Consider the following 57,671-nt stretch of genomic DNA (forward strand, 5'->3'; position numbering starts at 1 on the left):
CCTTTTTGTTCTTAGAAGGTACCGCTCGTGACGAAAGCTCGTCAACTTTAGCGCCGGGCAACAATAATTATTTCTACCCTTCTGTAAACGGTAGCTTTGTATTCTCTGAAGCATTCAAACTTCCTGAGTTTATCAGCTATGGTAAATTAAGAGCGTCTTATGGCGTGGTAGGTAACTCTGCTCCGCGTTATGTTTCTAACGTATTGTACAACCAGTCGTCTATCCAGACTACCGGCGGTTCTGTAACCCAGTTAACCTTCGACTCTCAATACGGTAACCTGGCACTGAAACCTGAGAAAAAATATGAGCAGGAGTACGGTGTTGAAGCACGCTTCTTTAAAGACCGCTTAGGCATGGACTTCACCTACTATACCAACCAGGTGAAAAACGTAATCATGTCTTTAAATGTGGCTCCAACTGTTGGTGCTTCAAGTTTATATGCAAACGCGGCTACCTTACATAGCAACGGTATCGAGGTTGGTTTTAGCGGCACTCCGGTAGTAGGTAAGTTCCGTTGGGATGCCCGTTTGAACTTTGCCATCAACCATTCAATGGTGAACAACCTGGCACCTGGCTTTAACGAACTGAACTTCTACAACGGTGATCAAAACGCACTGAAAGTAGTTGCCCAGCCAAACCAGCCAATCGGTAACATTTTGGTTTACCCAATCGCTACAGATGCTAACGGTAACAAAATCATCAACAGCGACGGTTTATACACAATCGACAAAACCCGTTTCGTGAATGTAGGCAACATCCAGCCAAAAATTATTGGCGGTGTATCTAACACCTTTACTTACAAAAACTTCTCTTTAGATGTATTGGTAGATTACCGTTGGGGTGGCAAAATGGTATCAAACCCAATGAAATATGCTACCGGTGCCGGTATGTATGAAAGCACTTTACAATACCGCGACGAAGCACATGGCGGTTTAGCTTATTACATTGATGCAAATGATAACAAACACCTGTTATCAAATGGCGCAAGCGCTCCTAACGGTGCAAAAGTATACCACGATGGTGTGATCTTACCAGGCGTTAACGGAAACGGACAAGCCAATAACACCATCATCGATGCGGCTACTTATTACTTAAACACTTATGATTGGGGCGAAAACTCTGTTAACGAATATGCGGTGTTTAAAAATAACTATGTAAAACTTCGTGAAGCAGTTATCGGCTACAGATTGCCTGCAGGTGTTAGCAAAGCATTACATGTAAACAACCTGAGATTCTCTTTAGTAGGCAGAAACTTGTTCTACATCTACCGTACACTGAAAAACCTGGATCCGGAAGCTCCGATCGGTGCTACCTGGTACAGACAAGGTATAGATGAAGGTTCTTCACCTGCAACCAGAAGTTTCGGATTTTCATTAAACGCTAATTTCTAAACAGAAATAAAGATATTGACATGATTAACAAAGTAAAAAACATAGGATATGCAGCATTACTGGTGTTATCACTGGGAAGCTGTAAGAAGAGCATAGACGATAAATTTAACAACCCGGAGAAAACGTCGACAGTAAGTATACCTTACATGTTTACGGCTATGCTGAATAATGACCGGGTTAGACCATCTTACTGGAACTACCGTACTTTTGTGTTGACTGCAACTGCAGAATACGCACAAACAGATTACCTGCCAACTTCAAATACGGTTTATCAACCAAATGATGGTTACATGGGTAACCGTTGGGAAGATTTCTACCACCCAACAGGTAACGGTAGCGGCCCAATGGCGCTGTACAAAGTGATGGAAGGCGTATACAACAAAATGTCTGCTGATGACAAAAAAACCAATGACGTGATCATGAACGCAGCCCGTGTAACGCTGTATGATCAGGCTTCACAAATGGTTGACTGCTGGGGCGATATTCCATTTAGCGAAGCAAGCAGCCTGGAAACCAGTGCAAGCGTTCAGAACGGAAAATTCGACGATCAGAAAGCGCTTTACAAAACCTTCATCGATGGTTTAGATGCCGCTAACACTTATTTTGCTTCAGCGCAGCTTTCTACATTAGCCGCTAACTCTTTCACCAAACAAGACATTTTGTTAGGCGGAAGTGTTGACAAATGGAGACGTTATACCAACTCTATCCGTTTGCGCCTGTTGATGCGTATGTCTTTCTATGACGAAAACACTGCAAAAACAGAGGTAACTAAAATGCTGAGCAACCCTACCCAATACCCGCTGATTGACGGTGGTTCGGTAGGTTCATATAGCCCGTCATCTTCAGACGTGTTGTTAACCCCGCTTACCAACTATACCAACTCATTGCAAAGCGCACTGACTGAAGGTGGAAGCTTCTACGCACCGGATTATATGCTGAACAAAGTGATGAATCCGTCTAACGACCCACGCATCCCTGTTGTGTATGACAAGTATGGCCAAACTATCAACAATACTTTTGTACCAAACGCTACTTACAGGGCTATGCCGATAGATCTTCCTGCTGCGCAGCAAGAGTCTGACGCTACCAAGTATGCAATTGTAGACTCTGTTACCTTCCTTACCAACAGCAAACTACCTGGCATCGTGATCACTGCGCCAGAGGTTAATTTCCTTAAGGCAGAAGCTTTTGAACGTTGGGGCGGCGGTGACGCTAAAGCTGCTTACGAAACAGCAGTTACTCAATCTGTTTATTTCTATTATTACCTGAACAGCCTGGGAACAGGTACTAAACCGGTATTGAATACGGCAAGTATTGCACCTTTCTTAAGTTCATCTGTAGTAGCTTACACAGGTGCACAAACAGATAAGCTGGCTAAGATCTGGACCCAAAAATGGGTACACTTTGGCTTTATGCAGGGCACACAGGCCTGGGCAGAATACCGCCGGACCAAGTATCCGCAGTTAACCTTCCCAAGCACCGGTAAACTTTCGGGTTACACCACGCCCCCTAACAGGTTAACTTACCCATCAATCGAAAGAGGCTTCAACAGCCACTACGCTGATGTAAGAGCAAAAGACACCAGAGATGCTAAGATCTTCTGGGACGTGAAATAAACTCGCAACATAAAACAAGAAGAGCCGTTCTTAAAAGACGGCTCTTCTTATTTTAAAAAGAATGATTGTAATATATCGCTGAACTGCCGTTACGTTACTGCGGGCATTAACTATCACACCGGAAGGGCAATAAAAAACGTGGTGCCATTACCCGGCTCGCTTTCTACCCATATACGGCCATGGTGCTTTTCAACAATCCGTTTCACGATGGCTAAACCAACTCCGGTACCTTCAAATTCCTCTACGCCTTTCGCTCGGGAAAAAAGATCAAAAACCTTTGCCTGTTCCGCCTCCGGTATGCCTATACCATTGTCCGAAACAGCATAGATCACCTCGTTGCCCCTAACGTTACCGCTAATTTTAACAACAGGTTCCGCTGCTTTTTGAGAGTATTTAACGGCATTTCCAATCACGTTTGAAAATATCTGGTGCATCATCGTTTGCTCGCCGCGGACATCCGGTGTGGCTTCGATGATAAACCGAAGCCCCTGATTAGCAGACGACAACTGAAGATCATGCGTCAATTCGTCTAACAGCTCACGCATATTAATGGTGGTGGTTTCTAATTTAGATTGGCCAACCCGCGAATATTGCAGCACCTCATCAATCATTGATTGCATTTTGTTTGCTCCGGCCGCTATCCTTGATACCATGTCCTTTACCTTTGGCTCCAGACTAAAACGGCTGTTAATTAATTGCGAATAACTTTTTATAGTCGTAAGCGGGTTTTTCAGATCATGCGAGATGGTATAACTAAACGTATCCAACTCTGCATAAGCATGCCGCAGTTTTTCATTCAGCACGCGCAATTCTGTAGCCTTACGGCTAATGAGATGGTTTACTTCGTCGCGAAGCGCAACTGCTACCTTAACGTCTTCCGGCTTCCATTCTACAGAAGTACCGGCGACGTTCTGCGTCCAAACGGCAAAAGATTTACGCGGGGAAATATGTGCAATCCCATCGGCATCATATTCTACCGGTTTATCCGGATTACCGGCCCAGTTAACAGTAGTAATTACTTCGGGGCGAAACCAAAGCATAAACTCTTTAAGTTCTTTTGAAAACCGGCAGGCCAGCAGGCCACATGCCACGTCTTTATAGGGCGAAGCGGGAGCAAACAAAACAGGAAGCTGGTTAGTGTAAAACACATCATCATCCATCTGGTTAGGAAGCCATTCCAACAGTTGGTTAATAAAACGCTCATCCGGCACATTACCTATCGTTGTTAACTTATTCTCAAGAAAGAGCGCTGCACCTGAAGAAGGAAGCACGCTCTGCAACGTTACCTCCCCTTGTGTAAGCGCTTCTTCGATAGCGGTGTTACGCAAAAGCGAACGGGTGATAGCCTCTATTGCCCGCCTGCGTAAGTGAAACTTTTCCTGGTCTTCGTCCTGCTGGCGGAAACTGATAGCCGATGATAATACCTGGCCTACCAACCGGGCCGATTCGCGCTGGCGGTAATTGATAAACCTTGGGGTGTAGTTATGGCAAGCGATCAGCCCCCACAAATTATCCTGGTTAAGAATAGAAATACTGAAGCTGGACGCTACTTTCATATTCTTCAGGTATTGGATATGAATAGGCGAAACTGCCCTTAGCGCACTGCACGTCAGATCAAGCGGGACTGAGCCAGGCTCTGCAAGCAATGCCGAATCTTCGCTATGCACATCTGCAATTAAACGGGTTAAATTAAGCTTGTATAACTCTCGCGCCTGGCGGGGAATATCGGAAGCCGGGTAATGTAACCCAAGCAGTGGTTCAAGGTCTTCATTTTTTGCTTCGGCAACTACCTCTCCGTGTTCATCTTCGTGAAACTTGTAGATCATCACCCTGTCAAAGCCGATGATATTTTTCACCTGGACAGCGCTTTTGTACAAAAGTCGCGACAATTCCTTGTCGCTCAGCATTTCTGACAACGATCTGCCCACCAGGTGCTGCAGGTCTGCCTCCAGATTAGATGCCTCCGGCTCAAATTCCAGCATGTAAAAATCGTTGCTTTGGCTTAGGATGAGGTTAAATTCTTGCCCTGCTATTTCTACACTATAAGGATTAGCGGGTTCAAAATGCTTGCGACGGATTGAAAAGCCGACAGCACGTGAAAAGAAATTAGGAAGCAGGCTGTTGAAGGCCGGCTCAATTACGTCTATAGGTTTACCGAGAACCTGTGAAACTTCCAGAGGAAGGAAGTTTTTGATATTTTCACTACAATACCTGATCACAAAATCCGCATCAATCGCAATCAGGAAGCCGTGTCCCTGTACTTTTCCCGGAATATGAATCGGCTCTCTGTCGCAGTTTGTTAGATCAGGGAGAAACATAAAATAAAAGTGTCAATTAATTTTTACCAGGGACATTTGCCCACGGGAAGCTAACACTTTTAACTCAAATAAAGTTTATCGTTATAATAAATTTTCTACAACCTTAATTTATTTTCAGTAAACAGGAGTTGAAAAACTTAAAATTGAACTCCCACGCTAACAGACTAAGTTTTTGAAATGGGTTCGTTTAATTAGTCAGTATGAATGCAGTCATGCTTTTAGGGCCGTGCGCACCAATCACCAGCGACTGCTCAATATCTGCCGTTTTAGATGGCCCCGCAATAAATGCTGCAAAACCAGCATCACTTTCAGGCATCAGTTCGTATGCCTTGTGCATGGTGGGTACAATATCACTGGCATGAATAATAATGGCCAGGTTCTCACAAATAAAGGGTAATACGCGGTGCCCCATGGTCTTTTCTGTTACCCAAATAGCGCCATTCTCAGCAACGCCAAATTCGCCTTTGATCAGCACCAGGTCAACATCATGAAAGTCATGAATATCAGCCACATTTAATTTATCTGCTGAAAACAATGACTTTAACTCCGCAACCGGGGTAACAATTTTAGCCGATGGCCCAAACAGGTTCACTACCGAGGCTTCTATCGCTTCGTAGCTACCTGCCTGCACTACCCTGCCACCAATACCGGTGAGCACCTCGGTGAACTTTTCAAGCGCACCGCCTTCCAATTCCTTCAATGGGGTAAGATCTGGCAATGGGGTATGGTTAGGTTGATTTTTTGCTACTGCGGCTAATATTTGTTCGCGGCTCATGGTTTTAATTTCGGATTTCGCCCTTCGACAGGCTCAGGGTGACATTAGTTTGATTTCGGATTTATTTCCTTATTAGACTTTACTCTCGATTGAATATTCAACCCTGCAAACGACATTGCGAGGTACGAAGCAATCTCAATAACCTAATCATACGAGGGATTGCTTCGTCGTTTTACGCCTCGCAATGACGATTCTATTGTTTTTATTATTTTATCATGCTGAACTTGTTTCAGCACCTCATCATACTTTCTCCCTTCGACAAGTTCTGCGTGACATTAGTTTGATTTCGGATTTATTTCCTTATTAGACTTTACTCTCGATTAAATATTCAAACTCGCAAACGTCATTGCGAGGTACTACAAAGCAATATCAATAACCGAATCATGCGAGGGGTTGCTTCGTCGTTTTACGCCTCGCAATGACGTTTCTATTGTATTTATTTTGTCAGGCTGAACTTGTTTCAGCACCTTATCATACCTCTACCTTCGACAAGCTCAAGGTGACATTAATTCAATTTCCTGTCTTGACTCTTGTTTCTTGATTCTTGTCTCTTGTTTCTAAGACTGACGGTTCTGCTTGTACCACTCACCGAAAGATTGCTTTGGCGGTTCGGGCATCTCCCGGTTCTTATACCACGGATTAAGTTTGTTGTTGACGGCAAACGGCGCAAACTTTAGCGTTAACCTGCCCGCTTTACCAGCCAGATGATACAAGGCAGGCGAAGCAAGCGTTTTGGCCATCACCTGCATACTGATCTTTTTACCGGTGGCTACATAGCCTTCTTTTACCAGCACCTGCCGCCACTTGTACAACTGATCATGGATATCGATTTTAACCGGGCAAACATTAGAGCATGAACCGCACAGCGTAGACGCAAACGGCAGATCGGCATACTTTTTCATATCCAGATTTGGCGAAAGAATAGACCCGATTGGCCCGGCTACCGCAGTATGATAGCTATGTCCGCCACTACGGCGATACACGGGGCAGGTATTCATACAAGCACCGCAACGGATACACTTCAGCGAGTTACGGAAATCCTCCCTGCCTAACTGCGTGCTCCTGCCATTATCTACAATCACGATGTGCATTTCTTTACCGGCTCTCGGTTTTTTAAAATGACTGCTATACGTGGTGATGGGCTGGCCGGTAGCGCTCCTGGTCAACAGGCGAAGGAACACGCCTAAATGCTCACGTTTGGGGATGATCTTTTCCATACCCATACTGGCAATATGTACTTCGGCAAGGTGGGCGCCCATATCTGCATTACCCTCATTGGTGCAAACTACAAACTCTCCCGTTTCGGCCACGGCAAAGTTTACACCTGTTAACGCAGCTTTCCGGGTAAGAAATATTTCGCGAAGGTGCTGGCGGGCGGCTTCCGTTAAAAATTGCGGATCTGCCACATTCGAAGGCGTCCCCAGGTACATGTGGAACAGGTCGCCGATCTCTTCTTTCTTTTTATGGATACACGGCAGCACGATGTGGCTTGGCGGTTCCTTAGCTAATTGCACGATACGTTCGCCCAGGTCAGAGTCGATCACTTCGATACCATGTTCGGCAAGATATTCGTTCAGATGGCACTCTTCAGTAAGCATAGATTTGCTTTTCACCATCTTACTTACACCATGCTTCTGCAGCAGGCCGTGTACAATCTGGTTATGTTCCGCAGCATCCTTCGCCCAATGCACCACTACGCCGTTGGCAATGGCATTTTTCTCGAATTGTTCGAGATAGCTGCTCAGGTTCGAAAGTACGTTGAATTTGATCTGCGAAGCAGTTTCGCGCAGCAATTCCCATTCGGGTAACTGATGCACGTTTTTATCACGCTTCTGGCGGATCCACCACAAGGTTTCGTCGTGCCAGTCGACACGCTTCTCGTCTATATTAAACTCTGCCGCCAGTTCGGCGTGGTCTTTACCCCCAGCCCCCTGAAGGGGGACATTTGGGCTATTTTTTGTTTTTACCTCGTCCATGTTTCCACTTCAACCTTAATAATTACGATGAGCATTTCCCCTTTAGGGGGTTAGGGGGTACTATTCAATATCTCTGCTATATGCAGCACCTTTACATCACTCCCTTGCCTTTTCAGGATACCTTCCATATGCATCAGGCAGCTCATGTCCACACCGGTAATATATTCTGCCCCGTGACTGACGTGGTCTGCAACACGGTCTTTCCCCATCTTAGCAGATACTGCTTCTTCCGCCACACAAAAAGTACCGCCAAATCCGCAGCATTCGTCCACTCGGTTTAATGGGATCAGTTCGATGTCCTTCACCATATTCAGCAATGATCCGGGCTTTGAAAAACCGGGCGCCACCAGTTCGCTCATTTGCGACAGTTTTAAACCCCGCTGTCCGTGGCAGCTCTGGTGAACGCCAACTTTATGCGGGAAACGTGCCTCAAGGTGCTCCACCTTCAACACGTCCGTCAGGAAAGAAGTAAGTTCCCATACCTTATGGCGGGTACTTTCCGCTTTTGCTTCCTGGTTTTCATCGTGCAGGTGCTCGCGTACGTGCAGCACACAGCTACCCGAAGGCGCGACGATATAATCGAATTCAGAAAAGTTCTTGATAAAAAGCTCGTTACAGCCGTGCGTTAAATGCTCAAAACCCGAATTGGCCATCGGCTGGCCGCAGCAGGTTTGGTTCATGGGGTATACAACGTTTACGCCCAGCTTCTCCAACAACTGCAAAGTAGCTATCGCAGCGTTGGGGTAAAACTGATCTACATAGCAAGGTATAAATAAACCTACCGTCATTAAATTTTGGTTGGGCTATATGCCGGGTTACTCAAATAATACTTTAACTCGATAAGGTTGGTAGGTAACGATTTATGATTCCAGTGTTTGTGCAACGCAATTGCTGCACCCAATGAGGTGGCCTGCGGCATAGAAGCGGCAAATATTTCCAGATCTTCAAATGCGGCTGCCAGCATATTCATAAATACCAGGTTTTTACTAAACCCTCCGTCGACAAATATACGACGCACCGCTGTTCCTTTTAGTACAAGATTAGATGAAATTACCTGTTTCCGCACCAGATCATAGATTAGGTGATGATAAGCTTCAGTATCGTTGTTAAAAGCCGTCAGGTCAACCTCAGCAAAAGGCAGTAAATCGCCATCCTTTACCAGCAAGGGATTTTTCTTCAATGCGGGAATAATGGCACTATCAAATGCTATCGACTTGTATCTGGCCGGGCCGGTATTGAAATATTCTGCAAGTCGCTTGGTTTGCACCTCGTGCTCGTAACCAGAAAACAACCTTGAAGCTTTTACCGGGTTGCCACGATAATCCAGGTAGCATAAACAGTCTGCCTCCAATTCTTCGGCGGTAAGCGGATTATGATTAAACGGGTTAAGGCTGATGCACCAGGTACCGGTAGAAAGCAGCATAAAAGGTTCGTGGAAGTTAGCCAGGTACGGGATCAACGCGGCAGAGCTATCATGCAGTCCGCATCCTACCGCCAGCGTATGGCCCTCATAACTTACTTGCGTAGTACAATCAGCTACGTTGGTTGGGGCTAACTTTTCGAAAATGCCTTGCGCTTCAACCCAGGCGTGATATTGCTGATGATCAAAATCCCAAAGCGCGGTATGGCACCCAATGCTGGTAATATCACTTACCGCCTTTTGGGTGAGCAAATAGCTCATATACTGCGGCAGGTGAAGCGCGTATTTAACTTTGCTGAATACCTCTGGCTGTTCATGCTTTAGCCGGTACAATTGTAAACCCGAGTTTAAACTACCTAAAGCGGGCGAAGCCGTTTGCCGCGAAAATTCATTTTTATCACCGTACTGCGCGTAAAAATCCTCCTGCAGCTTTTCAGGAAATGGCTTCAGGTAGTTATACAGCGGCGTTAACGGTTCACCATTTTCGCCGATATAAACAAAACTGGCACCGTAGGTGGAAAAATTGATCGCCCTGATATCGTACTGTTCTAACTTGAACACCTCGCGCAACGATTCGAATAAGGATGAGCGCAATGCTTCTAAGTTTTCGCAAGCGAACCCATCCTCGTCGGTAACCTCGTTAAACCGAGCTGATTTTTCGTAGACGATATGATAATCTTCGTTGAAAAGAAACAGCTTTTTATTCGTTTTCCCGATATCAAATATGGCTATAACCGGCGTACGATTCATGATTATAATCCGGTTGCTACTGTTTTACTTCCGCGCTCTTTGATTAATTCTTCCCGAACAGCTAACTGGCGATACGCTTCTACCGGCTTCAAAGCACCGCCCTGTCTCAGGCGTGCTTCAGCCACCAATGGGCGCACGTCTGTACGGTAAGCTTCCTGGATGATTTCCTGGGCGCGAACTACATCATTGTTATTTTGCGCTTCAAGCAATGCAGCACGGTCTACAATTAACGCTTGTGCATACGCAATCTTTATTGCCTCGACAGACTGTAACAAGTCTTCTACCGGGTCTTTTACGTTATGCGAAGCATCAATCATCCAACCCAAATCCTTTGCATGGTTCATGCCGCGGGCATCCATACCTTCTACCAGTTCATTAAAGATCAGGTATAACTGGTAGGGGTTGATGCTGCCAACCGTCAGGTCGTCATCGCCATATTTTGAATCGTTAAAGTGGAAACCGGCAAGTTTACCTTCCATCAATAACAGCGCAACAATTTGCTCGATATTGGTATTCGGCAGGTGGTGGCCAAGGTCTACCAGGGTAGATGCCTTTGCACCCAGCTTATTTGCCAGCAGCAGGGATTGCCCCCAATCGCCAATGGTGGTTGAATAGAAGTTAGGTTCGTAAGGTTTATACTCTACCCAAACCTTCCAGTCGTCTGGCAGGGCTTCATAAATCTCCTTCAAGCTCTCTAAAGTATTCTGAAATGCTTTACGGAAATTCAGCTGACCCGGAAAGTTAGAACCATCTGACAGCCAAACAGACAGTGCATTAGAACCCAGTTCTACGCCGTACTTAATCACCTGGATATTATGTTCAACCGCTTGTTTGCGAACGGCCTTATCCACATGGTGCAGCGAGCCAAACTTATAGCTCAGTTGCTGATCTTTCTGATCCTGAAAGGTGTTAGAGTTTACAGCATCAAAACGTAGACCAACCTGCGCGGCAAGTGCTTTGATAGATGCAGCATTTTCGGGAATATCCCAAGGAATATGCAAGGAAACAGAATCACTGGAACGGTTAAGCGCATGAATAACGCCTACATCTTCTATCTTTTCTTCCAGGCTGCGTGGCTCGCCACCGCCAGAAAACCGGCCGAAACGGGTACCGCCGGTGCCTAATGCCCAGCTCGGGATAGTTATATTAAAAGCAGCAAGTTTCTGCAGTACTTCATCAAGGTTGGCAACATCAGCTGCTACATAGTCAAACTTACGCTGGTGTTCGTTTTTATGCTGATGATTTGATTCATCAATTTTAAATTGCTCTACTTTCATAATTTTTGGTTTAAATAGGTTAAGGAAGATAAAACACTTCCTGTAGGGGAATACTTACCGGCGAATGATCAGCATTACTTTCCATAATATCGGCCATGTAAGCCCACCATTTACGCATAACCGGCTGCCCGGGTAAATTATCGAGTGCGCCCGCATTTTCTGCCTTTAATACCCCAAACAATAAATTGGTTTCGCTATCTAAGAAAATGGAATAATCGCTTATTCCCGTATCTTTTAATAACGTTTCCAATTCGGGCCATAATTCATCATGGCGCCTTTTGTACTCCTCTTCCTTTCCGGGATGCAATTTCATTTTAAATGCAATACGAGCCATTGTATGTTATCTAATTTTTCACCTGTCGGCGGCCTAATAATACGGCAAGTAAGAAATATTAAAAGATTGAGCTATCGTGATTTATATCTATAAAAAATAACATGATAACTCAATCGACTAAATAACTAAATCTATCTCACAAATGCTGCGGCTACGCCACCATCTACATTGATCACATTTCCGGTAGATTTATTTAATAAACCACCAGTAATAGCGAAGCAGGCGTTAGCGATATCGTCTGGCAGGATGATTTCATTCAACAAGGTTCTTTTTGCATAATATGCAGGCAGTTCTTCAACCGTAATACCGTATGCTTTTGCACGGCCTTCTGCCCAGCCACCAGCCCAGATATTGCTATCGCTGATCACTGCATCAGGGTTTACAACATTGACACGAATCTTGTCCGGACCAAGTTCTGCAGCGTTCAAACGGCTCAAATGCAATTGTGCGGCCTTGGCACTGCCATAGCCCGCATTATTGGGGCCGCTTACCAAGGCATTTTTACTCACGATGTTAATCACATCGCCACCGATAGCCTGCTTTTTCATCACTGCTACACCTGCCTGCGTTACCAGGAACTGGCCTTTCACTAAAACGTCATACAACAGATCCCAATCTTTCTGGGTATGATCTTCAATCGTTTTAGAGATAGACAAGCCTGCATTGTTAACAATAATATCTACACCACCAAAGGCAAGTGCAGCAATGTTCATGGCTTCTTCGATCTGCTCCTGATTAGTCACATCTAATAGTGCCGTGGTATAGGAATCTTTCCCGAATAGTTTTTTAAACTCTTCCCCAGCACCTTGCAAACGTTCCTGGTTCATGTCGTTCAGCACTACTACAGCGCCTTCTTCAACCAGTTTTTTAGCAATAGCTTTACCAATACCGCCTGCGCTGCCGGTAATTAAAGCAATACGGCCAGAAAGCGCTTTAGGCTTTGGCATGCGCTGTAATTTTGCTTCTTCTAACAACCAGTATTCAATATCAAATGCCTCCTGGCGGGGTAATGAGGTATACTCCGAAATGGCCTCGGCACCCTTCATTACATTAATGGCATTGATGTAAAACTCTGCTGCTACGCGCGCAGTTTGCTTGTCTTTAGAGAAGGTGAACATGCCAACACCCGGATAAAGGATCACCACCGGATTGGTATCGCGAATGGCAGGACTGTTTTCATGTTTGCAGCTGTTGTAATAGTCGGTATACATCTGGCGATACTGCTCGAACAGTGGCGTCAGCTTTTCTTTCAGCGCTTTGGTATCGCTCAGGTCCTCACCCGGCTCTAAATTTAACACCAGTGGACTGATCTTGGTACGCAGGAAGTGGTCCGGGCAACTGGTACCCAGCGGCGCCAGACGGTCAAGATCGTTAGAGTTGATGAACTCCAGCACGCGGGCATCATCTGTAAAGTGACCAACCATTTTGGTTTTGCTTGAACAGAAGCCGCGCAGCAACGGAGCTAAAGCAGCAGCTTGTTTCTTACGTGAAGTTTCATCCAGGCTTTCGATCTTCTGACCGCCAAAAACAGGGCCTTTTTTACCATAATTCTGCTCCAGGTATTCGGCACATTTCTCAATCACCTCAAGCGTGTTGATATAGCTTTCGTAAGCGGTATCGCCCCAGGTAAACAAACCGTGCGAACCCAGCATAATACCACGTATACCAGGATTATTATCTAAGCACTCGCGCAGTTTCAAACCTAAATCGAAACCGGGGCGCTGCCATTCTACCCAGCCGATGGTTCCACCAAATAGTTCCTCGGTAATTTTTTCACCGTCTTTAGCTGCGGCAATGGCAATAGCTGCATCAGGGTGCAAGTGGTCGATATGCTTAAAGGGCAGGAAACCATGCAAAGGCGTATCGATGGAAGGCGCTTTAGAAGCCAGATCGAAAATGCTATGGTTGAATAGTTCCACCATTTCATCTTCGTGCTCAATACCACGATAAACGTTCTTCAAACTACGTAAGCGATCTACATAAAGAGCCGCCAAGCCGCTTTTCTTTAACGTACCGATATCGCCGCCAGAACCCTTGATCCACATTACTTCAACCTCGTTACCGGTTAAGGGATCTTTATCCATTACTTTGCAGGAAGTGTTCCCGCCACCGTAATTAGTCAGGCGCAGATCAGCACCTAAAAGATTTGAACGATAGATCAGCAAAGCTACTTCGTCACCGGCCAGTTCGGCCGCTTTAGCTTCGTCCCACAAATAACTTACGTGTTTAAATTCTGTTGTGTTAGCAGACATTTTATTCAGATTTTTTTAATTACTTAATTAAGGTTTTATTGAGTTTCCGTATCCAACAATCAGCACCGAAAGGATGATGGTTGCAATACCGACAATTACAGTTACAAAAGCTTTACGGCTTACGCCTTTCCACTCTTTCAGCACCAGTCCCCACATATTGGCTATCAGGATGATAAATGCCATGTGTAATATCCACGAGCTTGGGCCATTACCTAATCGGCTTTCGCCCATGCCATAGAAGAAGAACTGTAAGAACCAGGTAGTACCCGCCAACGCCGAGAAGAAATAGTTGCGCAGCAAAGGTGTTTTTGGATTGGTATAATCGCCAAAGGTTTTATTCCGCGCGTTCAGGAACATGCACCAGATAAAGTTGGTAGTTAAGCCGCCCCACAAAATCACCACATAGGTTACGTTATTCTGATACAAGAATTGGCCCTGGTTAGGATTAGCGGCTTTCCAGAGGTTGTTGGCTTCATTGGCCATATCTTTACCAGCATCTATACCGAAAGCAAAACAGGCGCTCAGCACACCGGAAATAATTGCCAATGTAAGCCCGAGGCCGAACTTATACTCCTGGTTATTTACGGCAGCTTCGCGATCTGCAGAAAGGTCTTTCTCTTTCATCATCCCCGCTTTACCACAAATAATAATACCTATTACACATACCAGGATACCCAGTAGCACAGTTTGCCCCCATGTATTATTTACCAGCATGGAGAAGGTGTCCTTACCTGCCTTAGGGTAAATATTATAGTAGATAGACGGTATTAGCGAACCAAAAACAGAGCAAAGGCCCAGGATGACCGAGCTACCTAACGCCACCCCCAGGTAACGGACGCCCAGGCCATAAGTTAAACCACCAATGCCCCATAATACCCCAAAAACGTAGGTAAGCAATAGCGTATGGCTATCGGTATGTTTGATGATTTCTGTAAAGTTTGGGATAGTTAACCATGCGGCCAATGGGGGGACGATGAGCCATGAAAATAACCCGCCGACGATCCAGAAGCTTTCCCAGGCCCAGCCTTTTACCTTTTTGTAAGGTATGTAAAAACTGCCCGACGCAAAGCCGCCGATGAAATGAAATAGAACGCCTAAAATTGCTTGCATTTAAATATAGGTTTATTGGTAATTGGCAAATGCAGTTGCTAATGTAAAAATGCAAGGCATGCTAACTGTCATGCACTGTCATGGGCAACGACGGTTACAGCTAATTGGGTCGGAAAGAAAGCAGATGATTACAAAGAGGCTCTTTGGATGTAATAGAAGGGATTTTCTACCTGTTGCCTCGAATTGGAAAGAATGAGTTCTGCTGCGGTGGAACCCATAAATTTAAAGTCGGTAGATACGGTGGTGATCCCGTTCAGCAATATTTTTTTCAGCGGCGTTTCATTGTAAGAGATGACACCGACATCCTCGCCCACCTTAAAGTTCATGGTTGTCAATCGCTCGAGCAGGGTAACCAGGTCGTCTTCCATTAGGTTGATAAAAACCTCGCCCTTGTTAATCGGGGCAGATTTAATATCGTTCAACACCTCGTGATTAAACGCATACTGCCGGCAGAACAACTGGAAACCTTTAATGATCTCGACCGGGTAGTAACTCTTCGCAGGAAAGATGAGCTTAATGGTGTGATAACTGCTAAGGTGTGACCGTGCATGGTCCAGTGCGTTATAAATGTCCTTTTCGAAATTTTCGTAAACTGCGCCGTAACCGCCTTTTAACCCTGGCACCCGCTTATCCAGCAGGATCAATTTATCTTTCGGGATATTGTTGAGCAAATCAATTACGTTCTGCTCATTTTCATCAGCCGACGCGATATGCGGAATAATCACGTAGTGCGAATAATCATCGCGGCGATTCAACAACAGTTTTTTGAACAGTTTGAAGTCGTTATTATAGATATAGAAGTCAACTGCCGCATCTTCGCCGAGGGTACTTACAAAGGTGTCGTACACAATCTTTTTATGGGCACTCAGTTTGTTAAACAGCAGGAAGATCTTCAGCTTCTGCCTGAAGTTAACATTCGTAATAAAATACCCTTTACCTGGGACTGAACTGATGACGCCGATCTCTTTCAGATAACGGTAGCTTTTTTCAGCAGTATCGCGGGAGATATCCAGTTGATAACTCAGTTCATTTATAGAGGGCAACAGGAAGTTCTTTGTCAGTTTTTCTGCTTCAATGGCATTAAGGATGCTGTTGCTCAACTGCAAGTACTTTGGCGTAGCCGCATATTCATCGACAACAACAAAATCAAAAAAAGACTCAGACTTCATCAATCGCAAATATCGTAGAAAATGTGGGAATAGCAGCCTTGACTCTCCCCAAGCCCCTCTCCAAAGAGCTGGGCTTTAAAATTGCTTGAGCATGATTTTGAAATTGCTACACAGCCGTGTGGTGATATCCTTTACCTTTGCCTTCCTGTATGCTATCTACCCGTAACGCCATCAAAAGAACCCTTGTATTCCTGTTGCTCGCTTTCGTTTTTGCCTGTACCCGCGAAGACCAAATGCGGGTAGTAGGTGTAAAAGACGGCGATACTATTGTAGTGCTTACGCCGGATCATCAGCAGATCACCGTCCGTTTGGCCGAGGTAGACTGCCCGGAGAAAAGCCAGGCCTTCGGGCAGGCCGCCAAGCAATTTACATCAGACCTTTGCTTTGGCAAAAATGTAACCTTACAAGGCAACGAGCACGACCGCTACGGGCGTACCATTGCTACTGTTATCATCAATAACAAGACCAACCTGAACCAGGAATTGGTAAAGAATGGGTACGCCTGGCATTATGCGCATTATTCAAACAACGCTACCCTTGCCGCTTTACAGGCAGAGGCGCAACAAAAGCAACTCGGCTTATGGCAGGACGCTAACCCTACCCCACCCTGGGAATTCAGGCAGAATAAACGCGAACACAAATCGAACGATTATAAGCAGCCTAAAAAGAAACGCAGAAAGCGTAAGCACGAGTTTGATGCGTGGACGGAATAATTTGATGTTGAAAAGAAATTGGCATCAAAGTGCAAGTTTCGAAGTATGGTTAATCAAATAGCGCTAGCCTGGTTTATGAGCGTTGGTGGCTGTACTTCTTTTTTGGCCGTCAAAAAAGAAGTACCAAGAAAAAACTCGTCGCTGGCAGCGCAGTCTGTGCCCCTGTTCTGCCACTGCAAAGCCTGTGGTTACCGCCTGCGCTCCCTAACCCTCTCCAAGCAGAGAAAACAAGTCATCCCGAACGGTGAAGCCGGAGGTATCTTCTGCTATTGGCTTTCAGCAGAAGAAGATCTCTGTCCGCCAACTGGCGGATCGAGATGACAGGGCGGTTTGATGGTGGGCCCTCGTTTGTCATCGCGAACTCCAAAGGAGTGTGGCGATCTCTAATTTATTGTTTTTTAGTGAGATTGCCGCGCTGCGCTCGCAAAGACAATTAATAAAAAAACAACGCCCTGCTGTTTGCACAGCAAGGCGTTGAATATTACAAAGTCCTTCCATTTGGGAAGGATTAGGATGGGCTGATTATAATTTACCTAATTCTTGTACCAGGTCAATCAGTTTGTTTGAATAACCCCACTCGTTATCGTACCAAGAAACAACTTTAACAAAGTTATTGCTTAACGCGATACCAGCTTTAGCATCAAAAATTGAAGTACGAGCATCTCCTTTAAAGTCTTCAGATACCACTTCGTCTTCAGTGTAACCAAGGATACCTTTCAGTTCGCCTTCTGAAGCTTCTTTCATTGCAGCTTTGATTTCCTCGTAAGTAGCCGGATTTTTCAGACGTGCAGTTAAGTCAACTACAGAAACGTCGGCAACTGGTACACGGAAAGACATACCTGTTAATTTACCTTTCAGTTCTGGTAATACTAAACCTACAGCTTTAGCAGCACCGGTAGATGAAGGGATGATGTTTTGGTAAGCACCACGGCCGCCTCTCCAGTCTTTTGCTGAAGGACCATCTACGGTTTTCTGGGTAGCAGTTACCGCGTGGATGGTGCTCATTAAACCTTCTTCGATACCGAATTTATCATTCAATACTTTAGCAACAGGCGCTAAACAGTTGGTAGTACAAGAAGCGTTTGAAACGATGGTATGCTCTGGTTTCAGTTGTTTATGGTTTACACCCATTACGAAGGTTGGGGTATCATCTTTTGCAGGAGCGGACATTACCACTTTTTTGGCACCAGCCTGAATGTGTTTCTGAGCTGCTTCCTGGGTAAGGAATAAACCGGTAGATTCAATTACAACTTCAGCACCTACATCACCCCATTTAAGGTTTGCAGGGTCTTTTTCAGCTGTAACACGGATAGTTTTACCGTTTACCACCAGGTTTCCGCCTTCAACTGCGATAGTACCTTTGAATTGTCCGTGGGTTGAATCATATTTCAACATGTAAGCCATATAATCAGGCTCTACCAGGTCATTAATACCAACCACTTCTATCTCGGGTCTCTCAATTGCAGCTCTGAAAGCCAGGCGGCCAATACGGCCAAATCCGTTGATTCCTATTTTCATGATTTCTAATTTTTGGTTATGTAGTATGTTAATAGATTATTAATAGGTTCCCTCAAAACAGTGCCAACTTCAATACCTGCCTTTTCGGCAGCCTGGCGAAGCTCGTTCGGGAATAATGAGGCGATAGAACCGGTAAAATGTACAGTATCGCTATTGTTCTGCTGCTTTAGTGGCAGCAGGTAAGTTTCGGTAAGTAAGTTAAACCCTTCCAGCACCTTATTTTGTAAGAATGGATCTGAAAGATTGTCCACGTAAAAATCTGTGAATGAACTAAGGAATAGTGCCGGTTGCTTCTGGCGGTAAACCTTCTCCAGGATGGTTTTACGGTCGGCCTCGTAACGATGCTCAAACTTCTGTCTTAATTGCGCCGGAAGTGTTTCGTTCATAAAAGCCTTTATCAATTGCCGTCCCAACCAGTTAGCAGACCCTTCGTCTGCTAAAATATAACCCAGCCCGTAGTTGTTTGGTTTCAGCTTTTTGCCATCGTACCAGCCGGCGTTGGTACCGCTGCCGCAGATGCAGATGATGCCCGCGTTATTCTTACAGCAAGCAACGGCGGCGGCCTGCATATCCTGACCGATATAAACTTTGGCATTTTTAAAAAACTTGCCAAAGGCTTTAACCAAAAGGTCTTTCAGATCTTTCCGTGAAATGCCCGCGCTGAAAAAATAAAGTTTCTTTACCTCTTCGGCATGGTGGATCAGGTTAATGTTCTTGTTCAGCAGTTGCAGTATGCTTTTCTCGTCGTTAAACTGCGGGTTAATTCCGTTGGTTTTAAAAGACGCTATAGTTTTGTTGGCTGTTGCCAGCCGCCAATCGGCCTGATGTGATCCGCTATATGCTACTGCTATCATTAACTCAGATAGATAATATTTCCATCATCTGCATCAAATCGTCTTCCAACTTAAATTCGTGCACTTTGAGGGCTTCTTCAAGAGAGGTTAAAGCAACACTGTTACCTCTTAATCCAACCATTTTTTGTGTTTCACCGGCGATGAGCGCGTTTACTGCTGCAAAGCCCAGACGGCTGCCCAAAATACGGTCGAAAGCGCTTGGACTACCCCCTCTTTGCAGGTGGCCTAATATAGTAACTTTAACGTCATATATTTTAATCTGTTCCTTCACAATCTGCGCCACATCGTAAGCCCCGCCATGTTTGTCGCCTTCGGCAACAATTACAATGCTGGACGACTTCTTGTTGTGCTCGCCGGCTTTCAGGCTTTCTACCAGTTCGGTAATAGCAGTTTCCTTTTCGGGTAGCATAATTGCTTCCGCACCGGCAGAAATACCGGCCCGAAGCGCTATACAGCCAGAATCGCGGCCCATTACTTCAATGAAGAAAAGACGGTCGTGCGCATCGGCAGTATCACGGATTTTATCCAAAGCTTCTACCACGGTGTTGGTTGCGGTATCAAAGCCAAGGGTATAATCCGTTCCACCCAGGTCGTTATCAATCGTACCAGGCACACCAATCACCGCGATATCCGGATACTTTTTGCTGAAACGAAGCGCACCGGTGAAGGTTCCATCGCCGCCAATAACCACTAAAGCATCAATACCTTTCGCTTTAAGGTTCCGGTAGGCTATTTCCATCCCTTCGTCCGTACGAAAATCTGCACACCGGGCGGTTTTTAAGATAGTTCCACCAAAATCAAGGATATTACTTACAGAACGGGTGGTCATCTCGTACATGTCATTGTCTATCAGACCCTGATAGCCTTGTTTCACGCCTACCACACCCAATTTATGATAGATAGCTGTACGTACTACAGCTCTTATACAGGGGTTCATTCCCGGGGCATCGCCTCCGGAAGTCAGAACGCCGATTTTTGATAATTTACCCATGCTCTCGGTTGATCTAAAAATCGCCCTAAGATAGGTGTATATTTAACACGATGTTATTTTAATTTATATTTTTTCATTTCAAAATTACGGCTATATTGCAAACCTTCTAAACTTTAAAAGCTTGGACGTTATATTACCTAAATTCGACTCCGTCTTCTCTATCGACTGCGTTATCTTTGGTTTCGAGGCCGGCGAATTGAAGATTTTACTTATTGAAAGGAACGTTGAACCTTTTAAGGATTGGTATGCGCTGCCCGGATATATCGTTGAACAAGACGAAAGTATCGATGAAGCAGCCGAACGGATCCTGTATGAATTGACGGGCCTGCGCGACCTGCATATGGAGCAGTTCCACACCTTTGGTGAAGTGAACAGGCACCCGCAAGGGCGTGTGATTACTGTGGCCTATTATGCCCTGATCCGGATAAACGGGCAAAAAGAACTTCGTCCGGTAACGCACTATGCGCGCAAAGCCTTTTGGCACCCCGTGAATGATCTGCCAAAGCTGGCCTTTGACCATACCGAGATCTTTAAGACGGGCTTTAACAAAATCAAAAGAAGATTAAACTATCAGCCTATTGCCTTTGAGCTGCTGCCAGAGAAGTTTACCCTTACGCAGCTGCAAACACTCTATGAGGCCATACTGAACAAGAAACTGGATAAGCGTAATTTTAGAAAGAAAATGCTGAGCTACGGCTTCTTAAAAGAGCTAGACGAGAAGCAGAAAGGTGTATCTTACCGGGCGGCCAAACTGTACAAGTTTGACAAACGCAAGTATGCCAAGATCTTTCAGAACGACCTTACCGGAGAATTATAGTTAACTAATTTTAAATCCAAACGAAAACGGCCGCAATTGCGGCCGTTTTTATGTTTAACAACTGTAACTTACAGTTGGGAAGGAGCTAATTCCAGGTGATATTTCACCAGGTTATCTATAGGTGAACGGATGATGTTACCTACTACCATACCATGCTCTGTTACCACTTCTTCAAGCACGTTACGGAAATTATAACCTACAGAACCAATACAGTTGAAAGTGTAGTTTTGATAGTTTGGATAGTGTGTTACCAGGTTGGTAAAGAAATCTTTGAAAGATGTATAAACCAGGTTGCGTGAATACTCGATATGTACGTTGTTATCGTAAACAAATTTGCTGAAGCTGGCGCAAAAACGGTTAGCCAAAGGTTGCGAATACACACGGTCGTTAACCTCATCTGGCGTAAGCTGGAAAGTATCCCAGAAGTTTTTACGTACTGCCTCTGGCATATAACCGCGCAGGTAATCTACCAGCAGTTTTTTACCGATGTAGCAACCGCTTCCTTCGTCGCCCAGGATGTAAGCGCCCGAGTCTATGTTATGAAGAATTTTCTTTCCATCATAAATACAGGTATTGGTACCTGTACCTAAAATAGCGGCGAAGCCTTCGTTGTTACCCAGCAAAGCACGTGCAGCGGCAAGCAAATCGTGCCCGATGCTTACTTTAGCTTTTGTAAACACCGCTTTCATAGCGTTCTCTACAATTTTATTCTTTTCAGGTACGCTGCAACCAGCACCGTAATAATTAACTTCTGTAATTTTTTCCCTTTCCAGGTCGGTAGGTAGATTTTCGTTTAAAGAATTCAGAATATATTCTGTACTCGCAAAGTAAGGGTTATAACCTTCGGTATTGAAATATACTTTTTTTCCTTCTTCAGTTACTAAGCACCAGTTTGTTTTAGTAGAGCCACCGTCAGCGATGAGTATCATTTTCTATTTTTTAGTACGGGTTAAAAGTATGATTTACTAATTGTAAAAAAAACACTTTGAAATATTTTTAATAATTTAGCTAATAAGCGCTTGTTTATCAGGCAGATAATAACACCTTATCACATGCTTAAAAACACATTTTAAGATAGTTATCAAATGCAGTTAGTGTAAAATAGCAAGAACTAATAGTTGTGAATTTCCTCTCTGGTATTAAGCTGGCAATGAAAGTCTTTGCAATCAGATGATAACCTCTCTCAAACACAAAAAGTTTTTCTGGTTCGAAAATTAGTGATTTTTCCTGATATGATTCACATTTTATATCATCAAAGGGTATTTTCTGCATGTTGCAGCCAATCATTTTGTAAACATTTCGCATCATTACATTTTCTTTTAACTTTGAGGCATGGCAGTGGCCATCATTAACCAATTAATAGCTTCCTATTTCATTGTTTTTAAATGAGAAAATTTCTACTGATCGCCATAGGCTGTATCGTTTGTGGATTAGAAACGAAAGCCCAGGTACCGGCGCTGGAGCGCGTCGAACCGATGTTCTGGTGGACAGGCATGAGCAACCCTAAGCTGCAACTGATTGTACACGGCCGTAACATCGCTGCCAAAAGCGTACAACTGGTCTACCCAGGCGTAAAACTTACCGCTGTCCATAAAGTTGAAAACCCGAATTATTTATTCCTCGACCTGCAGATTTTTTCTTCAGCCAGACCGGGAACGTTCCCGATAAAGTTTATCCAGCCAGGAGAAAAAGACCTAGTCTATAATTATTCGTTAAAAGAACGAAGCCACGCGGCCAACCGGGCGCAGGGTGTAACCAGTAAAGACTTTATTTATCTGCTGATGCCTGACCGCTTTTCAAACGGCGATCCGTCAAATGACGATGTAGCAGGCATGCGTGAACGGGGCATCCATCGAGACTCGATGTTTAGCCGCCACGGCGGTGACATTAAGGGTTTAATGAACCACCTCTCCTATTTAAAAGACCTGGGCGTAACAGCCGTCTGGATGACGCCCGAGATAGAAAACGATGAACCGGCGGCTTCTTACCATGGGTACGCCGTTACGGATTATTACAAGATCGATCCGCGTTATGGCACCAACGAACTGTACAAACAATATGTGGAAGCGTGTCATCGTTTAGGGTTGAAAGTAATCAAAGACCTGGTGCATAACCATATCGGGACAGAATCATACCTTATCCGGGATATGCCCATGAAAAGCTGGGTACACCAATGGCCTAAATATACCAACTCCAATTTCAGGGATATGGTGGTGATGGACCCTCACGCGTCCGCAAAGGATCGGAAAATTATGCTCGACGGCTGGTTTGATAAACGCATGGCCGACCTGAACGAGAATAACCCTTACGTACAGAACTACCTCACTCAAAACCATATCTGGTGGGTGGAATATGCCGGTATAGACGGCTTCCGGCTGGATACCTATCCTTATAACGACCCGGATTATATGGCTAAGTGGGCACAAGACGTTCAACGCGAATTCCCAAAGCTTTCCATCTATGGCGAAACCCTGGTTTGGTCGGCAGCTAATCAGGCCTTCTTTTTAGGAGGGAACGTGGTTAACCGCGGCCTCGATACCCACCTGCCCGGAGTGACTGATGCCGTAGTAAAAGATGCGATCTACGAAGCACTCAACGGCAAAGAAGGATGGACAGATGGTGTGAACCGTATATATGCTGTATTGGCCCAGGACTTTTTATATAAAGATCCCACCAAAAATGTCATCTTCCTGGATAATCATGACATGAGCCGTTTTTATTCCATGGTGAATGAAGACATGGCCAAGTACAAATCCGGTTTGGCGTTGCTGCTCACGCTCAGAGGTATTCCGCAGATGTATTACGGCGATGAAATTCTGATGAAAAACTTTTCTAATCCGGATGGTCTGGTGCGTGAGGATTTCCCCGGGGGCTGGCCTGGCGATAAGGACAACAAGTTTACCGCAGACGGACGAAGCAAAAAAGAAAATGAAGCTTTTAATTACTTACGTACATTAGCGAATTATCGTAAAAATACACCCGCTTTGCAAACCGGAAAACTGATGCAGTTTATACCGCGCGATGGGGTTTATGTATATTTCAGGTATGATCAGCAGAAAACCGTAATGGTAGTTTACAACAGCCGCGATAAAGAGCAAACCCTTGCTACGGATTACTATGCTGAACGTATTAATAATTCGAACCAGGCTAAAGACATTTTTAGTACCCAAACGATTGACATTAAAAAACTGTTAGTGCCTGCAAAAACAACACTGATACTCGAACTTATACCCGCTAAATAAAATGGCAACTATTAAAGCCTGCATTTTTGATCTGGACGGCGTTATTGTAGACACAGCCGTATACCACTACCGCTCATGGAAAAGATTAGCCAACGAACTTGGTTTTGATTTTACCGAACACCAAAACGAACAATTGAAAGGCGTAAGCCGCGTACGTTCGCTCGAACTGATCCTTGGCTGGGGCGGCATTACCAAAACACCTGAAGAACAGGAAGAACTGGCCACCCGTAAGAATAACTGGTATGTGGAGCTGATTAACCAGATGACGCCTGCCGAAATCTTACCCGGGGCCAGAGAATTCCTGGAAGCTTGCCGCGCTACAGGTTTAAAAACCGCGCTGGGTTCGGCCAGTAAAAATTCCGGGACTATTCTCAACAAAGTAGGCATTGCCAATTTATTTGATGCCGTGGTAGACGGAAATAAAGTAAGCAAACCAAAGCCAGACCCGGAAGTATTTTTAAAGGGTGCTGAAGAACTGGGCGTTACTCCTGCCGATTGCGTAGTTTTTGAAGATGCGATTGCCGGCGTAGAAGCAGCAAAGAATGGTGGAATGAAGGCGGTTGGAATTGGCTCGCCGGAAATACTGACCGAAGCCGACCTGGTGATCGCCGGGCTGAACGAAATGACCCTGGAACGACTTAATAATTTATAGCAGATACCTAAGATTTGAACAATGAAAGATTACATCAAGATTGATGAATGGAAGATTATCGAGGAAGGTTTTGATCCGCATTTAAATAAAATATCAGAAAGCATTTTCAGCCTGGGAAACGGCCGTATGGGCGGTCGCGCTAATTTTGAGGAGGCTTATTCCGGCGATACCTTACAGGGCAATTACGTAGCGGGCGTGTATTATCCGGATAAAACCCGAGTAGGCTGGTGGAAGAACGGCTATCCCGAATATTTCGCCAAAGTTTTGAACGCGGCTAACTGGGTAGGAATTGATATAGCTATTGACGGCGAACAACTGGATCTGGCGAAATGCAAAGTCGATAGCTTTTACAGGGAACTGAATATGCAGGAAGGCTATCTGAAACGTACTTTCACCGCTACCTTACCGTCCGGAAAACAGGTATCCGTAGAAGCGATCCGCTTTTGCAGTATGGCCGACGATGAAACGGGCGCCATTAGGTATACCATTACCCCGTTAAATTTTGACGGCGAAGCCACCATCACCCCCTACATCGACGGCGATGTAATGAATAAAGATGCCAACTACGACGAAAAATTCTGGGACGAGATTAGCAAGCAAGCGTGGGAGAATGGCGGCTATGTACAATTGAGAACTAAAAAGACCGGCTTCGAGGTGGCTACAGGCATGATGATCGCCGTTAGTCAGGACGGTAAAACCCTCAACCCTGAATTAAAACCGGTTGAAAAGGAAAAGTATATTGCACAAAAGTTTAACGTAAAGCTCATCGCTAACACTCCGCTAAACATCTACAAGTACGCGGCCAACGTATCTTCGCAAAACCACGAGGCTAAAGATCTGCCCCAGATAGCTAAGGCAACCATTCAACGGGTATTCGATAAAGGCTTCGACCAGATGTTGCAAGAGCAGGCAGCCGCCTGGGCCGAAAAGTGGAAACACAATGACATCATCATCGAGGGCGACGCTTCTGCACAGCAGGGTATCCGTTTCAATATATTCCAGTTGAACCAAACTTATACCGGTGAGGATGCCCGTTTAAACATCGGCCCGAAGGGTTTTACCGGCGAAAAATACGGCGGTTCTACCTATTGGGATACCGAAGCCTATTGCGTTCCGTTTTACCTGGCAACCGCGCCGCAAAAGGTAACCCGCAACCTGCTCTACTACCGTTACAAACAGTTGGATAAGGCCATTGAAAACGCCAAACTACTCGGCTTTAAAGATGGTGCTGCGCTGTACCCGATGGTCACCATGGACGGCACCGAATGCCACAACGAGTGGGAAATCACTTTCGAAGAGATTCACCGTAACGGGGCTATCGCTTTTGCGATTTTCAATTATGTGCGCTACACCGGTGATCACGATTTCTTGGCCGAATTTGGATGGGAAGTGCTGATTGCTATTGCCCGTTTCTGGTCGCAGCGTGTCAACTGGTCTGAAGACCGGCAACAGTACGTAATGCTGGGGGTTACCGGGCCAAACGAGTATGAGAATAATATCAACAACAACTGGTACACCAGCACTATGGCTACCTGGTGTATGGACTATGCTTTAACCGTAGCCGAATATATTAAAAGCACTCATCCGCAGCGTTTTCAAGAGCTGGCAGAGAAAGTAAACTATCGCGAACAGGAAGAATCGCAAAAGTTCAGGGAGATCATTGAAAAGATGTACTACCCGTATGACGAGAAACGGCAGATCTTCCTGCAGCAGGACGGATACCTGGATAAAGAACAGATCCTGGTGAAAGATCTGCCAGCCAGCGACCGGCCGATTAATCAAAAGTGGAGTTGGGACCGTATCCTTCGCTCCTGCTTCATTAAACAGGCAGACGTATTGCAGGGTATCTATTTCTTTGAAGACAATTACGATATAGATACCATCCGTCGCAACTTCGACTTTTATGAGCCGCGCACTGTGCACGAGTCGTCTTTATCACCTTGTGTACATGCAATCCTTGCGGCTAAACTTGGCGACGAAGCGCGTGCTTACGAATTTTATTTGCGCACCTCGCGGCTGGATTTGGATGATTATAACAATGACACTGAAGACGGCTGCCATATCACCTCCATGGCTGGTACCTGGATGTCTGTAGTAGAAGGCTTCGGTGGCATGCGTGTTCGCGATAACAAACTTTGGTTCAATCCTTTCTTGCCGGCTAAGTGGCAATCATTCTCTTTCCACGTAGGTTTCCGCGGCGCGCTGCTAAATATTAAAGTGAGCAAAGCAGGCGTGCAGATCAGTAACCAGACAAGCACTGAAGTTTCTGTTGTGGTTTATGATCAGGAGGGATTGATCAAAGGAAACGATACAGTAACTTTTGATGTGAAATAGTTTAAACCATGCGAATTAAAGTTGTTTTAATGTTGGCTATATTACTGCCTGTTTTACAGGTGGCGGCACAAAAGGGTAGCCACAAAAAAACGATTACAAAAATGGAATCTTCTGCAAATCATAAACTCATCATATACCAGTTGCTGCCCCGTTTGTTCGGCAATACAAAAACTGCTAATAAGTTTTACGGATCTATAGAAGAAAACGGCGTAGGCAAGTTTAATGATATTAACGACCGTGCGCTTGATGAGCTGAAGAAAATGGGCTTTACCCACGTATGGTACACCGGCGTTATTGAACATGCTACCATGACGGATTATTCTGCCTACGGCATTCAGCCCGATGATCCGGATGTGGTGAAAGGTCGCGCGGGTTCACCCTACGCGATCAAAGACTATTACGATGTAGACCCGGATCTTGCCGTTGATGTGAAGAACCGGATGGCAGAATATGAAGCTTTGATAAAACGCACCCATGCCCATGGGTTAAAGGTTTTGATGGACCTGGTGCCCAATCACGTGGCGCGCACTTATCACTCAGATGTTAAACCGGTAGGCGTAAGGGATTTTGGTCAGGATGACGACAAAAGCTTAGCCTTCAGTCCAGCGAACGATTTTTATTATATACCCGGTCAGCAGCTGACTGTTCCGGCTGGTTACAATCCGGGAGGTGATGATTTTCATAGTCTGTTGAAAGATGGCAAATTTGATGAGAACCCTGCGAAAGCAACAGGCAATGATGCGTTTACAGCGACACCTTCTATTAACGATTGGTTTGAAACCATTAAGCTGAACTACGGCGTAGATTATATGAATGGCCGTGCCAAGCATTTCGACCCCATCCCGCCTACCTGGCAAAAGATGTATGAGATTTTACATTTCTGGTCGGCCAAGGGGGTAGATGGCTTCCGCTGCGATATGGTAGAAATGGTGCCGGTAGAATTCTGGAACTGGGTGATCACCAAGCTCAAAGCCGAGCAACCGGATCTGGTTTTCATTGGCGAAGCTTACGATGTAGGCAAATACCACGACTATATTTTTAACGGAAAATTTGATTACTTGTACGATAAGGTAGGTCTTTACGACGGCATTAAACGCTTGGTGCGGAATGAAGACCACGCCACCACCTGGGACATTAACCGGGTGTGGAACCATGATTGCAAAAACATGGATGAACATATGCTGCGCTTTATGGAAAACCACGATGAGCAGCGTATAGCCTCGAAAGACTTTGCAGGTGATCCTAAACTAGCTATCCCGGGAATGATCGTTACGGCAACCCTGCATAATGGCCCCGTAATGGTTTATTTCGGGCAGGAAGTTGGTGAACCGGCTGATGACACTGAGGGCTTTAGCAGCGAGGACGGGCGTACGACTATTTTCGATTACTGGGGCGTGCCAGAGCATCAGAAATGGGTTAATAATGGACAATTCGACGGCGGCCAATTATCAGAAGATCAGCAGCAATTAAGAAATTTTTACAGTAAATTGCTGAATGTGGTTAAAAACCACGAAGCATTAAACTCTGGGAAGTTTTATGAGCTCATGATAGCTAACGAGCATAGCGAAGGTTTCAACACCAAAGTTTATTTATACGCAAGGTATACGACCAAAGAACGCGTGCTGGTGGCAGTTAACTTCAATCGGCAGGCACAACACTTAAAGGTGAAGTTACCGGCTGACCTATTGCAGCAATTGCAGGTATCTGGAGGAGTAAACTTTACCAACCTTTTAAACGACGAAACGTACAGCACGGCGAATATAAATGATGGGCTTGATATTACGCTACCTGCTTCGAACGGGGTGTTGCTGAAGTTTTAGGGGTTGGTCATTAGGCATTGGTCATTAAAAAATAATATGCTGTCATCTCGATCCGGCATTTGGCGGAGAGAGAGATCTTCTTAAACAATTGAGGAACGACTGTAGAAGATTCCTCTCCTTGTTTGGAATGACAAAAAAGGTATATAAAACCCTTGTGGGCTCGTGTGCGACGAGTGCTGTGAACTATAAAAATGTCATCTCGATCCGGCATTTGACGGAGAGAGATCTTCTTAAACAATTGAGGAACAACTGTAGAAGATTCCTCTCTTTGTTCGGAATGACAAAAAAAGGTATATAAAACCCTTGTGGGCTCGTGTGCGACGAGTGCTGTGAACTATAAAAATGTCATCTCGATCCGGCATTTGGCGGAGAGAGATCTTCTAAATAAGTGAGGAACGACTGTAGAAGATTCCTCTCTTTGTTCGGAATGACAAACAGGAAGATGCTATTGCGAAACGATTAAGCGAGAAGAAAAAAAGCCATTGAGAGAATCGCGATTGCTATCGGGAGACGAAGCAATCTCATCGCAATAGAGTAATGACTATTGACCAATGACAACCGGCCAATGACAAACACAGACCAATTATAAACCAACATATGAGTCAAGTAATGGAAAAAACCGGCAAGGCAGCGGTGGAAAAACCCAGGCTAAGCTTCTGGCAGATCTGGAACATGAGTTTCGGGTTCCTGGGTATACAATTCGGCTTTGCCTTGCAAAATGGTAATGCTTCCCGTATCCTGCAAAAGTTTGGTGCCGATGTAGAGCACCTCTCGTGGTTCTGGCTAGCTGCCCCACTCACCGGCATGATCGTTCAACCGATTATCGGCCATTACAGCGACCGTACCTGGAATCGGCTCGGCCGCCGTCGACCCTATTTCTTAACCGGGGCAATATTATCTGCTCTCGCACTGTTCCTGATGCCTAATTCAGGTGCTATTGCAGCTATCGCCCCGCCTATCATGGTCGGTGCAGGTATGCTTATGATTATGGATGCTTCTTTCAACGTAGCGATGGAACCCTTCCGGGCGCTGGTAGCGGATAACCTGCCCGATAGCCAGCGTAGCACCGGTTTTTCCGTCCAAACCTTCCTGATCGGTATTGGCGCGGTAATTGGCTCCTGGCTGCCTTACGCATTTGCCAACTGGTTCCATTTCGGCGCAACGGCACCCGCCGGGCAGGTAGAGGCTAACGTGAAATATTCTTTCTATGTCGGCGGTACTATTCTGCTGTTAACCATCCTGTGGACTATTTTCACCACCAAAGAATACGCCCCGGAAGAATACGCCAAATTCCATGAAGGTGAAGACGACGGCCACCACAAACACCAAAGCGGGCTGACCGAAATCATCACCGACCTTCGCCGCATGCCTAAAACCATGAAACAATTGGGCTTAGTGCAATTCTTCTCGTGGTTTGCGCTGTTTACCATGTGGGTATTTACCACCCCTGCTATTGCAGACCATATTTATCACGTACCGCTTAATGATACCTCATCGGCCCGTTACAGCGAAGCTGGCAACTGGGTAAGCGGTTTGTTTGGCATTTATAATGGTGTATCTGCGTTGTATGCACTCTTGCTGCCTGCCATCGCCAGGACAACCAGCCGTAAAATGGCCCACGCATTTTCACTTACAATGGGCGGCATCAGCTTAATCTCTATTTTCTTCATCCAGGATCCGGCATGGCTTGTCGCGCCAATGGTTGGTATCGGATTGGCCTGGGGCAGTATCCTGGCAATGCCTTACGCTATTTTGTCCAGCTCTATACCGGCAAAGAAAATGGGGGTATACATGGGCATCTTCAATTTCTTCATTACCCTGCCGCAAATTATTAATGGCATCATCGGCGGACCAATTGTAAAGCACGTCTATGGAGGTCATGCCATCTACGCGCTGATCATTGCCGGGATTTTTATGCTTTGCGCTGCGCTATCGGTTTTGTTTGTGCAGGATAACAAAGATATTAACGTTAAGCGGGCGTTAAGTAGCTGATAACGTTGAAAAATCATCTCATAATTCCGGAACAATTATGGTATATTGCTGGTTCAAAAGATTGGAAGGGTCGTTTTTTATCAGTAACACTTTAATTTAATGGACGAAAACTTACTTAACCCCGAGTTATTAGCGAATAAGCTTATTGAAGAAGAGGAAGAGTTTCACCACGTAAATAACCCCGTTACGGGGTTAAAACCTATAGTCAAAAAATATTTGGGCAGCGTTGCCAGCGTTGAACAAAAAGGAAATAAATTTTACTTTACAGATGGAGAGGCACGTGTAGAAGTAACCGTCGTTACCGATGAAATTATCCGTGTACGCCTCGCTCCTCACGGTGTTTTTCTGGAGGAATTCTCTTACGCTGTACCCAAACTACAGCCAAAACCATACGTATTTTCCCTGCACGAAAGTGAAAACGAATACCGCGTTTCTACCAATACGGTAAACTGCCACATCCGTAAAAAAGACTTTTTTGTTTCTTTTTCTGACACGCAGAACCACGTTACCAACGAAGATGCCGTACCGATGCACTGGGAAGAGAACGTGCAGTTTGGTGGGTACTATGTATTCTGTACCAAAAGTTGCCATTCAGAAGAAGCGTTTTATGGCTTAGGCGATAAGGCTTCCGACCTGAACCTACGCGGTCGCCGGTTTAAAAATTGGAATACCGACGCGTACTCGTTCAACTGGAACCAGGATCCGCTGTACCGCACCATCCCGTTCTACATCAGCTTGAACGAGGGTATCGCACACGGTATCTTCTTCGATAACACGTTTAAATCGACGTTTGATTTTGGCAGCGAAGACCGCACCCGTACCAGTTTCTGGGCCGATGGCGGCGAACTGCAATACTATTACATCCACGGCCCGCATATGATGGACGTGGTAAAGCGTTACCATAGCTTAACCGGCACCCACCCAATGCCACCACTTTGGGCGTTGGGTTATCACCAATGCCGTTGGAGCTATTATCCCGAGGCGAAAGTACGGGCAGTTACAAAGGGGTTCCGCGACCGTAAAATCCCATGCGACGGTATCTACCTGGATATCGACTATATGGATGGCTACCGTTGCTTCACCTGGAACCGCAAATACTTCCCTGATCCCAAAAAATTGGTGAAAGATCTGGCTGCAGATGGCTTTAAAACCGTGGTGATCATCGACCCGGGTATCCGCGTAGATGACAATTACTGGGTGTTTAAAGAAGGCAAAGAGAAACGTTACTTCTGCCGCCGCTGCGACGATTATTTTATGGAAGGTCACGTATGGCCGGGCCGTTGCCAGTTCCCCGATTTTACCAACCCCGAAGTCCGCGAATGGTGGGGTGGCCTGTTTGATGAACTGGTACAGTTAGGCGTTGCCGGTGTTTGGAACGACATGAACGAACCTGCTGTTTTTGGCGCCGGAACCTTCCCGGATGATGTTCGCCACCAATACGATGGTTTCCGTGGTTCGCACCGCAAAGCGCACAACGTATATGGAATGCAAATGGTGCGCGCCACCTACGAAGGCCTGCGCAAATTAATGAAGAATAAGCGTCCGTTTACCATTACCCGTGCAGGCTATTCCGGCTTACAGCGCTACGCTTCGGTTTGGACTGGGGATAACGTCGCGTCGTGGGAACACCTGCGTTTAGGCAATATTCAATGTCAGCGTTTGTCTATGTCAGGCGTACCATTCTGCGGTACAGATATTGGTGGTTTCAGCGGCGAACCTGATGGCGAGTTGTTTACCCGCTGGATCCAGCTGGGCACCTTCTCTCCGTTTATGCGGGCGCACTCTGCCGGTGATACCAAGGAGCGTGAACCATGGAGCTTCGGCGAGCCGTTCACGGCCATCAACCGGAAGTTTATAGAGCTGCGTTACCGTTTGATGCCATACCTATACTCTACGTTTTGGGAGCATCACCGCTATGGATTCCCGATTCTGCGCCCCGTAGTAATGCAGGAACAAAATGAAATTAACAACCAGGCCCGTCAGGATGAGTTTACCTATGGCGATAAGATCCTGGTATGTCCGGTTTTAGAACCCGGCCAGTTAAACCGCAGGGTTTACCTGCCAACAGGGACATGGTTTAACTACTGGACCAATGAGCAGTCTGAAGGTGGCCAGGAAGTGGTAGTACCTACTCCGCTGGAGACCATTCCGCTGTTTATAAAAGCGGGTGCTGTAATACCAGAATACCCGGTAATGCAGTACGTAGGCGAAAAAGAGATAGAGGAAGTAAAACTGAACGTTTATTTCACTGAGCATGAAGTAAACTCTTTCTTTTTTGAAGACTACGGCGAGACTTTTGCCTACGAACAGGATATTTATTTAGAAAAGAAGTTCATTGTAGCGGGTAAAGATTCTATCCTGACCATTCAGCAAAGTATGGAAGGCTTGTATACCCCCCGTTACGAGAATTACCATTTCAATATTATCGGCTTGCCGTTTAAAGCATCAAAAGTAATTATCGACGGCAAAGAAGTGAAAGAACTCATCTTAAATGAAGATAAGACACTAAGCTTCAAATTCAGTAAGAACTTCAAGCATATCGATATTATCAAATAACAAGACCAATTAGCCCCGAAAAAACGGGGCTTCTTTATTTAAAGCCCTTCCGCTTTTGCATTATTGATTGCGATAAAGGCATTGAAAATCTGCTATTAATTTTATTATCATTGTTTATTGCAAACAAGCTGCGGCATGCCATGTTAAACAGGCATATCGCCGCTACCTTGCTTATTAAAAATCTGCAACTTCAACCAATTTAAGACTTGCGGTAACCACATCTACTATGGCAAAACAGACCAGTAAAAAATCGACTGAAAAACCATCAACCGAACCAACAACAGATAACGCTGCTGCTTTGCAGGCAACAGAACCGATAAAAACACCACGCCCGGGACGTAAAAAGACCACGAGTGAACCACTGGAAGCAGGTAAAATAAGTACACCAGTTCCCGGCGATGGTGCAAAACCAACCACAAAAAGAAGCCCGAAAAAAGTAGCGGCTACAGAACAAACTGCACCTGTTGCGGATGTGCCTAAAGCCCCTGCAAAACGTACTGCTAAAAAGCCTGCCGGTGTAGAAGCGTTGCCACCGCCCGCAACCGCCACCGAACAACTTAAAGCCGTTGAACCTTATAGCCGTTTTACCGATTTTGATATTATGCTGTTTAAATCGGGCAAGCACTATAAACTGTACGAAAAGTTCGGCTCGCACGTGATAGAACACAAAGGCGTCATCGGTACTTACTTTGCCGTTTGGGCGCCCAATGCCAAGTATGTTTCGGTGATCGGTAATTTTAATTACTGGAGCAAAGGTGCAAATGCATTATACCAACGCTGGGATAGCTCTGGCATTTGGGAAGGATTTATTCCGCATGTGGGCGATGGCGAGGTTTACAAATATTTTATCAATTCAAATACCGGCGAGGATCTGGAAAAAAGCGACCCTTTCGCATTACGCTGGGAAGTTCCTCCAAGCACCGCTTCTATTGTTACGCATACTTATTACGAGTGGAAAGACCAGGAGTGGATGAGCAAACGTTACCAGCATAACGCGCTTGATAAACCCTATTCTGTTTATGAAGTCCACATTGGCTCATGGGCACGCAGCAAGGAATCGCCGGACGAGTTTTTAAACTACCGCCAGGTGGCAGATCAACTGGTGCCTTACGTAAAGGATATGGGCTATACGCACGTGGAGTTTATGCCGATAATGGAACACCCTTACTACCCAAGCTGGGGTTACCAGGTGGTTGGTTATTTTGCGGCATCTTCGCGCTATGGCACACCGCAGGATCTGATGTACCTAATAGAGCAGTTGCACCAGGCGGGCATCGGCGTTATTTTAGACTGGGTTCCTTCGCACTTTCCGGGCGATATTCACGCGCTTTACCGTTTCGATGGCACGCATTTATATGAGCATGAAGACGTACGCAAAGGCTTCCATCCCGATTGGAAATCCTACATCTTTAACTACGGCCGCAACGAAGTTCGCGCTTTTCTGATCAGTAATGCCTTGTTCTGGCTGGACAGATACCATGCAGACGGGATTAGGGTTGACGCTGTAGCTTCGATGCTATACCTGGATTATTCGCGCAATCACGGCGAATGGGAACAGAATATCTATGGCGGCAACGAGAACCTGGAAGCGATATCCTTCCTGAAAGAATTTAACCAGGCGATTTACAAACACTTCCCGGATACGCAAACCATTGCCGAAGAATCTACCTCTTTCTCTGGTGTAAGTCGGCCGGTTTATAGCGGCGGGTTAGGTTTTGGTATGAAATGGATGATGGGCTGGATGCACGACACCATTAAATACTTCAGCAAAGACCCAATTTACAGAAAATATCATCAGAACCAAATCTCCTTCAGCCTGATCTATGCCTTCACCGAAAACTTTATGCTGCCTTTCTCACACGATGAAGTGGTGTATGGCAAAGGATCTATGCTAGGCAAAATGCCGGGCGACGATTGGCAGCGCTTCGCTAACCTGCGCTTGGTTTATGCTTATATGTTTACCCACCCAGGCACCAAACTGATGTTTATGGGTTCTGAATTTGCGCAAAGCGGCGAATGGAACTTCCAGCATTCGCTGGATTGGTGGCTGCTACAGTACGACAGCCATAATGGCGTTAAAGAAACCGTGAAAGCGCTAAACCAGTTATATAAGTCAGAGCCTGCCCTGTTTGAGAAACAGTTTGACGGTGATGGTTTCGAATGGATCGACGCCAGCAACGCCAACCAGTCGATCATGATCTATGGCCGTAAAGGACATGACAGGGAGAACGACCTGGTGATCGCCCTGAACATGACCCCTGCTGTACAACGTGGTTACCGCGTCGGCGTACCTGCCGCCGGAACCTGGCAAGAGATCTTTAACTCTGACAAACACGAATATTGGGGAAGCGGCGTATTAAACGGCGCACCTGTACAATCTGAAAAGAACAGCTGGCATGGCCGCGAGAACTCTATCGTGATTGATCTTCCGCCATTGGCAGCAACGGTGTTTAAAAAGATGGGCTGATCATGAAAAAGAGAATTTTCAACTTCTATTATCTTTATTTAATCGCAGGTATTCTTTTGTCGATTTCGGTAGTGCTTGGCCTTACCAGGCAATATCCCAATAGTTCTTACACCGGAGTAATCATAGATGCGATATTGGCTATCGCTATGCTTTACCTGAGTTACAAAAGCTACCACGAAAGAAAAGACAGGGAATTAATGTAATTGCTGCACGGGTTGATTTAGTGATATAAGTTGATTAGCTTAGTTAGCTCATATTCCTGATCAATCCGTTTATTTATACGAATATCGCTTAATGAAAGCAATTAAGGCCTTACTCTCTATTGTTTTTACGCTCGCGCTGATATGGGCTTTGCAACACAAATTTGGCAGCCTTCCCCCTATCGGCAAGTTTTTAAACCCTTGTAACGGGTTCTGGCAGAATGCCGAAAGCAAGCACATCCTGAAAGAAGAAAACCTGAATATAGAAGGTTTGCAAAAACCTGTAATCATCCGGTTTGATGAGAATATGATCCCGCATATTTTCGCCCAAAATGATCACGACCTTTACCTGGCCCAGGGCTTCGTTACCGCACGCGACCGTTTGTGGCAAATGGATATCCAAACCAGGCAAGCAGCCGGGCGGCTTTCAGAAATTGTGGGGCCGAAAGCTTTAGAAATAGACCGTTTTCATCGCCGTACAGGGATGGTTTATGGTGCAGAAAACTCTTTACGTGCTGCCATGCGCGATCCGCAGGTAAAGCTGGCGATGGAAGCATACAGCCAAGGAGTGAACAGTTACATCCACCGCCTTACCCCGCGCGATTACCCAATTGAGTTTAAACTACTAGATTACGCCCCCGAGGAATTCAAGCCGATCAATTGTATCTACCTGCTTAAACTGATGGCAGAAACGCTGGCAGGCAGAACAGATGCCGTTCAGATGACCAATGTGCTGAACAAGTTTGGCCCGGCGGTAACACGCGATCTATTCCCCGACTATCCTTTCCGCGAAGACCCGATTATCCCCGCGGGTACCAAATGGAATTTCACACCGCTGAAAACGCCGCAGCCATCGGCAAGTTTTTTGGCTAGCCAGTCGGGATTACCAGCAAATAATAAACCCGAGGGTATTGGCAGCAACAACTGGGTGATCGCCGGAAGCAAAACCGCAAGCGGTTATCCTATACTGGCGAATGACCCGCATTTGAACCTCACCTATCCTTCCATCTGGTACCAGATTCAACTGTCTGCCCCGGGCGTGAATACTTACGGTGTGTCCATTCCCGGTGCGCCGTGTATTATCATCGGTTATAATGAGCGGATCAGTTGGGGCGTTACCAATGTTGACGCCGATGTGTACGATTGGTACCAGATCAAATTCAAAGACAATACCCACCAGGAGTACTGGTACAACAACCAGTGGAATAAAGTTAAACCACGTTTGGAACGGATAAATGTGCGCGGGCAGGCAGCGGTAATAGATACCGTTTTCTATACCCATCATGGTCCGGTAACTTTTGAAGAACCTGAAAAAAAACCGTCTGGCAAAAACAAGCCGGTTCCGGTTGCCCATGCGTTGCGCTGGCTGGCGCACGACGAATCTGACGAGTTGAAGACCTTTTACCTGCTCAATCGCGGAAAGAACTATGGCGATTACCGCCAGGCGCTGACTTATTACAGTTGCCCTGCGCAGAACTTTATTTTCGCGGCCGCAGATAAAGACATCGCGCTTACGCCTAACGGCAAATATCCGCTGAAGTATCGCGACCAGGGTAAATTTATCCTGAACGGGGCCGATCCGGGAGACGACTGGCACGGCTGGATCCCGAACGATCAGAACCCGACCGTTAAAAACCCAGCGCGGGGGTACCTCAGTTCAGCTAACCAATCCTCTACAGATCCAACTTATCCCTATTACCTCAACTGGCAGTTTGCACCTTATGAGCGGGCACACCGGATCAATACCCGGCTGGCGGCCATGCAAAAGGCAACAGTGGATAGTATGCGCAACCTTCAAACCGATAACTACAGCATCTTCGCGCACGATGTGATGGCTGAAATGCTAAAAAATATCGACATCACGAAGCTCGACGAGAATCAGTTGGAAGCGGTGAAACTATTAGAAAAATGGGACCTTCGGTACGACGAAAATTCCGTCGGGGCCAGCATATTTGATACTTGGTGGAAGAACTTTTACGACATGATCTGGCAGGACAACTTTGGCAAACCCGAAGATAACCTGAAACTGCCCAGCCGCGACCGAACCGTTCAGCTGATGCTGCAAGAGCCGCAGTCGAAATGGTTTGATAACCTGGAGACGCCGGTGGTAGAAACCTGCGCAGATTTGCTCAGCCAATCCTTTGCAAAAACAGTCAGCCAGCTACATAAAAAATATGGAAAACCGGGAACAGAATGGGAATGGGGTAACGTGAAAGAAACTTACCTGAACCATCTGGCAAACATACCCGGCATGGGTGTTGGCAAATACAAGGCGGGAGGAACTAGTACTACGGTCAATGCACTGATAGGCGGGCACGGGCCGTCCTGGCGCATGGTGGTACAATTAGGCCCGAAAGTAAAAGGCTACGGAGTATTCCCGGGCGGCGAATCCGGCAATCCCGGTAGTTATTTCTATGATAATATGTTCAATACATGGCGTAAAGGCCAGTTGAATGAACTGTTGTTCCTGCAGTCGGCTAACGAAAGTTCTTCACGTATTAAATCAACCCTCACCTTAAAAACCAAATAACATGCTGTTTCTGATTATACTGGTTTTAGCCCTTGCAAGTGGATTTGTGTTTACCTGGTGGGTAGGTTGCATCATCGCTTTTGTAGCTGCCCTCCTCACAGGCAAAACAGGCAGGCAAGCATTCTGGTCTGGCTTTTTTGCTATCGCTTTAGTATGGCTGGTACTGGCCCTGTTTAAAAGCGTACCGAATGACCATATTCTCGCCGACCGCGTAGCTAAAATGATTGGCCTGCCACATTGGAGCCTCGTGCTGCTGATCACCTGTTTGATAGGCGGCCTGGTAGGAGGCATGTCTGCACTATCCGGGTTATTGGTAAAGAAAGCATTTGCTGATACAAAAACAAAGGATTAACAATCACTTGTTTTATCTTTGCAACGTGCAAAAGCCAGATCAGGAACAGGTATTTTCTATCAGCAACCGGCGCGAGTTTGAAACGATTGCGTTGCAGGTCTTCCATTTTCAGGCTGAATACAACACCGTTTATAAAACTTTTATCAATGGCTTAGGAATAAACCCAGCCGACGTGACCCACTTGTCGCAAATTCCCTTCCTGCCCGTCGAGTTCTTTAAGGCGCATCAGGTGGTCAGTAGTCGTCAAAGTGCAGAAGTAGTTTTTACCAGTTCCGGTACTACCGGCATGATCACTAGTAGCCATTACGTAACAGACGTTAACTGGTACTGCGAAAGTTTCAGACGAGGATTCAACTATTTCTACGGTGATGTCAGCAATTATTGTTTATTGGCATTACTCCCCGCCTACCTGGAACGGGAAGGGTCTTCGCTTATTTACATGGCAGAAGATTTCATCCGCGAGTCGGGCCACCCGGATAGCGGCTTTTACCTGTACAACCACCAGGAATTGCATGAGCAGTTGCTTAAACAAAAGCAAAATAAACAGCCTACCCTTTTGCTGGGCGTCACCTTTGCTTTGCTGGATTTTGTGGAGCAATATCAGGTGGATTTCCCGGAACTGATTGTGATGGAAACTGGTGGCATGAAAGGCCGCCGGAAAGAGATGATCCGCGAAGAACTGCATGCGATACTGACCAAAGGCTTCGGCGTGAAAACTATCCATTCTGAATACGGCATGACGGAACTATTATCGCAAGCCTATTCTAAAGGCGATGGTGTTTTTAACTGTCCTCCGTGGATGAAGATCATCACGCGTGACACCAACGATCCCTTACAAATACTGCCGGCAGGTAAAACCGGCGGGGTGAATATCATTGATCTGGCCAATATCAATTCATGCGCTTTCATTGCCACGCAGGATTTAGGGAAGGTTCATCCTGATGGTTCTTTTGAAGTGCTTGGCCGGTTTGATAATGCAGACATCCGCGGTTGTAATTTATTGATTGCTTGATTACAGCTAAAAAAAATGTATACTTTTGTACCGGTTTAAATAAACAAAACCAATATGACGATTGAAAATTTTTTACAGGATCAGCAAGACCCCAAAGCCGCTGAGAAAGTATATAGCCGTTTAAAAGAACTGTTACCAACCGGCGAAGAAGCCCTTTACCTGGCTACCCAGAAAAAACCGCTGGTAAATATCCTTCCGGATTGTATCGTGGTAACCACACGCCGGGTATTGTTTTTCACCCCGGCCAACCTGGGCCTTTCGTTAAAGTTTGTAGACTTTATGTGGAAAGACGTTGCCGACGTGAACATGAAAGAAGAGATCATTGGTGCGGTATTTACTATTAAAACTACACAAGGCGCAGAAATGGGCGTAGATTACTTGCCAAAAGTGCAGGCACGTAAGCTTTACCAGTACTCGCAGCAGTGCCGCGAAGAAGAGCGCCGCCGTAAAGAGCGTGAAACCGGGCACATCATCAACATCCCGGCAGAACAGCCACAGGCTGCTGCTCCGCAAGTTGCCGCCGCACCTGCTCCAGCACCTGTTGCTCCACCGGCACCTGTTGTAGAAACCAAGCCAGACGAACTGACCGAAAAGTTAAAGAAATTGAAAACGTTGTTCGATAACGGGCTGATCTCGCAGGAAGAATATAACCAGAAAAAACTGGATCTGCTAAGCGACCTGTAGATTAGGTTGCGAGCATAAAAATACTGGCTATTCTTATCAGGATGGCCTTTTTTATTTGTATGCTTTAAGATCACAACGCACTTGTTACGAACGAGCTCAAGATTGCGCAGCTTTTTGTCCCATTAATTGTCTTTTCGATGAGGTACGAGGAGAAATTTTCCGGGGCATACCAATTAAAGAAGATCTCTCTCTTCGTTCGAGATGACAGTTACGATATGATTCAACGCAAGCGCGCGTTTGCAACGCGTGCCGACAAAATTAAAGCGATCCGATCGCTAAGATATTTGAAGCACTCGTTAGAAATGAGCGTAAGATTGTGTGGCTTTTTGTCCCGTTAATTGTCTTTTCGACGAGGTACTAGGAGAAATCTTCCGGGGCATACCAATTAAAGAAGATCTCTCTCTTCGTTCGAGATGACAGTTACAATATGATTCAACGCAAGCGCGCGTTTGAAACGCGTGCCGACAGAATTAAAGCGATTCAATCGCTAAGACCCCTACTCGTTAGAAATGAGCTCAGGCTTGCATGGCCTTTTGTCCCGTTAATTGTCTTTTCGACGAGGTACGAGGAGAAATCTTCCGGGGCATACCAATTAAAGAAGATCTCTCTCCTAGTTCGAGATGACAGTTACGATATGATTCAACGCAAGCGCGCGTTTGCAACGCGTGCCGCAGAATTAAAGCGATTCGATCGCTAAGATATTTGAAACACTCGTTAGAAATGATCCAAGATTGTATGGCCTTTTTGTCCCATTAATTGTCTTTTCGACGAGGCACGAGGAGAAATCTTCTTGGGCATGCTACAAAAAAATAAAAGCCCTTTGCTTTTCAGCAAAGGGCTTATGAAGGATCAATTTATTTAATGCTTATTGAGCGTCTTCTTCAGATTTACCTGCGGCTTTTTTAGCAGCTGCCTTACTTTCGGCACCTTCCATTTGCTCTTTTAATTGAGCAAGCACGCTTAGATCACCTAAAGTTGATTTCTCAACAGATTCTTTTACTTTTTTAACTGCACTTGTAGTAGCTTTTGCTTCCTTTTTGCGGTTTTCAAAGTCTTGTACGCGAGCCTCTGCACGTTGGTCTTCCCAGATGCGTGAGTGAGAAATCACGATACGTTTAGAATCTTTGTTGAACTCGATGATTTTAAACTCTGCGGTCTCTTCAGCTTTAACGCTTTTGCCATCTTCTTTCACCAAGTGTTTGGTTGGCGCGAAGCCTTCAACACCGTAAGGTAATGCTACGATAGCACCTTTGTCAGTTACTTTCAGCACAGTACCTTCATGAACTGAATCCAATGTGAAGATAGTTTCGAAAGTATCCCAAGGGTTTTCTTCCAGCTGTTTGTGACCTAAGCTTAATTTGCGGTTTTCAACATCCAGTTCAAGTACTACCACGTCTAATTTCTCACCAACTTTAGTGAATTCGTTAGGGTGGTTAACTTTCTTAGACCAAGAAAGGTCAGAGATGTGGATTAAACCGTCAATTCCGTCTTCCAGTTCTACGAACACACCAAAGTTGGTCATGTTCTTAACGGTAGCAACGTGCTGGGTACCTACTGCGTAGCGCTCAGCAGCATTTTGCCATGGATCAGGAGTTAATTGTTTGATACCTAATGACATTTTGCGCTCTTCGCGGTCTAATGTCAATACTTTAGCCTCAACCTCGTCACCTACTTTCAGGAATTCCTGAGGATTGCGCAGGTTCTGAGACCATGACATTTCTGATACGTGGATCAGACCTTCAACGCCAGGGATAATTTCCAGGAACGCGCCGTAATCAGCCACGGTAACAATTTTACCTTTAACAAGTGAACCCACCTGGATTGCCTCGTCAAGGTTTTGCCAAGGATGAGGAGTTAATTGTTTCAAGCCAAGGGCGATACGTTTTTTCTCGTCATCAAAGTCAAGAACCACCACGTTGATCTTCTGATCAAGTGATAATACTTCACGCGGATGCTCGATACGTCCCCAAGAAATATCAGTGATGTGCAGTAAGCCGTCAACACCGCCAAGGTCGATGAATACACCGAAGTCGGTAATGTTTTTAACTGTACCTTCCAATACCTGACCTTTTTCAAGCTTGGCAACAATTTCAGTTTTTTGGTTTTCCAAATCGTCTTCGATCAGCACTTTGTGCGATACCACTACGTTTTTAAACTCGTGGTTGATCTTAACAACTTTGAACTCCATAGTTTTGCCCACATAAACGTCATAATCGCGGATAGGCTTAATGTCGATTTGTGAACCTGGTAAGAAGGCTTCTACGCCCATAATATCAACGATCAGACCACCTTTAGTTCTGCTCTTCACAAAACCGGTAATGATCTCATCATTGTCAAGAGCCTGATTGATACGCTCCCATGATTTCTGTGTTTTTGCACGTTTACGAGATAATACTAACTGTCCGTTAGCATCTTCTTGTGATTCAACAAAAACTTCCACCTGGTCGCCTACTTTCAGCTCAGGAGTGTCGCGGAATTCAGATAATGATACCATACCATCAGACTTAAAGCCGATGTTCAATACCACATCTTTGTTGTTGATGCTTACAACAGTGCCGTTGATGATCTCGCCTTTGTTGATAGAGCTGAAAGTACCATCGTACATTTGCTCTAAACGCTCGCGGTCTGCAGTGCTGTAATTGCCGAATTTTTTGTCATCGGCGTCCCAATCAAAATCTTCGTTTGCTTTTGCAATGTTAGATTTGATCTCATCGATAGAAATCGAATCAGCTTCTGATTCAATGTTCTCTCTGTCTTTAGAAAGCGCTACTGTTCCCAGTTCAGCTTCCTTAGCTTTTAATTCTTTTTCTGCTTCTTGTTTTTTAGCCATTAAATAAATTTTCTCCTTTTCCCAATGCAATTGGGACTGCAAAGGTACGGATATAATTTCGGTACAAAAAAATTATTTTATTGTTAATTGCTGATTTTGAGTAGTTTTTGTAATAATTATCCGGGAGCGATCTGCTATAATTTTAACAACCCACACCTCTATCACTCATTTTTACATTAAACAAACAATACAACAAACCAAAAACAGGGATACTTGTCGTTTAAATAATATGTCTTCTACTTTCCGTTCACTACAATATCCAAATTTCAGACTTTATTTTATCGGCCAGTCGCTGTCACTCATCGGTACCTGGATGGAGCGTATCGCCATCAATTGGGTGGTATACAGTATTTCACATTCCGCTTTGATGTTGGGCGTGGTTAATTTCAGCGGCCAATTGCCAACCCTGCTGCTATCGCCGTACGGCGGGGCCATGTCTGACAGGCACAACCGTTACCGCATATTATTAACCACGCAAATTGCCGCCATGATTCAGGCCAGCATTATGGCTACCCTCATCTTATCTAAGGTTTACAGCCTGCCGGCCATTATGTGTTTAAGCGTGGTGCTGGGGATTATCAATGCCTTTGATACCCCTGCCAGGCAATCGTTAATGATCAGGCTGATTGATGATAAAAGTGATTTACAGAACGCCATTGCCCTTAACTCGTCCATGGTAAATGTGGCACGATTGATCGGCCCTGCTGTTGCCGGGATTTTGTTGGTTACGGTAGGCTCAGGTATTTGCTTTCTGCTGAATGCCATCAGCTTTTTGGCGGTGATTGCCTGCTTGTTACTAATGAAGCTGAAACCTGAAACCCGACCCGCGGCTACAGATACGGTTTGGCAAGGGTTGAAGAGTGGTTTTGAATACCTGAAGCAAGCCCGCGATATTAAACTGATTATCCTACTGATGGCTTTTACCAGTTTCTTCACCATGACGTACACTACCCTGCTGCCCATCTTCGCTAAAGATATTTTCAAGGGTAACGCCGGGACATACAGCTTATTGAACAGCCTTTCCGGACTGGGTGCACTTGCCGGTGCCGTATATATGGCCGGATTAAAATCCACCAAAAATTTGCGGCACACCGTTGTTTATGCTTGTATGCTTTTCAGTGCCAGCATAGCGGCAGTTGCCTTATGCAGTAAATTATGGGTTGCGCTGATCTTTATCTGCTTTAGTGGTTTGGGTATGATGACACAAATTGCCGGTACCAACACGTTTATCCAAACAACGGTAGATAACCGGATGCGTGGCCGTGTGATCAGCTTTTACGTAATGGCCTTTATGGGCATGCAGCCGCTGGGCAGTTTTGTGGTTGGTTTAGCAGCCCACCATATCAGCGCAAGGCATGTATTATTGATCGAAGGTCTTTGCGGATTTGTTGCTGCTATTGTATTCGGCTTGTGCCTGAAACGTTCTGCAGCTCAACAGATCGCACATTCGGCAGAAGAACCTGCGCAATTAATACCCTAACCAAAATTACGCGGCAGAGTCCGTCGGTAATGCAGCCTGTATCAAATCGAAAATCTCCATAAATACAGGCTGCACTTCAAGCCGGTAGGCGGCTACAAGCTGTGTTAACTGTTCTTCCTGCTCCGGTGTAAACGGCGATTGCCATACCCGCATGCAAATCCGCTTCAATGCATAGGCCACCTGGCTGCTCTCTGCATAGCTGAACAAATAACGGCTGCGTTTAAATCCATCAAAGAATGAAAGAAAGATCTCGGGGTTTCGCATTCCCGCAAAGCTTAAAAAGCGGTAGATCACCTCTTCATTACAATCATTCAGCTGGTCATAAAAATCGCCCGCATTAACCAGGTTATTAGTCAGCAACAGGTTATCCAGTATCAATTCAATCCCCACATGCCCTAAAAAGAATGGCTTTACCGGTGAGCCTTCGAGCGCTGGCAGCAAGTTTAGTTTCAGCTGGTGCGAATGATATTTAAAAAATGTTGATGAATGAAAATGACGATCTACCTCGAGGTGCTTTTTCCACCCGCCGATCAAACTGTTGATATTTTTATCCGGGTGGATCAGTTTTTCGGGGTGCAGCGAAGTATGCTTATCCGCGTTTTTCAGCAGATCTGGCAATACGGTACCCAGCACATGGTAACAGTCTGACGTTTTGCGGTCAAAGTAATAGTGAGAAAGGAAATTCATAGATGCAGAGGCAAAATACCGAATTTTTGCGGGAATTGAAAATTGGTCATTAATCATTAGTCACTAATCACTTGGTCATTGGTCATTAATCATTAATCATTGGTCTCGCTCCCCGCACCTGAACACTCGAAACTCGTACCTCCGCAACTTCATTTGAATTTCTATCTTTGCAGTCCTTATGAGTACCATAAACTTTGTTGAAGAATTACGCTGGCGGGGCATGCTGCATGATATTATGCCCGGCACTGAAGAAATGCTGAATAAAGGCATAGCTTCGGGATATATCGGTTTCGACCCCACGGCAGACTCGCTGCATGTGGGCCACCTTACGCAGATCATGACGCTGATCCACTTTCAGCGTGCAGGCCACAAGCCTTATGCTTTAGTGGGTGGCGCTACCGGTATGGTAGGCGATCCTTCGGGTAAATCGGCCGAGCGTAACCTGCTGTCAGAAGAAACGCTTCAGCATAACCTGAAATCGGTAGAGAAACAACTGGCTAAGTTCCTGGATTTTGAAAGCGGCGCCAACAGTGCCGAGATGGTAAACAATTACGACTGGTTCAAAAATTTTACCTTCCTTGATTTTATCCGCGACGTGGGTAAACACATCACCGTGAATTACATGATGGCGAAAGATTCGGTAAAGAAACGCCTGGAGGGTGATACCGGGATGTCTTTCACCGAATTTACCTACCAGTTGGTACAAGGCTACGACTTCTACTATTTGTGGAAACATAAAAACTGCACGCTGCAAATGGGCGGCAGCGACCAGTGGGGCAATATTGTAACCGGTACGGAGATGATCCGCCGTAAAGACGCCGGTGAAGCTTTTGCATTAACTACCCAGCTGATCAAAAAGGCCGATGGTACCAAATTCGGCAAAACCGAAAGTGGCGCGGTATGGCTCGACCCGGAGAAAACTTCCCCTTATAAATTCTACCAGTTCTGGTTGAACACCAGCGATGCTGATGCAAAAAGCTACATCCGCATCTTCACCTTGTTTGACAAGGCTACCATTGAGGCCATCGAGGCAGAGCACGAGCAGGCACCACATCAGCGTGCCTTACAAAAAGCACTGGCGAAAGATATTACCATCCGCGTGCATGGCGAAGATGCTTATGAAAAAGCGATCAAGTCGTCCGAGTTTTTGTTTGGCAATACCGGCATCGAGTTTTTGAACGAACTGAACGACGAAGAAGTAATCGGCTTATTTGAAGGTGTTCCTAATTTCAACGTAGCGAAAGACGAACTAAGCGAAGGCATCAATGCCGTGGAATTACTGGCAACTAAAACAGCAGTATTCCCGTCAAAAGGCGAAGCGCGTAAAATGATACAGGCAGGTGGCGTATCCATAAATAAAACAAAGATTGGCGCACCCGAGCAGGTATTTGCAGCGGCAGACCTGATTAACGGCAAGTTCCTGGTAGCGCAAAAAGGGAAGAAAAATTACTTCCTGATTGTAGCAGAATAAAAGTAATTACGAAGGCTTCTTTTCAGAAGCCTTTTTCGTTTGCTACTGCAACTGGCGTTTCAACAAATCAACAAAATCCATATCTTTGCCCAAATCCACCCAACGATGCAAAATCTTACGCTGCTCGACGGTCAGAAGTTTCAAATAACGATACAGCGTTTATGTCGTCAGTTAATTGAAAATCACAACGATTTTTCTAATTCAGTTATTATCGGTATCCAGCCAAGGGGAATTTTCCTGGCTAAACGCATTGCCGAAGAACTACGCAAAATATTACCGGGCAAAACCATTTTACAGGGCGACCTGGATATTACTTTCTACCGCGACGATTTTCGCCGCCGCGAGTCGCAGTTACTGCCTAACCAAACACGTATCGACTTTATCACCGAAGGCAAAAAGGTGATCATGATGGATGATGTACTTTGGACCGGCCGTACCATCCGTGCCGCGATGGATGCCTTGCAGGCATTTGGCCGCCCCGAAAAGGTAGAGCTGCTGGTACTGGTAGACCGTCGCTATTCGCGCCATATCCCGGTATCTGCAAATTATACCGGGATCGAGGTAGATTCTATCGCCTCGCAAAAAGTGGTGGTAAGCTGGAAAGAGACGGATCAGGAAGATAAAGTAACGCTCATCAACGAGCAGAAATAATATCGAACATCGAATAACCAATGATGAATAATGAAGTTAAGGAAGCAAAAGCCAAATACGATCTTGAAGAAAGATTAATTGACTTTGCTGTTAGCATATCATTATTATCGGAAAAGTTACCCGAGACCAGATTTGGAGCTTATGTATCCGGACAAATATTAAGATCAGGTTGCTCACCTGCCTTAAACTATGGTGAAGCTCAATCAGCAGAATCAAGAAATGATTTCATTCATAAAATGAAAATTATTCTTAAAGAACTAAGGGAAACGATGGTTTCTCTTAAACTTATTGAAAGACGAAATATTTATGATTTAGATAAAACGTCAAAAGCTAAAGATGAGTGCAATCAACTCATAGCAATTTTTGTAAGAAGCATTGAAACTGCTAAAAGGAATAATTTAAAATAAATCAACATTCGAAATTCAATATTCATTATTCGAAATTCAACAGATGGGACTTAGCACAAGGCATTTATTAGGTATTAAAGATTTGAACGAAGCAGATCTTCAACTGATCTTTGAAACCGCTGATTCTTTTAAAGACGTAATTAACAGGCCGATTAAAAAAGTGCCTTCACTGCGCGACGTTACCATTGCCAACATTTTTTTCGAAAATTCTACGCGTACGCGCCTTTCCTTTGAATTGGCCGAGCGCCGCCTTTCTGCCGACGTGGTTAACTTTGCGGCGTCGTCTTCATCAGTAAGCAAGGGCGAAACCTTAATCGATACGGTAAACAACATCCTGGCTATGAAGGTGGACATGGTAGTGATGCGCCATCCTTATGCCGGTGCCGGGGTATTCCTTTCTAAGCATATCAACGCACAAATTGTCAACGCGGGCGATGGTGCTCACGAACACCCTACGCAGGCCCTGCTTGATGCATTTTCTATCCGCGAAAAATATGGGGATGTAGCCGGTAAGAAAGTAGTAATCGTAGGCGATATTCTGCACTCGCGCGTTGCTTTATCAAACATTCTTTGCCTGAAACAATTAGGTGCCGAAGTAATGGTTTGCGGACCAACTACATTGATTCCTAAGTACATTGGTTCGTTAGGCGTAAAAGTAGAACACAACCTGATCAAAGCCCTGAATTGGTGCGACGTAGCCAATATGCTGCGAATTCAGTTGGAACGCCAGGATATCAAATACTTCCCTTCCCTGCGCGAGTACACCATGCTATACGGCCTGAATAAACAAATACTGGATTCACTGGATAAAGAAATTACCATTATGCACCCCGGCCCAATTAACCGCGGCGTGGAAATTACCAGCGATGTGGCCGACAGCAAACAGTCCATCATTCTCGACCAGGTAGAGAACGGCGTAGCCATCCGTATGGCGGTATTGTTCCTGCTGGCAGGGCAAGCTTGATAAAAGAATCAAGAGGCAAGAGCCAAGAATCAAGATTTTTTTAAAAACATGTCATTGCGATGAGCTGAAGGCGAAGAAGCAATCCCCAGTAAGACTTATCGCTTCAAAGATTGCTTCGTTACTTGCAATGACTCCATCGAAGGATCAGATGCTTCGAGAGCCCTTCGACAGGCTCAGGGTGACATTCCTCAGCATGACATTCCGTCTAGCACAATTTAACGCGTGCTTAAAAAGAAGGACGTTTAAATCGTCAGATATTAGGCGCTCGCGTTACAAGTGCTCGCGATAGAGTATATATCTTCGTGGCTAAAATATCCTGGATCAATACTAACACTCCGGCAGGCTAATCGGGATATTGATCGCCAAGCCACCGTCAGAAGTTTCCTTGTATTTCGAATTCATGTCCAAAGCGGTTTGCCACATGGTTTTTACCACTGCGTCCAAACTTACCTTGGCATGTTCCGGGTTACTTTGCAGCGCTAATTGCGAAGCCGTGATGGCCTTGATGGCCCCCATGGTATTACGTTCTATACAAGGCACCTGCACCAGGCCGCCGATCGGGTCGCAGGTTAAACCCAGGTGATGCTCCATAGCAATTTCCGCAGCCATTAATACCTGCCGCTGCGATCCGCCCAAACATTCAGTTAGTGCTGCAGCTGCCATTGCTGATGACACGCCAATTTCTGCCTGGCAACCGCCCATCGCGGCAGAGATCGTAGCACCTTTTTTGAAGATGCTTCCTACTTCGGAAGCGGTAAGTAAGAATTGAATAATCTTATCTTCGCTATAGCTATCGCAAAAAACAATAAAATATTGCAGCACTGCCGGGATTACACCCGCTGCACCATTCGTTGGGGCCGTTACCACGCGGCCAAATGAAGCATTTTCTTCGTTAACGGCCAGAGCAAAACAACTTACCCAGTCCAGTATATTTTTAAAGCCATAACCTGTAGCACGAATAGCTTGTACCCATTCTTCGAAGTTATGGTAGGCATTTTCGCCAATCAGTTTTTTGTTCAATCCGGCCGCGCGGCGGGCTACATTCAGCCCTCCGGGCAAATAGCCTGTAGTGTGGCAGCCGCGATAAATACATTCTTTTATTACACGGAAAATATCCAACACACCGTCTCGCGTTTCCTTTTCGCTTCGCCAGGCCTGCTCATTCTCCATCACCACCTCGGAAATCTTCAAGCCGGTTTTACGGCACCAGTGCAACAGTTCAGCAGCAGTATCAATCGGGAAGGGAAGGTCCACTTCTTTGGCGGCATCGCCCTGGTCGTTTTCTTTCACCACAAAACCACCACCTATAGAATAATAAGTTTCTGAAACAGCCTTACCTGTGCTTAAAAATGCCTGGAAAGTGACCGCATTGGGGTGGAAAGGCAGGCTTTCATTAAACAGGAACAGCAGATCGTCTTCAAAGAAAAAGCTGATCTGCTTGCGCGCACCCAGATTTAACTGGTGTGAAGATTTGATCTTCTCTACCTTACTGTTCACCTGCGTCACATCAAAAGTAACAGGATCATCCCCGCTCAGCCCAAGCAAGACAGCAATATCAGTACCGTGCCCTTTACCTGTTTTGGCCAGCGAACCGTACAACAGGATTTTTACTTGTACAACTTCTTCTAAAACCTGCTTTTCTGTAAGCAGATTGACAAATTGTTGCGCAGCGCGCCATGGACCAAGGGTATGCGAACTTGAAGGGCCTATGCCTATTTTAAAAATATGGAAAACGGAGATCTGTTCCTTTTGCATTACTACAAAGATAGGGCATTAAATACCGAAACAGAACCTTTTCGGAATGAATTAAGCCATACCCGGCAGCTTTACGCCGCTCGACTTTAAATCCTGGATCAGGCGTTCCTGCAGGTCTAATTTAGCACGGAGAAAATTCGAAGGTTCTACCCAAACTCTTACTGTATAACGCATGCCATCCGGGTCGAGGGTTTCCACGCCGATATACATGGCCGGTTCTACGAGGATATTCTTCGTTGCTTTTACCGTTTTGGTCATGGTCGCTTTTACCTGCTCAGAGTCGTAAGCGTAACTGATCTTCATTTCAATATCCAGCCTGCGCTTGCCTTCCCGGCTGACGTTGACGATGACTTCATTAAAAAGCTTTCCATTGGGGATAATTACTGTCTTATTATCAAAAGTGATGATCACAGTGTAAAAGATTTGTATTTCGGATACAATACCATCCTGCCCTTGCGCAATGATGTTGTCGTTAATTTCAAAGGGTTTCAACAGCAGAATCATCACGCCCCCTGCAAAGTTTTGCAAGGTGCCGGATAGCGCCAAACCGGCAGCTACCGTGGCAGCACTGATAATGGCCGTAAAGATGGTCAACTCCAGGCCTATCACCTCCATTACCACGATGATCAGTACCAGGTGAAGCGCCGTAAATGTTAAACTTAAGAAAAAGGGTTGTAATGAGGAATGTACCTGGCGGTGCGCCATCCGACGGCGCATGTAACCCCGCAGAAAACGAATGAACCAAAGTCCGATAATCAAAACGATAATGCCTATCAGTAATTTGGGGCCACGTGTGGCTAACCATAAATAAGCTGCATTATACAGTAAATGAATGTCCATGTAAACGGAAAAGAGCTGTTAAGATATAAGTGTTGCTAAAAGCTCCGGACCTTTAAGTACTACCCACTCGAATATCCGGGATTGCAAATATCTTTTTCTTTGGGTATTTTTTTTCATCTCGTTCACATTTTATCAAATGCTATGCCTTTTATCTGAGGGATAGTGTAAAAAGCCTGCATCGACCTATGAAATGACAGAAACACTACAAAAGCTTAACATAGAGGCTTTAGTGTTAAGTTTTATACCGTTTGCAGAAGTAGTTTATTTTGGACAAGTGTATACTCTGCTATGCTGTCAGGGGATTACAGTAAGCTAATCGAGATGGTTTCTCACATTGTATAAAAGAATACCAGTCCTGTTCAACTATATCAATATAAGCGTTGGGCGTTGCGATTCCTTCCCTTTGGGAAGGGGGAGGAAGGGGTAATAGATGACATGACCCCTCCCTAACCCTCCCGTGGGGAGGGAATTTAAATTTCTTTTGACAGACGCAGGAGTTATAGTATAAGCTGCTTCCATCCTTCGCCGAAATACTTTACATTTATGATTAGATCGGCGCGAAGTTGTCCGTATCTTTGCAGGCTATGATTTCCAAACTCACTATCGATAAGATTATGGAAGCGACCGACATTGTAGAGGTAGTCGGTGAGTTTGTACAATTAAAAAAGCGCGGGGCTAATTATGTCGGTCTTTCGCCATTCGCTAATGAAAGAACGCCCTCTTTTACGGTTTCTCCGGCCAAGGGTATTTTTAAGGATTTTAGTTCGGGTAAAGGTGGTTCTGCCGTTACCTTTCTAATGGAGCTCGAAAAGTTTACCTACCCCGAAGCGTTAAAATGGCTGGCGAAAAAGTACGGCATCGAGATAGAGGAAACCGAGGAAAACCGCGAGGATAAAGAAGCCGAGAACCGCCGTGAAAGCCTGATGATTGTAACGGGCTACGCGGCTAAGTTTTTCCAGGAAAGTTTGTGGGATACTGAGGAAGGGAAAAACATCGGCCTGAGCTATTTTAAAGAGCGCGGCTTCAGTAACGATATCATTAAAAAATTTGAGTTGGGTTATTCGCCCGACCAATGGGAGGCATTCTCGTCCGCAGCGGAAAAGGCAGGTTATCAGCCCGAATTTATGCTCGAAAGTGGTCTTTCGGTAAAGCGTGAAAACGGCACGCTGTATGATCGCTACCGTGGCCGGGTGATGTTCCCCATCCATAGCTTTACCGGTAGGGTGATTGCCTTCGGTGGACGTACGCTGAAGAGCGATAAGAACGTGCCTAAATACGTTAACTCGCCCGAGTCTGAGATCTATCACAAATCCAACGTTCTTTACGGCTTATTCTTTGCCAAAAAAGCCATCCGCGATTTTGATAACTGTTACCTGGTAGAGGGTTACGCAGATGTACTTTCGGTATTTCAGGCCGGGATAGAAAACGTGGTAGCCTCATCGGGTACCTCACTTACGGTGGAGCAGATCCGTTTGATTGGCCGTTTAACCAAAAACATCACCATACTTTATGATGGCGATGCGGCGGGGATCAAAGCGTCGCTGCGCGGGCTGGACCTGATCCTGGAAGAGGGCCTGAACGTAAAGGTAGTTTCTTTCCCGGACGGGCACGACCCGGACTCGTATGTGCGCCAGGTGGGCAGTACAGCCTTTAAACAACACATCGAACAAAATCGCCAGGACTTCATCTTATATAAAACCAACATCCTGCTAAAGGATGCCGGTACTGACCCTATTCGCCGGGCAGAGGTAATTCGCGAAGTGGTAGAAAGCATTGCTAAGATCCCGGATTCTATTAAGGCTTCGGTGTTCATCCGCGAGTGTAGCCACCAGATGCAGATTGAGGAGCGGGTGCTGCTTACCGAGCTGAATAAAATGCGGCTCAACAAAAGCAAAAAGAAGGGCGAACAACCAGAACCATCCAACTTTTTCCCGGAACAACCTCCTGAAGATCTTTTTGCTGATAATCCTGCCCCTGCTAATAATATCTCAAAAGCTTTATACAAAGAGCGCGAGGTGGTAAGGGTGCTGTTACTGTACGGTAACCGCATGATCGACTGGGACGGCATTGCCAATACCTATATTGGGCCGTTCATGATTGCCGAGATGAGCGACGTTACTTTTGAAGAGCCGGTTTGCAAGCAGTTTGTAGATATTTACCGCGAACAGGTAGAGAACGGCGTTTTGCCCGAAGATCAGTTTTTTATCCATCATGAGGATAAACAAATAGTAGACCTTGCGGTGGATTTGCTTTCGACCAAATACGCTTTAAGCGAAAACTGGTACGATATGCACCACATCCTGGTATCAGACGAGCAGCAGAATATGCGCGGAACCGTACTGGGGGCTATTTTCCACTTAAAAATGCAAAAGGTAGGCAAAATGTTGGAAGAACTTCGTAAAGAATTACAGGAGACTACCGTACCCGAAGACCAGGAAATATTGATGACCCGGTACATGCACCTGAAAAAAGTAGAGAAGCATATCTCAGATTATCTTGGCTCGGTAATCATTAAATAAATGGCGCAGCACCTGGATACCGGCCGCCGCGGCGAATTACTTGCCAAAAATCATTTATTAAGCCAGGGTTACGAGATCTTAGACGAGAACTGGACGCACGGCAAAGCCGAGATAGATTTAATTGCATATAAAGATAGTGTGATTATATTTACCGAGGTAAAAACGCGTACCGGCACCGGATTTGGCGAACCTGAGGATTTTGTGGATAACAGGAAGCAAAAACTGCTTGTCGATGCTGCGGATGAGTATATTTACCTAATGAACCACCAGGGTGAAGTGCGGTTTGATATTATATCCGTGCTGATCAAAGGTGATCATTATACATTAAAACATATAGAAGACGCATTCTGGCCGCAAGGCTGATAAATATTTCATGAAAACTAAAGGCATCTACCTCTTACTCGCAGCGCTGATTGTTCTGTATAGCTGCGGCAACCACCAGGAACAAACCACCAGTGACAATATTACTTTAACACCCGATGCCGGTACTACAGTGCGTTCCGGAGAAGCGGTACCGGTTAAAGTATCAGCCGGTGATATCAAGCCGGATTCGGTAGTGTACCTGCTGGATTCTACACGGGTAGGCGTACAGAAGGACCTATCTGCCTTCAGCTTAAAAACGGATAGTGTAAAGTTGGGTGTACGGATCATTACAGCAAAGGTTTACCAGGGTGGCAAGAGTAACGAGGGATCTACCAATGTGGTTATCGTGGCTGCCAAAGCACCCGAAGTGCTGACTTATAAAATTGAAAAGAGCTTCCCGCATGATACAAGTTCCTTCACTGAAGGATTGGAATACCACGATGGTTATTTCTACGAGAGTGATGGCGGGTATGCGGGTTCTTCTGAGGGGAATTCAAGTTTACGTAAAGTTGACCCTGCTACAGGAAAGGCAGTGCTGAAAACTGACGTAGATCCGAAAGTTTTTGCAGAAGGTATCACCGTGATCGACGGTAAAGTAATCCAACTAACCTATCACGAAAAGGTAGGCTATACCTACGATGCTAAAACCCTGAAACGGTTAAGTACTTTTCCATTCAATGCGGCAGCGCAGGGTTGGGGTTTATGTAACGACGGAAAGCAGCTATATGCCACCTTTGCAGAAAGCGATGCCGGCGGTACCAACCAGATCTTAATCCTCGATAAGAATACTTATCAGCGCAAAGGTGTTATTGATGTTTATGATGATAAAGGCCCGGTAACCAACCTTAACGAACTGGAATATATAAACGGGATGTTATATGCCAACGTTTGGCAAACGGATACCATTGTGGTTATTGACCCCAAAACAGGCGCGGTGCAGCAAAGGATAGATCTGGGTACATTGTACCCAGCAGACCAGCGCGCACCTAATGCAGACGTACTGAACGGTATTGCCTATGATAAAGCAGGCAACCGGATTTTTATCACCGGGAAAAAATGGCCGAAGCTATACCAGGTGAAGTTTGTAAAACCTGCAGCGTAGTTTAGTCCAGGTATTTTTTATACACGGGTCTATAGCCTAACAAATAAGCGATAGGGCTAAGTAAAGAAAATACTAAGGTTTGGATAAATGCTGGTGCTTTTGAAAACCGCAGTACTTCAGAAAAATGGCGTGCCGTTAATGCAAATTGCCAGATATTCGGAATACCGCTTGCTTTTGTTTTACCGTCTGCCGCCAGGCCGGTAATGGTTTCCAGCAAATGCTCTGTATTTAAAGCAGGTTGTACAATCCAGCTTACTATCGTTTTATTTTCAGAACTGTTCCACAAGGCATGTTCCTGGTTCATGGGAATATGCATGCGTTCACCTTCTTTTAGTTTTCTGATCCTTCCGTTGATCCTGACGGTTAGCTCGCCGCTGATCACGGTGAAATCTTCCGTCTGGTGCGGGTGATAATGCGGCAACGGTTCTGCCGACTTTGCAGCATAGACAGTTTCCATTTCCAGTAGTTCGCCACTGGTACTCTTCGCAGTTTTGATGAACCTGATCTGCTGCCCCGTTTTCGGATTAGTGATGATCTTATTTCTAACGGCCATGTGGTATAGGTTTTACCTTTTAGACGTAGAAAGGGGTAATTTTGATACAAAAAAATGATAAAATTTTCGAATAATTTTCGGGGGGCTAATAGCCGTTATTATCCCCGAAATTATAATAAGTAAGGGTAGGCGCATGTTCGCCTTGTGTTACTTTGTGCCACTTATCCAGCTTGTTGTTTACAAAGTATAAATAATAGCTTACCACATTATCGGTATATTCCAAAACTTCTACATCGGCATCGGGATTAGTAAAATGTCTGGAAGCAACAATATTCACCGGTTTCTTTTGTAGCGCGGCTTGCACTTCTGCTTTTGACATTCCGGTATGCACCTTTGTAAGGTCGACCTTGCGGAGCGTACTGCAGGCCGCAAATAAAATAACCGTCAGGATAAGGGCAATGGGTTTGAATAAAGTTTTCATGGTTGAAGTTTAAGGTTTATTATTAGAGTAGCTGTTAAACTAATAGTTTAACGTACGAAAGTAAAAAAGGGGATACATTTATATCCCCGTCGTTATAAAAAATAAGTTATAAGATTGCTGCCGGTTTATCTCCAGGCTTTGTACTGATTGATCAGCCCGTTGGTAGATGAATCATGTGAAGTAACCTGGTCGCCGGTTCTTAGTTCCGGAAGGATTTTTCCCGCCAGTTGTTTGCCCAGTTCAACGCCCCACTGGTCGAAGCTGTAAATGTTCCAGATAATGCCCTGGGTAAATATTTTGTGCTCGTAAAAAGCAATTAACGAACCGAGCGTTTCTGGTGTGATCTTTTTCACCAAGATGGAATTGGTCGGGCGGTTACCGTCGAATACCTTAAATGGTGCAAGTTTTTCTATTTCCTGTTCAGATTTTCCTGCGGCTTTCAGCTCTGCCGCTGCTTCTTCGTAGCTTTTACCATTCATCAGCGCTTCAGTCTGCGCAAAGAAGTT

Annotated in this window: 45 protein-coding genes and 1 pseudogene (2 of these 46 running past the window's edge); 24 read left to right on the top strand and 22 right to left on the bottom strand. The window is 45.4% G+C overall.

Annotation, left to right across the window (positions count from 1 at the left end):
* Together MUY27_RS06020 and MUY27_RS06025 are read left to right on the top strand one after the other, a co-directional pair.
* Positions 1 to 1,391 carry the end of a SusC/RagA family TonB-linked outer membrane protein gene (locus MUY27_RS06020; RefSeq protein ID WP_245129084.1) on the top strand. 1,900 nt of this gene lie to the left of the window's left edge, so the window shows 1,391 of its 3,291 coding nt (coding positions 1,901-3,291); the start codon falls outside the window, past its left edge; its stop codon occupies positions 1,389 to 1,391.
* 20 nt (positions 1,392 to 1,411) lie between these two features.
* A complete protein-coding gene (locus MUY27_RS06025) occupies positions 1,412 to 3,007 on the top strand; it encodes a SusD/RagB family nutrient-binding outer membrane lipoprotein (protein ID WP_245129085.1) in 1,596 nt (531 codons plus the stop codon).
* 113 nt (positions 3,008 to 3,120) lie between these two features.
* Here the strand turns inward: MUY27_RS06025 and MUY27_RS20700 are convergent, their stop codons facing one another.
* From MUY27_RS20700 to MUY27_RS06075, 11 genes and pseudogenes are all read right to left on the bottom strand, one after another.
* On the bottom strand, positions 3,121 to 3,618 hold the full coding sequence (locus MUY27_RS20700) for a sensor histidine kinase (protein WP_420846903.1): 498 nt from the start codon (positions 3,616 to 3,618) through the stop codon (positions 3,121 to 3,123).
* A pseudogene (locus tag MUY27_RS06030) lies at positions 3,595 to 5,325 on the bottom strand (histidine kinase dimerization/phospho-acceptor domain-containing protein); the annotation flags it as partial. The pseudogene MUY27_RS06030 and the gene MUY27_RS20700, both read right to left, overlap by 24 nt.
* Positions 5,326 to 5,512: 187 nt before the next feature.
* Positions 5,513 to 6,100 carry a LutC/YkgG family protein gene (locus MUY27_RS06035; protein WP_245129087.1) on the bottom strand — a complete coding sequence of 196 codons (588 nt, stop codon included), beginning with the start codon at positions 6,098 to 6,100 and terminating at the stop codon, positions 5,513 to 5,515.
* Between the two features lie 557 nt (positions 6,101 to 6,657).
* Entirely contained in the window at positions 6,658 to 8,076 is a 1,419-nt protein-coding gene (locus MUY27_RS06040) for a lactate utilization protein B (protein WP_245129088.1), read from the bottom strand.
* 50 nt (positions 8,077 to 8,126) lie between these two features.
* Positions 8,127 to 8,864 (bottom strand): (Fe-S)-binding protein, encoded by a 738-nt coding sequence (locus MUY27_RS06045; RefSeq protein WP_245129089.1) that lies wholly within the window; start codon positions 8,862 to 8,864, stop codon positions 8,127 to 8,129.
* A complete protein-coding gene (locus MUY27_RS06050) occupies positions 8,864 to 10,246 on the bottom strand; it encodes an FGGY-family carbohydrate kinase (protein ID WP_245129091.1) in 1,383 nt (460 codons plus the stop codon). Before MUY27_RS06050 ends, MUY27_RS06045 begins: the two co-directional genes overlap by 1 nt.
* Positions 10,247 to 10,248: 2 nt before the next feature.
* Entirely contained in the window at positions 10,249 to 11,523 is a 1,275-nt protein-coding gene (locus tag MUY27_RS06055; protein WP_245129092.1) for a sugar isomerase, read from the bottom strand.
* Between the two features lie 19 nt (positions 11,524 to 11,542).
* The gene (gene rhaM, locus MUY27_RS06060; RefSeq protein WP_245129093.1) at positions 11,543 to 11,857 is read right to left on the bottom strand and encodes an L-rhamnose mutarotase; all 315 of its coding nucleotides are present in this window, start codon (positions 11,855 to 11,857) and stop codon (positions 11,543 to 11,545) included.
* 131 nt (positions 11,858 to 11,988) lie between these two features.
* Complete coding sequence (locus MUY27_RS06065) at positions 11,989 to 14,109, bottom strand: bifunctional aldolase/short-chain dehydrogenase (protein ID WP_245129094.1); 2,121 nt, start codon at positions 14,107 to 14,109, stop codon at positions 11,989 to 11,991.
* A gap of 27 nt (positions 14,110 to 14,136) precedes the next feature.
* A complete protein-coding gene (gene rhaT, locus MUY27_RS06070; protein WP_245129095.1) occupies positions 14,137 to 15,219 on the bottom strand; it encodes an L-rhamnose/proton symporter RhaT in 1,083 nt (360 codons plus the stop codon).
* A gap of 128 nt (positions 15,220 to 15,347) precedes the next feature.
* Entirely contained in the window at positions 15,348 to 16,388 is a 1,041-nt protein-coding gene (locus tag MUY27_RS06075; protein WP_245129097.1) for a GntR family transcriptional regulator, read from the bottom strand.
* Between the two features lie 149 nt (positions 16,389 to 16,537).
* Here MUY27_RS06075 and MUY27_RS06080 point away from each other — a divergent pair, with 149 nt between their 5' ends.
* Complete coding sequence (locus MUY27_RS06080; protein ID WP_245129098.1) at positions 16,538 to 17,101, top strand: thermonuclease family protein; 564 nt, start codon at positions 16,538 to 16,540, stop codon at positions 17,099 to 17,101.
* Between the two features lie 522 nt (positions 17,102 to 17,623).
* On the opposite strand, the gene gap is transcribed toward MUY27_RS06080, so the two are convergent.
* The 3 genes from gap to pfkA are packed head-to-tail and all read right to left on the bottom strand — an operon-like array spanning position 17,624 to position 20,464.
* The gene (gap, locus tag MUY27_RS06085; protein ID WP_245129099.1) at positions 17,624 to 18,619 is read right to left on the bottom strand and encodes a type I glyceraldehyde-3-phosphate dehydrogenase; all 996 of its coding nucleotides are present in this window, start codon (positions 18,617 to 18,619) and stop codon (positions 17,624 to 17,626) included.
* Positions 18,620 to 18,624: 5 nt separating this feature from the next.
* Positions 18,625 to 19,473 (bottom strand): hypothetical protein, encoded by an 849-nt coding sequence (locus MUY27_RS06090; protein WP_245129100.1) that lies wholly within the window; start codon positions 19,471 to 19,473, stop codon positions 18,625 to 18,627.
* 4 nt (positions 19,474 to 19,477) lie between these two features.
* A complete protein-coding gene (gene pfkA / locus MUY27_RS06095; protein ID WP_245129101.1) occupies positions 19,478 to 20,464 on the bottom strand; it encodes a 6-phosphofructokinase in 987 nt (328 codons plus the stop codon).
* Between the two features lie 121 nt (positions 20,465 to 20,585).
* Between pfkA and MUY27_RS06100 the strand changes: the two genes are divergently transcribed.
* The gene (locus MUY27_RS06100) at positions 20,586 to 21,281 is read left to right on the top strand and encodes an NUDIX hydrolase (protein ID WP_245129102.1); all 696 of its coding nucleotides are present in this window, start codon (positions 20,586 to 20,588) and stop codon (positions 21,279 to 21,281) included.
* A gap of 68 nt (positions 21,282 to 21,349) precedes the next feature.
* Here MUY27_RS06100 and MUY27_RS06105 read toward each other — a convergent pair whose 3' ends face one another.
* Positions 21,350 to 22,210, bottom strand: coding sequence for an N-acetylglucosamine kinase (locus tag MUY27_RS06105; protein WP_245129103.1), 861 nt, complete (start codon positions 22,208 to 22,210; stop codon positions 21,350 to 21,352).
* A 456-nt stretch (positions 22,211 to 22,666) separates the two neighbouring features.
* Here MUY27_RS06105 and MUY27_RS06110 point away from each other — a divergent pair, with 456 nt between their 5' ends.
* The 12 genes from MUY27_RS06110 to MUY27_RS06165 all read left to right on the top strand — a co-directional run bounded on the left by MUY27_RS06110 (position 22,667) and on the right by MUY27_RS06165 (position 41,122).
* A complete protein-coding gene (locus tag MUY27_RS06110) occupies positions 22,667 to 24,523 on the top strand; it encodes a glycoside hydrolase family 13 protein (RefSeq protein WP_245129104.1) in 1,857 nt (618 codons plus the stop codon).
* Position 24,524: 1 nt separating this feature from the next.
* Complete coding sequence (pgmB, locus tag MUY27_RS06115) at positions 24,525 to 25,175, top strand: beta-phosphoglucomutase (RefSeq protein WP_245129105.1); 651 nt, start codon at positions 24,525 to 24,527, stop codon at positions 25,173 to 25,175.
* A 21-nt stretch (positions 25,176 to 25,196) separates the two neighbouring features.
* Complete coding sequence (locus MUY27_RS06120; protein WP_245129107.1) at positions 25,197 to 27,509, top strand: glycoside hydrolase family 65 protein; 2,313 nt, start codon at positions 25,197 to 25,199, stop codon at positions 27,507 to 27,509.
* Positions 27,510 to 27,538: 29 nt separating this feature from the next.
* A complete protein-coding gene (locus MUY27_RS06125) occupies positions 27,539 to 29,329 on the top strand; it encodes an alpha-amylase family glycosyl hydrolase (RefSeq protein ID WP_245129108.1) in 1,791 nt (596 codons plus the stop codon).
* 609 nt (positions 29,330 to 29,938) lie between these two features.
* Complete coding sequence (locus MUY27_RS06130) at positions 29,939 to 31,321, top strand: MFS transporter (protein ID WP_245129109.1); 1,383 nt, start codon at positions 29,939 to 29,941, stop codon at positions 31,319 to 31,321.
* 99 nt (positions 31,322 to 31,420) lie between these two features.
* Entirely contained in the window at positions 31,421 to 33,877 is a 2,457-nt protein-coding gene (locus tag MUY27_RS06135) for a glycoside hydrolase family 31 protein (RefSeq protein ID WP_245129110.1), read from the top strand.
* A gap of 226 nt (positions 33,878 to 34,103) precedes the next feature.
* Positions 34,104 to 36,344 carry a 1,4-alpha-glucan branching protein GlgB gene (gene glgB / locus MUY27_RS06140; RefSeq protein ID WP_262918281.1) on the top strand — a complete coding sequence of 747 codons (2,241 nt, stop codon included), beginning with the start codon at positions 34,104 to 34,106 and terminating at the stop codon, positions 36,342 to 36,344.
* Between the two features lie 2 nt (positions 36,345 to 36,346).
* Positions 36,347 to 36,547: a hypothetical protein gene (locus tag MUY27_RS06145; protein ID WP_245129111.1), complete on the top strand. Its 201-nt coding sequence runs from the start codon at positions 36,347 to 36,349 to the stop codon at positions 36,545 to 36,547.
* Positions 36,548 to 36,638: 91 nt separating this feature from the next.
* A complete protein-coding gene (locus MUY27_RS06150) occupies positions 36,639 to 39,074 on the top strand; it encodes a penicillin acylase family protein (RefSeq protein ID WP_245129112.1) in 2,436 nt (811 codons plus the stop codon).
* Between the two features lies 1 nt (position 39,075).
* Positions 39,076 to 39,426 carry a hypothetical protein gene (locus MUY27_RS06155; protein WP_245129113.1) on the top strand — a complete coding sequence of 117 codons (351 nt, stop codon included), beginning with the start codon at positions 39,076 to 39,078 and terminating at the stop codon, positions 39,424 to 39,426.
* 25 nt (positions 39,427 to 39,451) lie between these two features.
* The gene (locus tag MUY27_RS06160) at positions 39,452 to 40,438 is read left to right on the top strand and encodes a long-chain-fatty-acid--protein ligase (protein ID WP_245129114.1); all 987 of its coding nucleotides are present in this window, start codon (positions 39,452 to 39,454) and stop codon (positions 40,436 to 40,438) included.
* Positions 40,439 to 40,492: 54 nt separating this feature from the next.
* The gene (locus MUY27_RS06165) at positions 40,493 to 41,122 is read left to right on the top strand and encodes a PH domain-containing protein (RefSeq protein WP_245129115.1); all 630 of its coding nucleotides are present in this window, start codon (positions 40,493 to 40,495) and stop codon (positions 41,120 to 41,122) included.
* A gap of 865 nt (positions 41,123 to 41,987) precedes the next feature.
* On the opposite strand, the gene rpsA is transcribed toward MUY27_RS06165, so the two are convergent.
* Positions 41,988 to 43,952 carry a 30S ribosomal protein S1 gene (rpsA, locus tag MUY27_RS06170; protein WP_245129116.1) on the bottom strand — a complete coding sequence of 655 codons (1,965 nt, stop codon included), beginning with the start codon at positions 43,950 to 43,952 and terminating at the stop codon, positions 41,988 to 41,990.
* Positions 43,953 to 44,181: 229 nt separating this feature from the next.
* Between rpsA and MUY27_RS06175 the strand changes: the two genes are divergently transcribed.
* Entirely contained in the window at positions 44,182 to 45,432 is a 1,251-nt protein-coding gene (locus MUY27_RS06175) for an MFS transporter (protein WP_245129117.1), read from the top strand.
* Positions 45,433 to 45,438: 6 nt separating this feature from the next.
* On the opposite strand, the gene MUY27_RS06180 is transcribed toward MUY27_RS06175, so the two are convergent.
* A complete protein-coding gene (locus tag MUY27_RS06180; RefSeq protein ID WP_245129118.1) occupies positions 45,439 to 46,119 on the bottom strand; it encodes a hypothetical protein in 681 nt (226 codons plus the stop codon).
* A gap of 187 nt (positions 46,120 to 46,306) precedes the next feature.
* On the opposite strand from MUY27_RS06180, the gene tyrS reads away from it, so the two are divergent.
* The 4 genes from tyrS (at position 46,307) to MUY27_RS06200 (ending at position 49,612) form a co-directional block, all read left to right on the top strand.
* Entirely contained in the window at positions 46,307 to 47,590 is a 1,284-nt protein-coding gene (gene tyrS, locus MUY27_RS06185; protein WP_245129317.1) for a tyrosine--tRNA ligase, read from the top strand.
* A 105-nt stretch (positions 47,591 to 47,695) separates the two neighbouring features.
* A complete protein-coding gene (gene pyrR, locus MUY27_RS06190; protein ID WP_245129119.1) occupies positions 47,696 to 48,241 on the top strand; it encodes a bifunctional pyr operon transcriptional regulator/uracil phosphoribosyltransferase PyrR in 546 nt (181 codons plus the stop codon).
* 20 nt (positions 48,242 to 48,261) lie between these two features.
* Positions 48,262 to 48,648 carry a four helix bundle protein gene (locus MUY27_RS06195; protein ID WP_245129120.1) on the top strand — a complete coding sequence of 129 codons (387 nt, stop codon included), beginning with the start codon at positions 48,262 to 48,264 and terminating at the stop codon, positions 48,646 to 48,648.
* A 43-nt stretch (positions 48,649 to 48,691) separates the two neighbouring features.
* Positions 48,692 to 49,612, top strand: coding sequence for an aspartate carbamoyltransferase catalytic subunit (locus tag MUY27_RS06200; RefSeq protein WP_245129121.1), 921 nt, complete (start codon positions 48,692 to 48,694; stop codon positions 49,610 to 49,612).
* Positions 49,613 to 49,939: 327 nt separating this feature from the next.
* Here MUY27_RS06200 and MUY27_RS06205 read toward each other — a convergent pair whose 3' ends face one another.
* Together MUY27_RS06205 and MUY27_RS06210 are read right to left on the bottom strand one after the other, a co-directional pair.
* Positions 49,940 to 51,367 (bottom strand): L-serine ammonia-lyase, encoded by a 1,428-nt coding sequence (locus tag MUY27_RS06205; RefSeq protein WP_245129122.1) that lies wholly within the window; start codon positions 51,365 to 51,367, stop codon positions 49,940 to 49,942.
* 51 nt (positions 51,368 to 51,418) lie between these two features.
* Positions 51,419 to 52,207, bottom strand: a complete 789-nt coding sequence (locus MUY27_RS06210) for a mechanosensitive ion channel family protein (RefSeq protein WP_245129123.1) — start codon at positions 52,205 to 52,207, stop codon at positions 51,419 to 51,421.
* A 584-nt stretch (positions 52,208 to 52,791) separates the two neighbouring features.
* Between MUY27_RS06210 and dnaG the strand changes: the two genes are divergently transcribed.
* Genes dnaG through MUY27_RS06225 form a run of 3 tightly spaced genes read left to right on the top strand, consistent with a single transcriptional unit; the run spans position 52,792 to position 56,191 of the window.
* The gene (dnaG, locus tag MUY27_RS06215) at positions 52,792 to 54,726 is read left to right on the top strand and encodes a DNA primase (RefSeq protein ID WP_245129124.1); all 1,935 of its coding nucleotides are present in this window, start codon (positions 52,792 to 52,794) and stop codon (positions 54,724 to 54,726) included.
* Positions 54,727 to 55,089 (top strand): YraN family protein, encoded by a 363-nt coding sequence (locus MUY27_RS06220; protein ID WP_245129125.1) that lies wholly within the window; start codon positions 54,727 to 54,729, stop codon positions 55,087 to 55,089. It abuts the gene before it with no gap.
* Between the two features lie 10 nt (positions 55,090 to 55,099).
* Positions 55,100 to 56,191: a glutaminyl-peptide cyclotransferase gene (locus MUY27_RS06225; RefSeq protein WP_245129126.1), complete on the top strand. Its 1,092-nt coding sequence runs from the start codon at positions 55,100 to 55,102 to the stop codon at positions 56,189 to 56,191.
* 1 nt (position 56,192) lies between these two features.
* Here MUY27_RS06225 and MUY27_RS06230 read toward each other — a convergent pair whose 3' ends face one another.
* The 3 genes from MUY27_RS06230 to pgi all read right to left on the bottom strand — a co-directional run.
* Positions 56,193 to 56,744, bottom strand: a complete 552-nt coding sequence (locus tag MUY27_RS06230; RefSeq protein WP_245129127.1) for a cupin domain-containing protein — start codon at positions 56,742 to 56,744, stop codon at positions 56,193 to 56,195.
* Between the two features lie 85 nt (positions 56,745 to 56,829).
* The gene (locus MUY27_RS06235; RefSeq protein ID WP_245129128.1) at positions 56,830 to 57,165 is read right to left on the bottom strand and encodes a hypothetical protein; all 336 of its coding nucleotides are present in this window, start codon (positions 57,163 to 57,165) and stop codon (positions 56,830 to 56,832) included.
* Positions 57,166 to 57,290: 125 nt separating this feature from the next.
* On the bottom strand, positions 57,291 to 57,671 hold the 3' portion of the coding sequence (pgi, locus tag MUY27_RS06240) for a glucose-6-phosphate isomerase (RefSeq protein WP_245129129.1). 1,266 nt of this gene lie beyond the right edge of the window; only the last 381 of its 1,647 coding nucleotides appear in the window; its start codon lies beyond the right edge, outside the window; it ends in the stop codon at positions 57,291 to 57,293.

Source organism: Mucilaginibacter straminoryzae (assembly GCF_022953055.1).
GTDB classification, from domain to species: domain Bacteria; phylum Bacteroidota; class Bacteroidia; order Sphingobacteriales; family Sphingobacteriaceae; genus Mucilaginibacter; species Mucilaginibacter straminoryzae.

Coding starts and splice junctions, on each gene's coding strand:
- MUY27_RS06025 (WP_245129085.1), top strand. CDS start 1,412: ATGATTAACAAAGTAAAAAACATAGGATATGCAGCATTACTGGTGTTA.
- MUY27_RS20700 (WP_420846903.1), bottom strand. CDS start 3,618: ATGATTGATGAGGTGCTGCAATATTCGCGGGTTGGCCAATCTAAATTA.
- MUY27_RS06035 (WP_245129087.1), bottom strand. CDS start 6,100: ATGAGCCGCGAACAAATATTAGCCGCAGTAGCAAAAAATCAACCTAAC.
- MUY27_RS06040 (WP_245129088.1), bottom strand. CDS start 8,076: ATGGACGAGGTAAAAACAAAAAATAGCCCAAATGTCCCCCTTCAGGGG.
- MUY27_RS06045 (WP_245129089.1), bottom strand. CDS start 8,864: ATGACGGTAGGTTTATTTATACCTTGCTATGTAGATCAGTTTTACCCC.
- MUY27_RS06050 (WP_245129091.1), bottom strand. CDS start 10,246: ATGAATCGTACGCCGGTTATAGCCATATTTGATATCGGGAAAACGAAT.
- MUY27_RS06055 (WP_245129092.1), bottom strand. CDS start 11,523: ATGAAAGTAGAGCAATTTAAAATTGATGAATCAAATCATCAGCATAAA.
- rhaM (WP_245129093.1), bottom strand. CDS start 11,857: ATGGCTCGTATTGCATTTAAAATGAAATTGCATCCCGGAAAGGAAGAG.
- MUY27_RS06065 (WP_245129094.1), bottom strand. CDS start 14,109: ATGTCTGCTAACACAACAGAATTTAAACACGTAAGTTATTTGTGGGAC.
- rhaT (WP_245129095.1), bottom strand. CDS start 15,219: ATGCAAGCAATTTTAGGCGTTCTATTTCATTTCATCGGCGGCTTTGCG.
- MUY27_RS06075 (WP_245129097.1), bottom strand. CDS start 16,388: ATGAAGTCTGAGTCTTTTTTTGATTTTGTTGTTGTCGATGAATATGCG.
- MUY27_RS06080 (WP_245129098.1), top strand. CDS start 16,538: ATGCTATCTACCCGTAACGCCATCAAAAGAACCCTTGTATTCCTGTTG.
- gap (WP_245129099.1), bottom strand. CDS start 18,619: ATGAAAATAGGAATCAACGGATTTGGCCGTATTGGCCGCCTGGCTTTC.
- MUY27_RS06090 (WP_245129100.1), bottom strand. CDS start 19,473: ATGATAGCAGTAGCATATAGCGGATCACATCAGGCCGATTGGCGGCTG.
- pfkA (WP_245129101.1), bottom strand. CDS start 20,464: ATGGGTAAATTATCAAAAATCGGCGTTCTGACTTCCGGAGGCGATGCC.
- MUY27_RS06105 (WP_245129103.1), bottom strand. CDS start 22,210: ATGATACTCATCGCTGACGGTGGCTCTACTAAAACAAACTGGTGCTTA.
- MUY27_RS06110 (WP_245129104.1), top strand. CDS start 22,667: ATGAGAAAATTTCTACTGATCGCCATAGGCTGTATCGTTTGTGGATTA.
- pgmB (WP_245129105.1), top strand. CDS start 24,525: ATGGCAACTATTAAAGCCTGCATTTTTGATCTGGACGGCGTTATTGTA.
- MUY27_RS06120 (WP_245129107.1), top strand. CDS start 25,197: ATGAAAGATTACATCAAGATTGATGAATGGAAGATTATCGAGGAAGGT.
- MUY27_RS06125 (WP_245129108.1), top strand. CDS start 27,539: ATGTTGGCTATATTACTGCCTGTTTTACAGGTGGCGGCACAAAAGGGT.
- MUY27_RS06130 (WP_245129109.1), top strand. CDS start 29,939: ATGGAAAAAACCGGCAAGGCAGCGGTGGAAAAACCCAGGCTAAGCTTC.
- MUY27_RS06135 (WP_245129110.1), top strand. CDS start 31,421: ATGGACGAAAACTTACTTAACCCCGAGTTATTAGCGAATAAGCTTATT.
- glgB (WP_262918281.1), top strand. CDS start 34,104: ATGGCAAAACAGACCAGTAAAAAATCGACTGAAAAACCATCAACCGAA.
- MUY27_RS06145 (WP_245129111.1), top strand. CDS start 36,347: ATGAAAAAGAGAATTTTCAACTTCTATTATCTTTATTTAATCGCAGGT.
- MUY27_RS06150 (WP_245129112.1), top strand. CDS start 36,639: ATGAAAGCAATTAAGGCCTTACTCTCTATTGTTTTTACGCTCGCGCTG.
- MUY27_RS06155 (WP_245129113.1), top strand. CDS start 39,076: ATGCTGTTTCTGATTATACTGGTTTTAGCCCTTGCAAGTGGATTTGTG.
- MUY27_RS06165 (WP_245129115.1), top strand. CDS start 40,493: ATGACGATTGAAAATTTTTTACAGGATCAGCAAGACCCCAAAGCCGCT.
- rpsA (WP_245129116.1), bottom strand. CDS start 43,952: ATGGCTAAAAAACAAGAAGCAGAAAAAGAATTAAAAGCTAAGGAAGCT.
- MUY27_RS06175 (WP_245129117.1), top strand. CDS start 44,182: ATGTCTTCTACTTTCCGTTCACTACAATATCCAAATTTCAGACTTTAT.
- MUY27_RS06180 (WP_245129118.1), bottom strand. CDS start 46,119: ATGAATTTCCTTTCTCACTATTACTTTGACCGCAAAACGTCAGACTGT.
- pyrR (WP_245129119.1), top strand. CDS start 47,696: ATGCAAAATCTTACGCTGCTCGACGGTCAGAAGTTTCAAATAACGATA.
- MUY27_RS06195 (WP_245129120.1), top strand. CDS start 48,262: ATGATGAATAATGAAGTTAAGGAAGCAAAAGCCAAATACGATCTTGAA.
- MUY27_RS06200 (WP_245129121.1), top strand. CDS start 48,692: ATGGGACTTAGCACAAGGCATTTATTAGGTATTAAAGATTTGAACGAA.
- MUY27_RS06205 (WP_245129122.1), bottom strand. CDS start 51,367: ATGCAAAAGGAACAGATCTCCGTTTTCCATATTTTTAAAATAGGCATA.
- MUY27_RS06210 (WP_245129123.1), bottom strand. CDS start 52,207: ATGGACATTCATTTACTGTATAATGCAGCTTATTTATGGTTAGCCACA.
- dnaG (WP_245129124.1), top strand. CDS start 52,792: ATGATTTCCAAACTCACTATCGATAAGATTATGGAAGCGACCGACATT.
- MUY27_RS06220 (WP_245129125.1), top strand. CDS start 54,727: ATGGCGCAGCACCTGGATACCGGCCGCCGCGGCGAATTACTTGCCAAA.
- MUY27_RS06225 (WP_245129126.1), top strand. CDS start 55,100: ATGAAAACTAAAGGCATCTACCTCTTACTCGCAGCGCTGATTGTTCTG.
- MUY27_RS06230 (WP_245129127.1), bottom strand. CDS start 56,744: ATGGCCGTTAGAAATAAGATCATCACTAATCCGAAAACGGGGCAGCAG.
- MUY27_RS06235 (WP_245129128.1), bottom strand. CDS start 57,165: ATGAAAACTTTATTCAAACCCATTGCCCTTATCCTGACGGTTATTTTA.